Annotated in this window: 43 protein-coding genes, 1 tRNA gene and 1 pseudogene (2 of these 45 cut by a window edge); 21 read left to right on the top strand and 24 right to left on the bottom strand. The window is 67.4% G+C overall.

Annotation, left to right across the window (positions count from 1 at the left end):
* Together GGQ61_RS11420 and GGQ61_RS11415 are read right to left on the bottom strand one after the other, a co-directional pair.
* Positions 1-2359 carry the 5' end (the start) of a non-ribosomal peptide synthetase/type I polyketide synthase gene (locus tag GGQ61_RS11420; protein WP_183772689.1) on the bottom strand. Its footprint begins 6926 nt before the window's first position, so the window shows 2359 of its 9285 coding nt (coding positions 1-2359); it begins with the start codon at positions 2357-2359; its stop codon lies off the left edge, out of view.
* An 18-nt stretch (positions 2360-2377) separates the two neighbouring features.
* Entirely contained in the window at positions 2378-6814 is a 4437-nt protein-coding gene (locus GGQ61_RS11415; RefSeq protein WP_183772687.1) for a MupA/Atu3671 family FMN-dependent luciferase-like monooxygenase, read from the bottom strand.
* Between the two features lie 401 nt (positions 6815-7215).
* On the opposite strand from GGQ61_RS11415, the gene GGQ61_RS11410 reads away from it, so the two are divergent.
* Positions 7216-7773: a 4'-phosphopantetheinyl transferase superfamily protein gene (locus GGQ61_RS11410; RefSeq protein WP_183772685.1), complete on the top strand. Its 558-nt coding sequence runs from the start codon at positions 7216-7218 to the stop codon at positions 7771-7773.
* A 96-nt stretch (positions 7774-7869) separates the two neighbouring features.
* On the opposite strand, the gene GGQ61_RS11405 is transcribed toward GGQ61_RS11410, so the two are convergent.
* Positions 7870-7944 (bottom strand) — tRNA-Gly (locus GGQ61_RS11405).
* Positions 7945-8265: 321 nt separating this feature from the next.
* Between GGQ61_RS11405 and GGQ61_RS11400 the strand changes: the two genes are divergently transcribed.
* Together GGQ61_RS11400 and GGQ61_RS11395 are read left to right on the top strand one after the other, a co-directional pair.
* Positions 8266-8790, top strand: a complete 525-nt coding sequence (locus GGQ61_RS11400) for an FxDxF family PEP-CTERM protein (RefSeq protein ID WP_183772683.1) — start codon at positions 8266-8268, stop codon at positions 8788-8790.
* Between the two features lie 115 nt (positions 8791-8905).
* The gene (locus GGQ61_RS11395; RefSeq protein ID WP_183772681.1) at positions 8906-9496 is read left to right on the top strand and encodes an HD domain-containing protein; all 591 of its coding nucleotides are present in this window, start codon (positions 8906-8908) and stop codon (positions 9494-9496) included.
* Between the two features lie 133 nt (positions 9497-9629).
* Here GGQ61_RS11395 and phoB read toward each other — a convergent pair whose 3' ends face one another.
* The 5 genes and pseudogenes from phoB to pstC all read right to left on the bottom strand — a co-directional run bounded on the left by phoB (position 9630) and on the right by pstC (position 14648).
* The gene (phoB, locus tag GGQ61_RS11390) at positions 9630-10322 is read right to left on the bottom strand and encodes a phosphate regulon transcriptional regulator PhoB (RefSeq protein ID WP_183772679.1); all 693 of its coding nucleotides are present in this window, start codon (positions 10320-10322) and stop codon (positions 9630-9632) included.
* Positions 10323-10334: 12 nt separating this feature from the next.
* The gene (gene phoU, locus GGQ61_RS11385) at positions 10335-11030 is read right to left on the bottom strand and encodes a phosphate signaling complex protein PhoU (protein ID WP_183772677.1); all 696 of its coding nucleotides are present in this window, start codon (positions 11028-11030) and stop codon (positions 10335-10337) included.
* Positions 11031-11040: 10 nt separating this feature from the next.
* Positions 11041-11876 (bottom strand): annotated as a pseudogene (gene pstB, locus GGQ61_RS11380) (phosphate ABC transporter ATP-binding protein PstB).
* A gap of 44 nt (positions 11877-11920) precedes the next feature.
* On the bottom strand, positions 11921-13213 hold the full coding sequence (pstA, locus tag GGQ61_RS11375) for a phosphate ABC transporter permease PstA (protein WP_183772673.1): 1293 nt from the start codon (positions 13211-13213) through the stop codon (positions 11921-11923).
* The gene (pstC, locus tag GGQ61_RS11370; RefSeq protein WP_183772671.1) at positions 13206-14648 is read right to left on the bottom strand and encodes a phosphate ABC transporter permease subunit PstC; all 1443 of its coding nucleotides are present in this window, start codon (positions 14646-14648) and stop codon (positions 13206-13208) included. The genes pstA and pstC overlap by 8 nt, the downstream gene beginning before the upstream one ends.
* A gap of 244 nt (positions 14649-14892) precedes the next feature.
* Between pstC and GGQ61_RS11365 the strand changes: the two genes are divergently transcribed.
* On the top strand, positions 14893-17325 hold the full coding sequence (locus tag GGQ61_RS11365; RefSeq protein ID WP_183772669.1) for a TonB-dependent receptor: 2433 nt from the start codon (positions 14893-14895) through the stop codon (positions 17323-17325).
* A gap of 59 nt (positions 17326-17384) precedes the next feature.
* On the opposite strand, the gene GGQ61_RS11360 is transcribed toward GGQ61_RS11365, so the two are convergent.
* Complete coding sequence (locus tag GGQ61_RS11360; RefSeq protein ID WP_246370811.1) at positions 17385-18788, bottom strand: ATP-binding protein; 1404 nt, start codon at positions 18786-18788, stop codon at positions 17385-17387.
* Between the two features lie 211 nt (positions 18789-18999).
* Between GGQ61_RS11360 and GGQ61_RS11355 the strand changes: the two genes are divergently transcribed.
* The 4 genes from GGQ61_RS11355 to GGQ61_RS11340 all read left to right on the top strand — a co-directional run bounded on the left by GGQ61_RS11355 (position 19000) and on the right by GGQ61_RS11340 (position 24426).
* On the top strand, positions 19000-20514 hold the full coding sequence (locus GGQ61_RS11355; protein ID WP_183772667.1) for an OprO/OprP family phosphate-selective porin: 1515 nt from the start codon (positions 19000-19002) through the stop codon (positions 20512-20514).
* Positions 20515-20587: 73 nt separating this feature from the next.
* A complete protein-coding gene (locus tag GGQ61_RS11350) occupies positions 20588-21631 on the top strand; it encodes a sulfate ABC transporter substrate-binding protein (protein ID WP_183772665.1) in 1044 nt (347 codons plus the stop codon).
* A 99-nt stretch (positions 21632-21730) separates the two neighbouring features.
* Positions 21731-21997: a SemiSWEET family sugar transporter gene (locus tag GGQ61_RS11345; RefSeq protein ID WP_183772663.1), complete on the top strand. Its 267-nt coding sequence runs from the start codon at positions 21731-21733 to the stop codon at positions 21995-21997.
* A 101-nt stretch (positions 21998-22098) separates the two neighbouring features.
* Positions 22099-24426, top strand: a complete 2328-nt coding sequence (locus tag GGQ61_RS11340; RefSeq protein ID WP_183772661.1) for an O-linked N-acetylglucosamine transferase, SPINDLY family protein — start codon at positions 22099-22101, stop codon at positions 24424-24426.
* Here the strand turns inward: GGQ61_RS11340 and GGQ61_RS11335 are convergent.
* From GGQ61_RS11335 to rfbF, 7 genes are read right to left on the bottom strand one after another with little or no spacing between them, the layout of a single operon-like run.
* Entirely contained in the window at positions 24374-25027 is a 654-nt protein-coding gene (locus GGQ61_RS11335) for an LbetaH domain-containing protein (RefSeq protein WP_221220999.1), read from the bottom strand. The genes GGQ61_RS11340 and GGQ61_RS11335 overlap by 53 nt on opposite strands.
* Positions 25027-25833, bottom strand: coding sequence for an NAD-dependent epimerase/dehydratase family protein (locus GGQ61_RS11330; protein WP_183772659.1), 807 nt, complete (start codon positions 25831-25833; stop codon positions 25027-25029). The genes GGQ61_RS11335 and GGQ61_RS11330 overlap by 1 nt, the downstream gene beginning before the upstream one ends.
* Positions 25834-25839: 6 nt before the next feature.
* A complete protein-coding gene (locus GGQ61_RS11325) occupies positions 25840-26904 on the bottom strand; it encodes an FkbM family methyltransferase (RefSeq protein ID WP_183772657.1) in 1065 nt (354 codons plus the stop codon).
* Positions 26905-26939: 35 nt separating this feature from the next.
* Positions 26940-27470, bottom strand: coding sequence for a dTDP-4-dehydrorhamnose 3,5-epimerase family protein (locus GGQ61_RS11320; protein ID WP_183772655.1), 531 nt, complete (start codon positions 27468-27470; stop codon positions 26940-26942).
* On the bottom strand, positions 27470-28711 hold the full coding sequence (locus tag GGQ61_RS11315) for a class I SAM-dependent methyltransferase (protein ID WP_183772654.1): 1242 nt from the start codon (positions 28709-28711) through the stop codon (positions 27470-27472). Before GGQ61_RS11315 ends, GGQ61_RS11320 begins: the two co-directional genes overlap by 1 nt.
* Positions 28711-29769: a CDP-glucose 4,6-dehydratase gene (rfbG, locus tag GGQ61_RS11310; protein WP_183772652.1), complete on the bottom strand. Its 1059-nt coding sequence runs from the start codon at positions 29767-29769 to the stop codon at positions 28711-28713. The genes GGQ61_RS11315 and rfbG overlap by 1 nt, the downstream gene beginning before the upstream one ends.
* Complete coding sequence (gene rfbF, locus GGQ61_RS11305) at positions 29766-30539, bottom strand: glucose-1-phosphate cytidylyltransferase (protein ID WP_183772650.1); 774 nt, start codon at positions 30537-30539, stop codon at positions 29766-29768. Before rfbF ends, rfbG begins: the two co-directional genes overlap by 4 nt.
* Before the next feature lie 194 nt (positions 30540-30733).
* Between rfbF and GGQ61_RS11300 the strand changes: the two genes are divergently transcribed.
* Together GGQ61_RS11300 and GGQ61_RS11295 are read left to right on the top strand one after the other, a co-directional pair.
* Positions 30734-31468 (top strand): sulfotransferase domain-containing protein, encoded by a 735-nt coding sequence (locus tag GGQ61_RS11300; protein WP_183772649.1) that lies wholly within the window; start codon positions 30734-30736, stop codon positions 31466-31468.
* A gap of 40 nt (positions 31469-31508) precedes the next feature.
* Positions 31509-32591 carry a M23 family metallopeptidase gene (locus GGQ61_RS11295; protein WP_183772647.1) on the top strand — a complete coding sequence of 361 codons (1083 nt, stop codon included), beginning with the start codon at positions 31509-31511 and terminating at the stop codon, positions 32589-32591.
* 310 nt (positions 32592-32901) lie between these two features.
* On the opposite strand, the gene GGQ61_RS11290 is transcribed toward GGQ61_RS11295, so the two are convergent.
* The 3 genes from GGQ61_RS11290 to GGQ61_RS11280 form a co-directional block, all read right to left on the bottom strand.
* Positions 32902-34569 (bottom strand): calcium-binding protein, encoded by a 1668-nt coding sequence (locus GGQ61_RS11290; protein ID WP_183772645.1) that lies wholly within the window; start codon positions 34567-34569, stop codon positions 32902-32904.
* Positions 34570-34788: 219 nt separating this feature from the next.
* Entirely contained in the window at positions 34789-36162 is a 1374-nt protein-coding gene (locus GGQ61_RS11285) for an HlyD family type I secretion periplasmic adaptor subunit (protein ID WP_246370810.1), read from the bottom strand.
* A complete protein-coding gene (locus GGQ61_RS11280; protein WP_221220998.1) occupies positions 36159-37886 on the bottom strand; it encodes a type I secretion system permease/ATPase in 1728 nt (575 codons plus the stop codon). Before GGQ61_RS11280 ends, GGQ61_RS11285 begins: the two co-directional genes overlap by 4 nt.
* Positions 37887-38096: 210 nt before the next feature.
* On the opposite strand from GGQ61_RS11280, the gene GGQ61_RS11275 reads away from it, so the two are divergent.
* The gene (locus tag GGQ61_RS11275) at positions 38097-38864 is read left to right on the top strand and encodes a DUF6270 domain-containing protein (protein ID WP_183772643.1); all 768 of its coding nucleotides are present in this window, start codon (positions 38097-38099) and stop codon (positions 38862-38864) included.
* Here GGQ61_RS11275 and GGQ61_RS11270 read toward each other — a convergent pair.
* Genes GGQ61_RS11270 through GGQ61_RS11260 form a run of 3 tightly spaced genes read right to left on the bottom strand, consistent with a single transcriptional unit; the run spans position 38846 to position 43037 of the window.
* Positions 38846-40075 (bottom strand): hypothetical protein, encoded by a 1230-nt coding sequence (locus tag GGQ61_RS11270; protein ID WP_183772641.1) that lies wholly within the window; start codon positions 40073-40075, stop codon positions 38846-38848. The two genes, GGQ61_RS11275 and GGQ61_RS11270, sit on opposite strands and share 19 nt — an antisense overlap.
* A gap of 56 nt (positions 40076-40131) precedes the next feature.
* On the bottom strand, positions 40132-41163 hold the full coding sequence (locus tag GGQ61_RS11265; protein WP_183772639.1) for a hypothetical protein: 1032 nt from the start codon (positions 41161-41163) through the stop codon (positions 40132-40134).
* Positions 41160-43037, bottom strand: a complete 1878-nt coding sequence (locus GGQ61_RS11260) for a hypothetical protein (protein WP_183772637.1) — start codon at positions 43035-43037, stop codon at positions 41160-41162. Before GGQ61_RS11260 ends, GGQ61_RS11265 begins: the two co-directional genes overlap by 4 nt.
* A 202-nt stretch (positions 43038-43239) precedes the next feature.
* Between GGQ61_RS11260 and GGQ61_RS11255 the strand changes: the two genes are divergently transcribed.
* The 3 genes from GGQ61_RS11255 to GGQ61_RS11245 are packed head-to-tail and all read left to right on the top strand — an operon-like array spanning position 43240 to position 48620.
* Positions 43240-44259, top strand: coding sequence for a sulfotransferase family protein (locus tag GGQ61_RS11255; protein WP_183772635.1), 1020 nt, complete (start codon positions 43240-43242; stop codon positions 44257-44259).
* 24 nt (positions 44260-44283) lie between these two features.
* A complete protein-coding gene (locus GGQ61_RS11250) occupies positions 44284-47481 on the top strand; it encodes a glycoside hydrolase family 99-like domain-containing protein (protein WP_183772633.1) in 3198 nt (1065 codons plus the stop codon).
* Complete coding sequence (locus GGQ61_RS11245) at positions 47478-48620, top strand: glycosyltransferase family 4 protein (RefSeq protein ID WP_183772631.1); 1143 nt, start codon at positions 47478-47480, stop codon at positions 48618-48620. The genes GGQ61_RS11250 and GGQ61_RS11245 overlap by 4 nt, the downstream gene beginning before the upstream one ends.
* Positions 48621-48626: 6 nt before the next feature.
* On the opposite strand, the gene GGQ61_RS11240 is transcribed toward GGQ61_RS11245, so the two are convergent.
* The gene (locus GGQ61_RS11240) at positions 48627-49322 is read right to left on the bottom strand and encodes a hypothetical protein (protein WP_183772629.1); all 696 of its coding nucleotides are present in this window, start codon (positions 49320-49322) and stop codon (positions 48627-48629) included.
* A gap of 208 nt (positions 49323-49530) precedes the next feature.
* Between GGQ61_RS11240 and GGQ61_RS11235 the strand changes: the two genes are divergently transcribed.
* The 6 genes from GGQ61_RS11235 (at position 49531) to GGQ61_RS11210 (ending at position 56168) form a co-directional block, all read left to right on the top strand.
* Positions 49531-50568 carry a GHMP family kinase ATP-binding protein gene (locus tag GGQ61_RS11235; protein WP_183772628.1) on the top strand — a complete coding sequence of 346 codons (1038 nt, stop codon included), beginning with the start codon at positions 49531-49533 and terminating at the stop codon, positions 50566-50568.
* A gap of 10 nt (positions 50569-50578) precedes the next feature.
* The gene (locus GGQ61_RS11230) at positions 50579-51304 is read left to right on the top strand and encodes a class I SAM-dependent methyltransferase (protein WP_183772626.1); all 726 of its coding nucleotides are present in this window, start codon (positions 50579-50581) and stop codon (positions 51302-51304) included.
* A 142-nt stretch (positions 51305-51446) separates the two neighbouring features.
* Positions 51447-52280 carry an ABC transporter permease gene (locus tag GGQ61_RS11225; protein ID WP_183772624.1) on the top strand — a complete coding sequence of 278 codons (834 nt, stop codon included), beginning with the start codon at positions 51447-51449 and terminating at the stop codon, positions 52278-52280.
* Positions 52277-53032, top strand: a complete 756-nt coding sequence (locus GGQ61_RS11220) for an ABC transporter ATP-binding protein (RefSeq protein ID WP_183772622.1) — start codon at positions 52277-52279, stop codon at positions 53030-53032. The genes GGQ61_RS11225 and GGQ61_RS11220 overlap by 4 nt, the downstream gene beginning before the upstream one ends.
* A gap of 17 nt (positions 53033-53049) precedes the next feature.
* Complete coding sequence (locus tag GGQ61_RS11215; RefSeq protein WP_183772620.1) at positions 53050-54933, top strand: hypothetical protein; 1884 nt, start codon at positions 53050-53052, stop codon at positions 54931-54933.
* Complete coding sequence (locus tag GGQ61_RS11210; RefSeq protein WP_183772618.1) at positions 54930-56168, top strand: glycosyltransferase family 4 protein; 1239 nt, start codon at positions 54930-54932, stop codon at positions 56166-56168. Before GGQ61_RS11215 ends, GGQ61_RS11210 begins: the two co-directional genes overlap by 4 nt.
* Here the strand turns inward: GGQ61_RS11210 and GGQ61_RS11205 are convergent.
* Entirely contained in the window at positions 56153-57358 is a 1206-nt protein-coding gene (locus GGQ61_RS11205; RefSeq protein WP_183772616.1) for an MFS transporter, read from the bottom strand. The genes GGQ61_RS11210 and GGQ61_RS11205 overlap by 16 nt on opposite strands.
* 95 nt (positions 57359-57453) lie before the next feature.
* Here GGQ61_RS11205 and GGQ61_RS11200 point away from each other — a divergent pair, with 95 nt between their 5' ends.
* Positions 57454-57671, top strand: partial view of a sialate O-acetylesterase gene (locus tag GGQ61_RS11200; RefSeq protein ID WP_183772614.1) — the beginning only. It continues 550 nt past the right edge of the window; only the first 218 of its 768 coding nucleotides appear in the window; it begins with the start codon at positions 57454-57456; the stop codon falls past the right edge of the window.

The raw sequence follows: 57671 nt of genomic DNA, 5'->3' as shown, positions 1-57671 counted from the left end.
CAGCGAAGCGCACCGTGTTGCGCAGGTGCTGCACCCAGTATTCGGCGGAGCTCAGGTCCTCGTCCTTGGCCCAGCCGCCGCGCATCGACGAGGCCATCGGCACGGTCGGCCGTTCGAAGGCCACGCCCTCGAAGCCGGCGCGGAACGGTTCGAGCTGGCCGTCCAGCTGCCGCGAATGGGCTGCGACCTCGATATGGATCCGCCGCGCTTCGACGCCGGCCTTGGCGAGGTCGGCTTCCAGCCGCTCGATGTCGGCGACCTGGCCGGAGACCACCGTCGTTTCGGGGGTGTTGACGGCCGCGATATCCAGCCGGTCGCCGAGATGGGGCTGCACGCGCTCCAGGGACAGCGGGACGGAGGTCATCGCGCCGGCCGGCGCGGCGTCCATCACCTTGCCGCGCAGGGCGACGAGCTTCAGCGCGTCGGCGAGTTGCATGGTCCCCGCCGCAACCGCCCCGGCATACTCGCCAACCGAGTGGGCGAGCACGACGTCGGGCTTCACGCCCCAGGACAGCCAGAGCTGAGTGTAGGCGTATTCGAGAATGAACAGCGCCGGAATCGCGTAGCTGGAACGTTCGAGCTTCGCCTTGGCTTCAGCGTCGTCGCGATCGCGGCGGAACATGACATCGTAAAGGTCGGCCGGCGCGGTCGCCGGCAGGGCCGCGAAACAGGCGCGGACGGCCTCGCCGAACACCGGGAACGCGGCCAGCATTCCGGCGCCGGCGCCCGGATATTGCGCGCCGCCGCCCGGAAAGAGGAACACGATACGCGGGGCGCTGTCCCCGGCGCTGCCCTGCTGGCGGTAGGCAGAACTGCGCGCACTCACCGCCGCCTGCAGTTCCTGCGCGTTGCGGGCGGCGACCGTGAAGCGCTCGCCGAACGCGCGGCGGCCCTCCCGCAGCGTGAAGGCGACGTCGCGCAGGTTCGGGACCTCGCCGTCCAACCAGGCGGCCCAGCGCTCGCGCGTGCGGTCGAGATCGGCCCGGGTGCGGGCGCTGAAGGAGAACAGCTTCCAGGCCCCGTCATCGGCCTGGGCGGCGCGGCGTGGCGCCTCCTCCAGGATGACGTGCGCATTGGTGCCGCCTACGCCGAGCGAGTTGACCGCCGCACGCAGCGGGCCGCCGGGCTCCCAGGCGCCGCCCTGGGCGACCACGCGGAACGGGCTGCCGTCGAAATCGAACCGGCTGTTGGGCGTGGAGAAATTCAGGCTGGCCGGCAGGGTGCGGTGACGCATCGCCTCGACGACCTTGATCAGGCTGGCCGCGCCGGCGGCGGTGTCGAGATGGCCGATGTTGGTCTTCACCGAGCCGATGCCGATCGCGGCCTTCGGCGCGGCGCCATAGACCTCCTGCAGGGCGGCCAGCTCGATCGGGTCGCCGATCGGCGTGCCGGTGCCATGCGTCTCGATGTAGGAGATGTCGCCCGGCGACACGCCCGACAGCGCCAGCGCCTCGGCCGCGGCCTCGGCCTGGCCGTCCACCGAGGGGGCCAGGTAGCTGGCCTTGCCCGAGCCGTCGTTGTTGACGGCGCTGGCCAGGATGACGGCCTTGATGTCGTCGCCGTCGGCCACGGCGTCCTCGTAGCGGCGCAGCACCACCAGGGCCGCGCCGGAGCCGAACACCGTCCCCTTGCTGTCGTCGTCGAAGGCGCGGCAGAGGCCGTCCGGGGATAGAATTTCGCCTTCGCTGTAGCGGTAGCCGACACGGTGCGGGAGCTCGATGGTCACCCCGCCGGCGAGGGCCATGTCGCATTCCATGTTGAGCAGCGAGGAGATCGCCGTGTGCACCGCCACCAGCGAGGTGGAGCAGGCCGTCTGCACCGCCACCGACGGACCGGTCAGGTTCAGCAGGTAGGACAGCCGGGTGGTCAGGAAGTCCTTGTCGTTGCCGGTGTGGCGCAGCAGGAACAGGCCGATTTCCTCGACCAGGTCCGGATTGCTCAGCAGGTTGAACGGCAGATAGGCCTGCATGCCCGAACCGGCGAATACGCCGATGCGGCCATCGAACTTCTCCGGCACGTAGCCTGCGTCCTCGAAAGCCTCCCAGCCGCACTCCAGGAAATGCCGATGCTGCGGATCGAGGATCGAGGCCTCGCGGGGGGAGAACCCGAAGAAGCCGGCGTCGAAGCATTCCATGTCCGGCAGGACGTTGGCCACCCGTACATAGTTCGGATCAGCAAGCTGCTGGCGGCTGACGCCGCGGGCCAGCAACTCGGCGTCGGTCAGGCGCTGCGCGGCGTTGCGCGCATCGCGCAACATCGCCCAGAACTCTTCGACATTGCGCGCCGCAGGAAATCGCCCCGCCCGTCCGACGATGGCGATCCTATTGCCGGGCGCCGCGCTCGCATCATGTCGATCCACGTCCCCGCCTCCCCGATCCTACCTGCGACCCATTCTGGCCAGCCTTGCGGCGGCGCGGGCCGCGCCGCGGTCGGCGGCGGAGTTGGCCGGGGCGGCGTCGCTCGAGAGGTGCGCGGCGATCGCGCGGACCGTCGGGAACCGGAAGATGTCGGTGATGGCGATGTCGCGGGCCAGATGCTGCTTCATGCGTCGCTGCACCTGCACAGCCAGCAGGGAGTGCGCGCCGAGATCGAAGACGTTCTCGGTGACGGAGATCTCCTCGAGGCCGAGCGCGTCGCGCCAGATCGCCGCCACCGCCGATTCCATGTCGCCCGCGGCGGCAACCATTTCGCCCCGTTCGGAGGCGGCCTTGGGAAGCGGCAGGGCCTTGCGATCGATCTTGCCGTTCGGCGTCATCGGCATCCGCTCAAGGATGACGATCTGCGAGGGCCGCATGAACTCCGGCAGCTTGTCGGCCAGCCGCGCCCGCAGGTCGCGCTCGCTGGGCGGCGTGTCGCCCGGCGTGACGTAGGCGAGGAGCCGCACGTCGTTCTCGCCGAACTCGGCCATCTTGACCGCAACCTGGCGGACCGTACCCGACTCGGCGATCACCGCCTCGATCTCGCCAAGCTCGATGCGGTGGCCGCGGACCTTCACCTGGTTGTCGGTCCGGCCCAGGAAATCCAGCGCGCCGTCGCGCTGCATCCGCACCAGATCGCCGGTCCGATACCAGCGCTGGCCGTCACGTTCGACGAAGCGTTCGGCCGTCAGTTCGGGCCGCCGCCAATAGCCGCGCGATACGCCGGCGCCGGCGATCCACAGTTCGCCTTCGACCTGACGCGGGGCGACCTGGCCGCCGGGTGCGCGCACGCTCAGGTCGGTATTGGCGATCGGCTCGCCGAGCGGCACCCGCTCGCCCACCGCGTCGAGCCTGGCGACCGACGACCAGATCGTCGTCTCGGTGGGCCCGTACATGTTGAGCAGCTGCCCGGAGAAGCCGGCCCGCAGCTCGCGTGCGAGGTCCGGCGGCAGCGCCTCGCCGCCGACCATCAGGCATTCGAGCTGCTGCAGCGCCCGTCGGCCCGCCGCGTCGGCGGCGAGATAGGCGGCCATCGACGGCGTGCACTGCAGGTGGGTGACGCCGTTCTGCAGAATGTCCTCGGCCACCGAACTCTTGTGGCCGACCCCTCCATCCTTTTCGAGCTCGCTCATCAGCGTGCGGATGTGCTTGAGGTTGGCCAGCACGGTCTCGGACTCGATGCCGAAGTCGATCAGACAGGCGATCTCATCGACCCCCGCCGCCGTCACCTCGCGCACGATGTCCTTGGCGGTCTCCGGCGTGCCGAACAGGCCGGACTGGCGGTAGTACCGCTCGAAGGCGTGATCCAGCAGCGCGTCGAGTTCTTCCGGCGTCAGGTCCTGGCTCTCGAGGATATCCTGCGGGCTGCCGCCCGCGGCCTCGGCGCGCGAGACGAAGGTCGGGAAAGTCCACGAGGCGCGGCGCACCAGGTCGACGGCGCTGTTCAGGTAGGACTTCATCGGCTGGCGCGCGGTCGCCAGCACGGTTTCCTCGTCTTCAGAGACGAAGGTGTGGAGCATCAGCACGACGTGGCCGGGGCCATCGAAGCCCGCCTCGGCGCGGGCCTGCCGGTAGCCGCCGATCTTCGCCTTGAGCTCCTCGATCGACTGGCCGAGCAGGTGGGTGAGCACCCCGCACCCGAGGCGACCGGCCTCGGCGAAGGTTTCGATATTGCCTGCCGCGGTGATCCAGACGGGAATTTCCTTCTGCACCGGGCGCGGATGGATGTTCACGGCGACCGGCTTGCCGTCAGGGCCCGGAAATTCCATCGCCTCGCCCGCCCACAGCCGGCGAAGCGTCTCCACGGTTCCGAGCGCGATTGACTTGCGGTCGGCGAAGTTCTCGGGCCGGAGGATGAAGTCGTTCGGCTGCCAGCCCGAGGCGATCGCGATGCCGACCCGACCGCCGGATAGGTTGTCGACCAGGGCCCAGCTTTCGGCGATCGACACCGGATGATGCAGCGGGGCCACGACTGAGCCGGCCCGCAGCTTGACGTTCTTGGTCATGCCGGCCAGGGCGGCCGAACTGATCGCCGGGCTGGGATAGAGGCCGCCGAACTCGTGGAAGTGGCGTTCCGGCGTCCAGATCGCTTCGAAGCCGTTCTCATCGGCGAAGCGCGCGCCCTCGAACAGGACGCGGTAGCTGTCGGCCCCGCCCGACTGGGCGGCGAAATAGAACAGCGAGAAGGCCGGCAGGTCGGCCTGGCCGCCGCCGCCCTGCAGCACGATGGTCGCCCCGCGGGTCAGCGTCCACAGGAGTTCGAGCACCGAGATGTCGAACGACATCGAGGTGACCGCCAGCAGCCGCGCGCCCCGTTCGAGCGGCACGACGCGATCCATGCCCGCGAAGAAGTTGGTGACGTTGCGATGCTCGATCATCACGCCCTTCGGCCGGCCCGTCGAACCGGACGTGTAGATCAGGTAGGCCAGGTCGCCGGGCGCGCCCTGCACGGCGGGCAGGTCCTGCTCGGCCGTATGAGAAACCACGCGCGCCGGATCGAGGAAGCCGGGCAGCGCCGCGCCGGTGTCCGCCACCACCAGCGCGGCGGCGGAATCCTCGAGCATGAAGGCGATCCGGTCGGCCGGATAGGACGGGTCGAGCGGCAGATAGGCCGCGCCGGTCTTGAGAACGGCCAGGATCGAGACTACCAGGTCGACGCTGCGGCCAAGATAGAGCCCGACCACCGAGCCGGCCCGCGCGCCGCGCGCGGCCAGGGCGCCGGCCAGGCGGGTCGCCCGCGCCTCAAGCTCGCCGTAGGTCAGCTTGCGGCCGCCATCCTCGACGGCGATGGCGTCTGAAATTTCGCGCGCCATGGCGGCGATCAGGGCGTGGATCGTGGCCGGGTTCTGGCCCGGTCCGGCGGCGGAGGACGCCGAGACGTCGCCGCCCAGCGGCAGGGCGGCCAATTGGGCCTGCGGGGCGCCGAGGAATGCGTTGCAGAAGGTGCTGAAGTCGGCCGCCATCGCGCCGAGGACATCGGGCGCATGCAGGCCGGCGCGAACGCTGATCGCCGGCGGATCGACGCTGAGCGTCAGGTCGGCGCCGGGCGCGTTTGGTTGGCCGGCGACCACCACGGCCAAGGCCGCGAGCGCCGCTTGAACGGCTGCCTGGCCCTCCAGCCGCAAGGGCAGGTCGGCGGCCATCGGAGCCTCTGCCTGCGCCCGCGCCAAGGCCTGCGCAAAGGCGGCGAGCGCCGACTGCGCCGTGCCGGCGGGGTCGAGATCCACCGTGAGCGGAAACCGGCGCGACAAGGCCGGGCCGGCCGCTGCGGCCTCCATCGCCAGCGTCACGCGTGCCTGGCCGGTCAGCGCGACCAGCCAGGCGGCCCAGGCCGCGCCGAGGGCTTGCGGCGACACCTGGCCGACAGCGAGCGCGGCCTGCCCCGGCCCCGCGGCATGGTCGCGAGGGAACGGTGGAAGCAGCGGGTTGGCGTTTTCGAGGACGTCTTCCCAGAAGCCTTCGGAGGCGCCGACGCCGCGCAGCATCGAAGCCTCGAGCGCGGCCGGCGCCGGCAGCACCGCGCCCACCGCCACGCCGAGCGTCATGGGATCGAGCGCCTCGCCGGCCATGCCCGACAGGCCGCTCAGCACGATCGCGCCGTCGCCGGCCATTACGGTGATCGAGGTCTCGTCCAGGGCTAGGACCTGACCGGGCTCGCCCCGGCCCTCCCCGGCCCGATCAAGCTTGCGGACCGCCACGAGCCGCTCGCCCAGCAGCAGCTTGGGCAATCCCAGGGCGTTGCGGCGGGCGCCGAAATCCAGCGCCCGAACCGTCCGGCCAAGCTCGGCAGCCGGTCGCCTGAAGTCCAGAATTCCGAAATGCGCCGGACGTTTGGCGCGCCCGTACCAGCCGCGCACGCCGCTGAGCGGCGTGGCCTCCAGCCGCCCGGCGGCGAGATCGGTCAGCAGCTCACGGAAGGATTCCTCGCCCGCCTCGTAGCAGCGGAGGTTGAGGCTGAACGTCGTCTCGTTCGGCGCAATCGCAAAGCGGCGGGACTTGAGCACGCGGCCCGCATCGACCGCCGCAAGCATCTCGTGCCACGTCACGGCGTGCTCGTCCGCGCCTTCGAGGATCGCCCAGGCCGGCGTGTTCAGCCCCCCCCGTTCGGGAAGCGGACCATCGTGGAAGTTGATCGCCATCACCCGCGCGGCGGCCAGGGCGTCGGGGCCCAGCACCGAGAGGTTCGCCACGCTGAAAAGGTAGTCGGCTCCGCCCGGCCGCAGGTCCGGCTTGGCGGGAACCCCCAGCAGGGCGTGACCCTGCTCCTGGGCCCAGGCGATGATCTGCGGCGCCGTGGACGCCACCCCCGCCACCTGCCCGCCTGTCTCCAGGAACGCCTCCGCGCAGCGGATGAGAAGCGTGCCATCCCCAACAAAGTAGGCGTTTGGTCTCGACATGTGGAACCGCCCAAGGTTCGGCCGTTCTGGCCGACAAGGATTTCCTGCGACAGGAAGCTTATCTAGCTACATACTGAAAAGACTAGCTAGTGCGATGCCTAGGACGCAGCGCGAATGTTACCCGCGTAACAAATTTTTTGCAGTTGAATTTCGACAACGAACTAAGAACAGATATGGGTTAATTAAAGACTTCCGAAGCCCCTGCACGTCTAAATGAATCCTGTTGACGGAGAGGCTGGGCGCGGTCAGCTGACGACGATAGGGGGAGCAGCGTCATTCTGGATTTGATCCAAATTGATCTTTCCGGCCCGGCCACGACGGGGCTTGCAGCTTGCCTTTCGCCAGACGAGCTCGCCAGAGCTCAGTCCTTTCATTTCGATCACCTGCGGCGGCGCTATGTCGTGGCGCACGCCGCGCTGCGAAGCGTTCTGGCCGGCTATCTGACCCGCCCCCCTTCCGAGGTGACGTTCGTCGTAAACGACTGGGGTAAACTCAGCGTCCCGGGCGGGCCTTACTTCAGCCTGGCGCATTCGGACGATCTAGCTGTGATCGCGGTGGACCCCGAGCGTGAGGTCGGCATCGACCTGGAGACCGGATCAATCGGCCTGACCCGCGATGAGGTGACCCACGTCCTCTCGCCCGACGAGCTGGCGGACCCGCGCGAACGCGACCTGGCGCAAGCCGATCTCCTGCGGCTCTGGGTCCGCAAGGAAGCCATCCTGAAATCGCTCGGCAAGGGCGTCGCTTATGACCCGCAGCGCGTAACGGTCGGGTTCCATTCGGTGGACTTCGACCGATGGCGGGAGGTCTCGACCGTCGATGACGGCGCGCGGCACAATTTTCACATGCTCGACATCCGCATGGAGGGGGTGACCTGCGCCGTCGCGCGGCGAGATCATCCCCTGACCCGCGGCTCCATCGCCCTGCGCAGCTGGAGCCCGACGTCGCAGGCGTTCTGACCCGCGACGCGCTGCTCACGCCCGCAGCGGCGTTCTCCGCGTCGAACGGACAATCGGCGATCACTCCAGAACGCTGATCTTAAGTCTTCGAAAAATTGGAGCGGGCGATGGGATTCGAACCCACGACATTCAGCTTGGGAAGCTGACGCTCTACCCCTGAGCTACGCCCGCACCGGTCGCGCGCCGTTTGGGCGGGGCGGACCAAGGCCTTCCATCTAGCGGTTCCCCGCGCGCGGCTCAAGCGGTGGCGGTCGGTGCATATACATTCCCGCGATGGTCGTGAGGTGCGCGGGAAACGCGCAGAATTATGCCCGTTCCGCGCGCGTCACGCGCGCCATGGTTAAGTCGTTACAATTTTTCATGGTAAATTCTTGCTAAGACTGTTGCGCCAAAAGGTCGCGGCTGGCTAGTTGCGCGCTCCAATAGCGTCGTCCCACAGAGCACAATTTTAGGTCGTGATCAGGCTTGGCGCACAGTAAGCTGGAGTACCCTATGAAGAAGCTGTTTGTCGGGGCCGCACTCGCCGTCTCGATGTTGGCCGCCGCTCCGGCCGCCAACGCCGCGCAATACGTCAACCTGACCGCCCCGGCCGCTGACGGCTCGATCACCGGCGTGTTCGGGGACACTGCCGTCGCTGGCGGCGACTTCTCGCACGTGTTCGACTTCGTCTTCCCGACCAACGGCGCCGGCGGCGCGACCATCAGCTCGATCCTTACCCTGGGCGCCCCCTCGACCAACATCAACTTCTCCTCGGTGAAGCTGAACGGCGTCGCGCTGGACCTGGTCTCGGAAGGCAACGTGGAATTCCGCTCGCTCTTCAATCTGCCGATCACGGCCGGCGCGCAGAAGCTGGAAGTGTTCGGCTGGAGCGGCGGCAACGGCTCGTACAGCGGCACTCTGACCTTCGGCTCGGCGGTTCCGGAACCGGCCACCTGGGCTATGATGATCATCGGCTTCACGGGCGCCGGCGTCGCGATCCGCGCCAACCGTCGCAAGGGCGCGCTGGCCACCGCCTAAGCCCTGACGACAAGACCGCATTCGGACCCGCCCGCCCCGCGCCGGCGGGTCCTTTTGTTTTGACGCCCCCTTCAGACCGCCGCACGATGGCGCAAACAACGAGAGGGAGGCCGCCATGGCCGACGGCGAGATCCAGGCGAAGGCGCAATTCACGGCCATGACCGAGGGCACCCAGGACGACTGGATGGCCATCATGAAGGCCGCCGGCCCGTTCAACCGCACCCTGCCCGACCGGCTGATCGGCCATCTGAAGATGCTGCAGGGCGACGACGGCGGCTATCCGGTCGACCGGCTGGAGCATTCGCTGCAGACCGCGACCCGCGCCTTCAAGGACGGCCGCGACGAGGAATACGTGGTCTGTGCGCTGATGCACGACATCGGCGACATCTTGGGCCCGGCCAACCACGCCGAGATCGGCGCCGTGATCATGAAGCCGTACGTGTCGGAGCGGAACCACTGGATGCTCGACAAGCACGGCATCTTCCAGGGCTACTACTTCTTCCACCACCTGGGCCTGGACCGCGACATGCGCGAGCAGTTCCGCGGCCATCCGGACTTCGAATACACCGCGCAGTTCTGCCACCTGTACGACCAGAACAGCTTCGATCCGGCCTACGAGTCGATGCCGCTGGAGGCCTTCGAGCCGATGCTGCGTCGGGTGATGGAGCGGCCGAAGCGATCGATCTACAAGCGTGACGACGCGTAGGAGTTAGATCCTCCCCCACTGGGGGAGGTGGCGCGCGAAGCCGACGGAGAAAGACCGCTCTCGAGCGTTCTTGAAGCAAGATTCCCCCGTCAGCCATTCGGCTGAAAGCTCCCCCAGAGGGGGAGCAACGAAGTCAGGCGTCCATGTCCAGCGAATAGCCGGCAGAGCGGACGGTACGGATCGGGTCGACCATCGTCTCTTCCTTGTTGAGCGCCTTGCGCAGGCGCCCGACGTGGACGTCGACGGTGCGGGCCTCGACATAGACGTCCGAGCCCCAGACCGCGTCGAGCAGCTGTTCGCGGCTGAACACCCGGCCTGGGTGCTGCATCAGATAGTCGAGCAGGCGGAACTCGGTCGGACCGAGGTGGATTTCCTTGCCCGCCCGCTTCACCCGGTGGGCCACGCGGTCGATCGTCAGGTCGCCGATGTGCACGCGATCCTCGGCCAGGCCCGGACGGATGCGGCGCAGCACCGCGCGGATGCGGGCCGACAGCTCGCTCATCGCGAACGGCTTGACGATGTAGTCGTCGGCCCCGGTGTCGAGGCCGCGGATCCGGTCGCTCTCCTCCCCGCGGGCGGTGAGCATGATGATCGGCACGTTGCGGCTTTCCGAGCGCTGGCGCAGGCGCCGGCACACCTCGATCCCGGAGATCTTCGGCAGCATCCAGTCGAGAATGATGATGTCCGGCAGACGCTCGGACACCAGGGTCAGGGCCTCCTCGCCGTCGGCGGCCACGACGACGTCGTAACCTTCCTTGTCGAGGTTGTATTGCAGCAGGGTCGAGAGGGCGTCTTCGTCCTCGACCACCAGAATGAAGGGCGTCAAGTCAGCAGGCTCCTAGGCGCTTAGCGCGTCGGTCTTGGGCCGGTCGGCGGAGATCATCTCCTCGCCGGTGATTTCGTAGTGGATGATCTCGGCGATGTTGGTGGCGTGGTCGCCGATGCGCTCGAGGTTCTTGGCGACGAACAGTAGGTGGGCGCAGGCGGTGATCGTGCGCGGGTCGCCCATCATGTAGGTCAGCAGCTCGCGGAACAGGCTGTTGTAGTGCTCGTCGACCTCGTCGTCGCGCGACCAGACGGCCAGGGCGCGGTCGAGGTCCGAGCCGGTGTAGGCGTCCAGCACGTCCTTCAGGCGGCCCGCCACCAAGCGGCCCATCCGCTCGATGGAGCGGGTCAGCGGGCTGATCGGCTCGGCCTCGTTGAGGATCATGGTCCGCTTGGCGATGTTCTTGGCGAGATCCCCGCAGCGCTCGAGGTTCGAGGCGATCTTCATCGCCGCGACGGTCTTGCGCAGGTCGTTGGCCATCGGCTGGCGCAGGGCGATCAGGCGGATCGCCTTGCGCTCGATGTCGGCCTCCAGCAGGTCCAGCCGCTCGTCGCGGCCGACGACAGACTCGGCCAGCGCCTGGTCTCGTTTGACCACCGCGTCGAGGGCGTCGCCGACCTGGGCCTCGGTGAGCCCGCCCATCCGCGCGCAATCGGCGGTGAGGGTGTTCAGTTCGTCTTCGTAGGATTTGACGATGTGCTCGTTCATGTCCGTGCCCCTAGCCGAAGCGGCCGGTGATGTAGTCCTGGGTGCGGCTGTCGCGCGGGTTGGTGAAGATCTCGCCGGTGGGTCCGGCCTCCACCAGCTTGCCCAGATGGAAGAAGGCGGTCTTCTGCGACACCCGCGCGGCCTGGGCCATCGAATGGGTGACGATGACGATGCAGTATTGGTTGCGCAGCTCGTCGATCAGTTCCTCGATGCGCGCGGTGGCGATCGGGTCGAGGGCCGAGCACGGCTCGTCCATGAGGATCACTTCGGGCGAAACGGCGATGGCGCGGGCGATCACCAGGCGCTGCTGCTGGCCGCCCGACAGGCCGGTGCCCGGCTGGTGAAGGCGGTCGGCGACCTCGGCCCAGAGGCCCGCGCGCTTCAGCGAGGATTCGACGATGGCTTCCAGCTCGGCCTTGCCGGTGGCGATGCCGTGGATGCGCGGACCGTAAGCGACGTTCTCGAAGATCGTCTTGGGGAACGGGTTCGGCTTCTGGAACACCATGCCGACGCGGGCGCGCAGCACCACCGGGTCGATGGAGCGGTCGTTGACGTCCTCGCCATCCAGTTCGATGCGGCCGGTCACCTTGGCGCCCGGAATTGTGTCGTTCATCCGGTTGATGGAGCGCAGGAAGGTCGACTTCCCGCAGCCCGACGGCCCGATCAGGGCGGTGACGGAGTTCTCCGGCACGTCGAGCGACACGTCGAACAGCGCCTGCTTCTCGCCGTAGAAGACGCTGACGTCGCGGGCGCGGATCTTGATCGGCGCGTCGGGCAGGGCCGCGTGGCCGCGGTCTACGGCGATGTGGACAGGGGCGGCGGCTGTATCGTGAGCCATGGCGTCATCTCGCTGGCTGGGCATGGAAAACCTCGGGATCAGGCGCATCGCGTCACCACCGCCGCTCGAAGCGGCGCCGAACTAGGATGGCGGCCAGGTTCATGACGATCATGAAGACCAGCAGCACGATGATGGCGGCGGCGGTGCGTTCATGGAAGCCGCGCTCTGACGCGTTCTCCCAGATGAACACCTGAACAGGCAGGACGGTGGCGGCGCCGGTGAAACCTTCCGGCACGCCAGGCACGAACGAGACCATGCCGATCATCAGCAGCGGAGCGGTCTCGCCCAGAGCGTGGGCCAGCGACAGGATCGAGCCGGTCATCACGCCGGGCATGGCCAGCGGCAGCACGTGGTGGAACACAGTCTGGGTGCGAGAAGCGCCGACCCCGAGCGCAGCTTCGCGGATCGAGGGCGGCACGGCCTTGAGCGCCGAGCGGGTCGCGATGATCACGGTCGGCAGCGACATCAGCGCCAGCACCAGGCCGCCGACCAGCGGCGAGGAGCGCGGCACCGCCAGCCAGTTGATGAACACCGCCAGGCCGAGCAGGCCGTAGACGATCGAAGGCACGGCCGCGAGGTTGTTGATGTTGACCTCGATCAGGTCGGTCCAGCGGTTCTTCGGCGCGAACTCCTCCAGATATGTCGCGGCCAGCACTCCGATCGGGATCGCCAGGGTGGCGGTGACCAGCAGCATCATCAGCGAGCCGACGATGGCGCCCAGAACCCCGGCCTGTTCCGGCTCGGTCGAGTCCGAGCGGGTCAGGAAGCCGGTGTTGAAGCCGGAGCTGACCGCGCCGGAGGCCTTCAGCTTGTCCATCCAATCGAGCTGCTGGTTGTCGAGCTTGCGCTCGTCCTCGGGCGTGGAGCGCTTGATCTGGCCCTTGAAGTACAGGGCGGCGTCGGACTTCACCGGGCCGGTGACGGTCACGGTCCTACCGATCAGGCTCGGATCCTCGCGCACCATCTTCAGCAGCTGGAAGCCGAGGTCGTTGGACATGATCTCCATGACCTTGCCCGACTTGTTCCCGAACTCGTCGTCGGTCTCGCCCAGCTCGGCCAGCACAGAATTGGCGACCATCATGTCGTAGTTGGCGCCGGTCGGATCGGCCTTGTCGATCTTGCTGGCGTCCAGGTGGACCGGCACGGTGAGCTGGTAGTCGACGAAGGTCGAGTAGCCCTGGGTCACGATCCGGCCGAGCAGGATCGCAAGGAAGGAAAGCGCGACCACGATGGCCAGGCGGCCATAGAGGCGGAAACGCATTTCCTGGGCGTGGCGCTTCTTCAGCCGCGCCTCGACGGTCTGGCGCAGGCTGTTCGCGGGGGGCGTCAGGGCGGCGTCAGTCATACTGTTCCCGGTATTTCTGCACGATGCGCAGGGCGACGATGTTCAGCATCAGCGTCACCGCGAAGAGGGTGAGGCCGAGGCCGAAGGCCGACAGGGTCTTGGGGCTGTCGAACTCCTGGTCGCCGGTGAGGAGGGTCACGATCTGGACGGTCACGGTGGTGACGGTGTCCAGCGGATTGAGGGTCATGCGGGCCTGCAGGCCCGCCGCCATGGTGACGATCATGGTCTCGCCGACGGCGCGGGAGACGGCCAGCAGCAGGGCGGCCATGATCCCCGGCAGGGCGGCGGGCAGCACCACCTTCTTGACCGTTTCGGAGCGGGTCGCGCCCATGGCCAGGCTGCCGTCGCGCAGCGATTGCGGCACGGCGTTGATAATGTCGTCGCTGAGCGAGGAGACGAACGGGATCAGCATGATCCCCATCACCGCGCCGGCGACCAGGGCCATCTGGTTCTGCACCTGCATCAGGTACTGGGCGAGGCCATCGAAGCTGCCGCCGACGAGCTGGGCGCCGATCCAGTTGAAGAACGAGCGGAACAGCGGCCCCACCGTCAGGGCGGCGAAGAAGCCGTAGACCACGGTCGGCACGCCGGCGAGGATCTCCAGCAGCGGCTTGACCACCGAGCGCGTCCAGGGGCTGGCGTACTCCGAGAGGTAGATCGCCGAGAACAGGCCGATCGGGGCGGCGACCAGCATGGCGATGAGCATGATCAGGAAGGTGCCGACGAAGAGCGGCACGGCCCCGAAGGCGCCGGCGCCGGCGAACTGGTCGGCGCGCATGGCGATCTGCGGGTTCCATTCGGTGCCGAACAGGAACTCGTGGATCGGCACGGCCTGGAAGAAGCGCCAGCTTTCCCAGACCAGCGAGGCGATGATCCCCGCGGTCGTGAGAATGGCCGTCACCGAGCAGACGATAAACAGGCCCGCGACCCAGCCCTCGACCTTGTTGCGCGCGCGGAACTGCGGGGAGATGCGCGGATAGGCGATGAAGGCGCCGGCCAGCGCGAGGATCGCGCCGAGGCCGATTGAGCCGTACTGGATCAGACCGGTAAGCTGTTGCGACTTGGCGGCCTTGTCCTCGAGCGCCGTCTTCAGCGCGCCGTCGTAGACGGTCTCGCTAGGCATGCCGCCGCGGGCGATGGCGCGCGCGTCGTCGTAGAAGACGTCCTGTTGCGGCGCGGTCAGCTCCTGGACCGCGGCCGGGGGATCCGTCCGCAGCAGCCCCTCCTCCAGCCGTCCGCCGAACATTGCGAACAGCAGGATAAGCAGGGCGGCGGGCACGCCGACCCACAGGGCCGCGTAGCTGCCGTAGTAGCCAGGAAGCGAGTGAAGCTGCGCGGGCTTGCCGCCGGCGGCGGCCACCGCGCGGCGGCGCCCGGCCATGTACGTGGCCAGCGAGAACAGCAGCAGCGCTGTCAGGGCGATCCAGGTGAGCATCGAAGGTCCATGCCGTTGCGCGAGCCGGACAAACGAGCGGCTGATCGCCCCTCTGCCCGCCCGGGCTGGAAACTGCCCGCCTTATGCTGTCGGGCTGCGACAGTTCGATGACAGTTTCATTACGATGTGCGGCCCCGCCCTATCACATCCGTCAGCTAGGCGCGGTCGCAGGAACTCCCCACCCTCCACCCTGGATAGGCCGCACGCGCACGACAGAGGCGCGGCGCCGGAGGAGGGAAGAGAGATGCCAGGACAATTCAGCCTGCGCGGACTGCTGGCGTTGAGCGTCAGCACGGCCGCGCTGTTTTCGGCCGCGCCCACGGCGGCCCAATCATCGGGCCAGAGCGCCACCGAGATCGAGGCGGTCGTCGTCACCGCCCAGCGCCGGGAAGAGACCGCCAACACCATCGGCATGGGCATCCAGGCCGTCACCGGCGAGACCCTGGAGAAGCTGCACGTCACCAACGTCAAGGACCTGAGCACCTTCGCGCCGAGCTTCAGCGTCTCCCAGAGCTATCAGGGGGTGCCGACCTACACCCTGCGCGGGATCGGCTTCAACACGATCAACATGTCTGCCACCTCGACCGTCGGGACCTATACCGACGAGGTCGCCTACGCCTATCCGATGATGAACACCGGCCCGATCTATGACCTTGAGCGGGTCGAGGTGCTCAAGGGGCCGCAAGGCACGCTCTATGGCCGCAACACCACCGCCGGCCTGATCGACTTCGTGACCCGCAAGCCGACCGAGGACTTCCAAGCGGCGATCACCGGCGAGATCGGCAACTACAAGACACACAACTTCGAGGGCTATGTCAGCGGTCCGATCGCCGACCGCATCCAGGGTCGCCTGGCCTTCCGCACCGAGGACAGCGACGAGGGCTGGCAGATCAGCAACACCCGCGGCGAGCGCCAGGGCGAGGTGCACCGCTATGGCGGCCGCGCCTCGCTGGCGATCCAACCCACCGACACCCTGTCGATCGACGCGTCGCTGACCGCCTGGCGCAACAAGTCCGACACCGTCGCGGCACAGGGCGTCGGCTTCACCCCAGCCACCACCGGCAGCCCGTTCAACGCGCCGGGTCTGGCCGCCTACATCGCCGCCAACGCCCCGACCAAGGCCGACCAGGCCGACTGGGCTCGGCAGTCCGTGCGCGGGGCCGACATCGGCGCCGGGATCGGCATCGGCGGGCCGCTGCGCGAGAACAACGACTTCTACGCCGGCAAGGTGCGGATCGACTGGAATATCGGCGGCGACATGCAGCTGGTCTCGCTGACCAGCTACAACAAGCTCGAGCGCAATGCGAAGTTCGACTGGAGCGGCGCGCCCTACGAGATCCTGATTCAGCACGCCCAGGGCGACATCGAATCCATCGCCCAGGAAATCCACCTGGAAGGCTCCGGCGAGAATTTCTTCTGGCTGGTCGGCGGCTATGTCGCCCGCGACCGCATCCTCGACTCCAACCGCACCCTGTTGGGCCAGAACGCCAACGTCACCCTGATCCGTACGGTCGGCCAGCCGCTGCTGGCGACGCCGTTCAATTCCGGCGGCTACACCTCAGCGCAGCTGAACCAGTCGTTCCGGACCTATCAGGACATCGGCCGCATCGAGACCGACACCTGGAGCCTGTTCGCCAATGGCGACTATCGCATCAACGATCAGTTCAAGCTGACCGCCGGCCTCCGCTACACTCAGGACAAGCAGGACTATGCGGGCTGCTCGCGCGACGTGAACGGCAGCATGCTGCCCAACGTCAACGTCGTGAACCGGGCGCTATTCTTCACCGCCTACGGCATGGTCGCGCCGATCGGGCCGAACGACTGCAACACCTTCGATCCGGCCAAGCGGGCCTTCGGCCTGGTCACCTCGACCCTGGACGAGGACAACGTGGCCTGGCGCGTGGCGCTGGACTGGACGCCGGCCGACGGCGTTCTGGTGTTCGGCTCGATCTCGCGCGGGGCCAAGGCCGGCGCGACGCCGATCAACGCGGCCAATATCTCCACCCAGAACGCGCCGGCGACGCAGGAACTGCTGACCGCCTACGAGGTCGGGGTGAAGGCGGCGCTGTTCGATCGGCGGGTGCAGGCCAATGTCAGCGCGTTTTTCTACGACTACGAGGACAAGCAGCTCAGCGTCTACTTCGCCGACCCGATCTACACCGCCCTGGCGCGGCTCGCGAACGTGCCGGACTCCGAGGCCTACGGGCTGGACGGCGAGGTGACCTGGCGCGCGACGCAGGATCTGACCCTGATCGGCTCGGCCACCTTCCTGCACACCGAGGTCAAGAACTACATCGGCATCAACGCCGCCGGCCAGCCGATGGACTTCGACGGCAAGCCGTTCCTCTACAGCCCGAAGTTCCAGGGCGGTCTGACTGTGCTCTACAGCCGCGACCTGAGTGAGAATCTCGGCCTGCAGGCCGCTCTCGCCGGACGCTACCAGTCCAAGTCGCACGCCGACCTGGAAGGCGACCCGCGCTTCGTCATCGAGGATTACGGCGTGCTCAACGCCAGCCTCGGCGTGCACGCGCTGGACGACCGCTGGGAGCTGTCGCTCTGGGGCCGCAACCTGACCGACGAGTATTACTGGAGCGCGGTCAGCAGCAACGCCAACGTCGTGGTCCGCTTCCCGGGCCAGACCCGCACCTATGGGGCGTCGCTGACCTTCAAATTCTAGAAGCCGACTTTCCCTGCCAACTGATCCCCGGGCCACGCCCGGGGACTTTTGTGTCCGCCTCAGGCCGCAGCGGGCTCCTCGGCCTTCACCATCGGGAAGTAGGCGGTGAAGGTCGCGCCTTCGCCCTGCACGCTCTCGACGGTCAGCCCGCCGCGGTGGCGATTGACGATGTGCTTGACGATGGCCAGGCCAAGGCCCGTCCCCGAGCGCTCGCCGCTCTTCTGGCCCTCGACGCGGTAGAAGCGCTCGGTCAGCCGCGGCAGATGCTCGCGCGCCAGGCCGACGCCGGCGTCCGACACCCGCAGCGCCGCATAGAGGTCCGAGGCCCGATCAGGGGTCAGCAACGAGAAGCGGGCCGCGCGCGGATCGCCGACCGCGGCCGCGGCGCTGGCCGAGACGCCGCTGCGCAGCGAGATCCGCACGGCTTGGCCCTGCGGCGTGTACTTGATGGCGTTGTCTACCAGGTTCTGGATCACCTGGATGATCTGGTCGCGGTCGCCGGCGATCATCACCGAGCCGCGGCCGGGAAGGTCGACGGGCTCGAGACGCACGCCGCGGTCGCGCGCCACCGGGCCCAGCGAATCCAGCACATCCATGACCGCCATGATCAGGTCGACCTCGCCGTGCGGAGCGATGTGCTCGTTGAGCTCGATGCGGCTCAGCGACAGCAGGTCGTCGATCAGCCGCGACATCCGCTCGGCCTGGGCCTGCATGATCGACAGGAACTTCGCGCGCGCGCCGGGGTCGTCTTTGGCGTGGCCGCGCAGGGTCTCGATGAAGCCGGCCAGCGAAGCCAGCGGCGTGCGCAGTTCATGGCTGGCGTTGGCCAGGAAATCGGCCCGCGTGCGCTCGGCCCGGCGGATGTCGGTTTCGTCGCGCAGCACCAGCAGGGCCAGCGGCGCGCCGTCCGCTGCCTGGCCGACAGGCTTGGCGATGGCCCGCATGACGCGTTCCTGGGCGCCGCCCATCTCGTAGACGGCCTCGGCGACGGTCTGCTCGAACAGCGCCTTGTCGACCGCTTCGAGCACGTCGGGATCACGGATCACTGTCACAAGCATCCCTGCGTCATATTGTACGCGGAGGGTTTCCCGGGCGGCGGCGTTAACCAGCACGAAACGCCGCCCTGTGAGGTCATCTGGCTCATGGGCGGCAATCACCAGCACCGGATCCGGCAAGGCGTCGATCAAGCTCGCATAGGGCGGCGCGTCCTCGTGGGTGGCGCGTTCGAACGCGCTGGCGGCGGGGGCGGCGACGCCGACCCGCTCGGCCACGTGCCAAGCCGCCAGCCCGGTGACGCCACAGACCACCAGCAGCATCCATGAGACCGCCTGCGCGTCAGCGCCGACCAGCAGCGCAAAGCCGAGGATGGCGAACACGCCCGCGGCGCCGGCCGTCAGGACAGGACCGACCGAGCCGAGCCAGGTCGGGAAAGCTGACCGCGAAGACGACGGCGGAAGCGCCAAGGCGAATCGATCCTGCAACACCACGAACAACGAAGCCCGACCCTTATGTCATCGGGATGACAGCGACCCAAGCGCGAGGCCGCGGCAGATACGCGCTGTCAGGAATTCTGCGACCGCTTCAAGTCAAACTCGATTTTTCCGATGGGAATTATCGCGTCTACATGCGGTCGAGTTTGAAACGAACTCCAACAAAACGAGGGGCACGAACCACATGACGTGGAAAACCAAACTCATCACCGGGGCGGCGGCGATCGCCTTCGCCTGGCCGGGACTGGCCGCCGCCGACGAGGCGACCGACGCGCGCATCAAGGCGCTTGAGGAACAGCTGGAGCTGCTGCAGTCGCAGATCGCCGACCTCAAGCAATCGACCGCCAACAACATCGCCGACGTCCGCAAGGAAGCGACCGCCACGACGGTGTCGCTGGCCAACGGCCGTCCGACCATCGCGACCGCCGACGGGAACTTCACCGCCTCGTTCCGCGGTGTCTTCCAGCTCGACGCCGCCCACTACGACCAGGCCGCCGCCGGTCCCCTGGCGACGGACTTCCGCCGCGGCTCGTACGGCGACGCCAACGAGAACGACCACGCCCGCGACCTGTCGGACGGCGCCAATTTCCGGCGCGCGCGGATCGGCATCGAGGGCAAGGCCTTCGGCGCCTTCGACTACAACTTCCTCTACGACTTCGGCGGTTCGGGAACCGAAGAGGCCGGCAAGATCAGCGCCGCCTGGGTGCAGTACGGCTTCCCGGTCGCCGGCCTGAAGCTGCGGATCGGGGCCTTCTCGCCGCCGTCGGGCCTGGAAGAAGCGGTCTCCACCAACGGCTCGCTGTTCGTCGAGCGCGCCTCGCCGGCCGAGACCGTGCGCAGCATCGCCGCTGGCGACGGCCGCACCGCGGTCGCCCTGCTGGCCGGCGGCGACAACTGGACCGGCGCCGCCGCGATCACCGGCAACATCATCGGCACCTCAAGCTTCGACGAGCAGACCGCGTTCGTCGGCCGCCTGACCTACGTGCCGTTCCGCCGCGACGACAGCCTGATCCACGTCGGGGTCAACACCTCGATCGTCATCAACCCCGCCGCCAGCGGTCCGGACGTCAGCGGCGCGCCCGCAATCACCAACGTCCGCCTGCGCGACCGGCCGGAAATCCGCGTCGACGGCGCCCGCCTGATCGACACCGGCAACATCGACGCCGACGGCCTGACCGCCATCGGCGGCGAGTTCGGCGCCCAATGGAAGAACCTCTACGTCCAGACCGAGTACTTCGACATCAAGGTCGACCGCAAAGGCCCGCTGTCGGATCCGGACTTCTCGGGCTGGTACGCCCAGGCCGGCTGGACCATCACCGGCGAGCCGCGCCGCTACACGGCCGGCACCTTCGACGCTCCGCGCCCGGCCAAGCCCTTCGACCTGAAGAAGGGGACCTGGGGAGCCTGGGAGCTGGGCCTGCGTTATTCGGTGCTGGACCTGAACTATCTCGCCGGCTCGCCTGGCACGGCGCCGGTCGCCTCGGCGATCCGCGGCGGTGAACAGGAGATCTTCACCCTGGGTCTGAACTGGTACGTCAATAACGTGCTGCGGTTCCAGGCGGCCTTCCAGGACGTCTCGGTGGACCGTCTGTCACCCGGCGGCACGGCCTTCGGGACCGGGACGGCGACCCCGCCGGCCGGCGCCCAGGTCGGGCAGGACTTCAACATCTACTCGCTGCGCACTCAGTACGCGTTCTAACCCCAATAGGCGGGTTGGCGCGGCTACGGCCGGCCGCGCCAGCTTGCCGATGAGACCGAAGGACCCTCGATCCATGAGCCAGAACCGACAAGTCCCGTCCCGCCGCGGCGTCCTCGCCGCGGGGACCGCCGCCGGCGCTGCGGCCGTTGCCGCGCCGGCCCTTCTGGCCGGCCCCGCCGCGGCGCAGGCCAAGGCCATCACCCTGTTGAACGTGAGCTATGACCCCACGCGGGAGCTCTACAAGGACATCAACGCCGCCTACGCAAAGTACTGGAAAGGCAAGGTCGGTCAGGATCTCGTGATCCAGCAGAGCCACGGCGGGTCGGGCAAGCAGGCCCGCTCGGTGATCGACGGCCTGCAGGCCGACGTCGTCACCCTGGCGCTAGCCAGCGACATCGACGAGATCGCCGCCAAGTCCAAGCTTCTGCCTGCCAACTGGCAGTCGCGCCTGCCGCAGAACTCGACGCCCTACACCTCGACGATCGTGTTCCTGGTCCGCAAGGGCAATCCCTGGAAGATCAAGGACTGGGGCGACCTGGTGAAGCCGGGCATCGACGTCATCACTCCCAACCCGAAGACCTCGGGCGGCGCGCGCTGGAACTACCTGGCCGCCTGGGCCTGGGCCCAGAAGAACGGCCGCAACCCGCAGGCCTTCGTCGAGGAGTTGTTCAAGCACGTGCCGGTGCTCGACACCGGGGCGCGCGGTTCCACCACCACCTTCGTCCAGCGCGGCATCGGCGACGTGCTGCTGTCGTGGGAGAATGAAGCCTACCTCGCGATCGAGGAGTTGGGCCCCGGCAAGGTGGACATCGTCTACCCGTCGATGTCGATCCTGGCCGAGCCGCCGGTGGCGCTGGTCGACAAGGTCGTCGACCGCAAGAAGACCCGCACCATCGCCGAGGGCTATCTGAACTTCCTCTACAGCCCGCTGGCCCAGGACCTGATCGGCAAGAACCACTACCGCCCGCGCAATCCCGAAGCGGCCGCCAAGTGGGCCAAGAAGTTCCCGAAGATCCCGCTCGTCACCATCGACGACGCGTTCGGCGGCTGGAAGAAGGCCCAGGCGACCCACTTCGGCGACGGCGGCGTGTTCGACAAGATCTACAAGCCGCGCTGACCCTTCCCGCCGGGACTAAGCGTGACGAGGGCGCGGGACCGCGGTTCCGCGCCCTTCTTCATGCGCGCAACCTTGGCCGCGGCGGGCCGTTCTGCCGCCATGGCCCTGTCAATTCCCGACATCGTCGGAACCGCCGCGGCGCTTTGCTCGATGGCGAGCTTCACGCCGCAGATCATCAAGATCTGGCGCGAAAAGGACGCCTCGTCGATCAGCCTGCGGATGTACGTCGTGACCGTGACCGGCTTCAGCCTCTGGACGGTCTACGGCGTTCTGACCGGCAGCTGGCCGGTGATCGGAGCCAACAGCGTCTGTCTGGCGCTGTCGGCGGTGATCCTGACCCTGAAGTGGCGCTACCGCGACCGATAAACGCGCCATAGTTGGCGCCGTCGGCCGCCGCCACTAAGTTGCGCCCTACAGTTCACACGAAAACGCCCGCGCATGACGCTGCAATGGGTGAGGAATATTGAATGTCACTTGAAAGATTTGCTGCTGCCGATGCCGCTTTGAAGGAGGGGCGCACAGAAGAGAGTATGCAGATGATAGAGATCGAACTTGAGCGCGACCCGAACGCTCCGGTATCTCTGTACAGAAATTTCACAAGTATTCTATTCCGCCACAACGAACATGCGCGCGCTGAGCGTTGGACCGCTGCTGCGCTGAAATTATACCCGAAGGACTATGAGCTTTGGAACGTGAGAGGGGTAACGCTGCGCCGGTTGAAACGCTTCGACGATGCGATCAAGGCGTTGCGGCAAGCGGAGAAGATCAACCCTAAAAACCCCTCCGCCATCAGCAACCGCGGGAATGTCCATAATGACGTTCGAGATGGCCCGTCCGCTGTAGAAGCGTTTACGAAGCTAGTCCGTCTGCAGCCTACCAATCACGAATTCCAGCGCTCTCTTGGTCGTGGCCACTGGTATTCGGGCGACTACGACAAAGCGATGATGCGACTCAACTTGGCGGTGAAGTTGAAGCCGGACTACGTCGACGCCTTTCTGGATATCGCGTCCGTGATCTCCGAGTTTCGGAGCTTTCCGGAAGCTCTGCCGATAATTGATCAGGCCCTGACTGTGGTGCCAGACTCCATGCGTTTGTGCGAGGCCCGCGTTATTACGCTGCGCCGGTCAGGTCGCCTCCGCGACGCAGAGGCCTATCTCATCCAATTGCAGGATCGGTACAACGAGGAGGCTTGGCTCCACCATCAGCTTGGCGCTACCATCAGCGACTACGACCGCCTCCGTGGCAATGTACATATGGAACGGTCGGTTGAGCTAGACCCCGGCAAGTTCGACTATCGTCTGGCGTTGATTGAAAGCCTTGGACGTTCGCGCTACGGCGACGAAGCACAGCACCTTGAGCGCGCCTACCTCCTACTCAAGGAGGGCATGACGGCAGACCTAGATCTAAACCCGTCGGTTATGAAGGTCGCCATGGAGATCTTCGTTCGAGTCGGGGACTATGAGGGCGTTAGGCAACTCGGCCCGTTTGGCGAAGTCGGTCACAAATGGGCGGCGGCCGGTCGGCACACTGCTCTGTTTGGGCTCTTGGGGCGGGTCAAATCACTCGACGACGCACGAGACCTTCTGGCCATGCATAAGCACTGGGGCGACAGCGCTATACAGCGCGCTCAACGGACGCCTATCAAGCGTCTCGAGTCTAGGCCCGCGAATGGCAAGATTCGCATCGGCTTCATGTCATCCGATCTACGGCACCACCCCGTTGCATACTTCGCCTTACCGTTGTTCACCCAATACGACCGCGAAAAGTATGAAGTGTACTGCTATTCCTTTTATGAAGGCGCTCGGGAGGATCCCCTTCAAAAGGAGATTAGCGACAACGTTGACGTCTTCCGCTGGCGCAAGGATATCACCGACCGCGATGCGGCACAGATGATCGCCGATGACCATCTCGATATCTTGATTGAGCTCGGCGGCTCCACCCACATGAACAAGCTTGGCGTGACCGCCTACAAGCCAGCTCCCCTCGTCGCTAGCTGGCTGGGATACCCCCACTCAGCGGGCCCGACGACTATCGACCACATCGTGCTTGATCCTCATCTGTGCCCGCCAGATCAGAGTCTCCTGATCGAGAAGCCGCTGCTCATGCCCGCCACATGGCTTGCACTCGCACCACAGATCTTCAACGATCGACAAGCGATCACGGACGGATTGCCGGAAGATCGCACTGGCTTCATTACCTTTGGTACAGCCAACAACCCGCACAAATACTCTAAAGAAATGCTCGCCGCGTGGGCGCGCATCGTGCGTGACGTTCCAGATTCACGTTTCGAATTCATCCGCCCTGAAGGCAATACGCCAAGTTTCCGCCGGAACATGGAAGCAGTCTTCTCAGAGGCAGGTGTCAACGCCGACCGCCTCGTGTTCCGCTCGGTGCGCGGGGTGCACATGCAGTACTATAACGAGGTGGACATTACGCTCGACCCGTTCCCGCTAACCGGCGGCACCTCGACTTGCGAGGCGTTGTGGATGGGGGTTCCAGTCGTGAACCTGCGTGGCCAGGCGCTGTTCGAACGGCTCAGCGGTTCGATCCTGACTAATGTCGGGTTGGCGCACCACATCGCTGACAGCCCTGAGCAGTATCACGAGATCGCGCTGAAGCTCGCGGCGAACCAAGCCGAGCGCCGCGAGCTGCGCGCCAACCTCCGTCAACGCATGAAGGATAGCCCGCTCGGCCAGACCGAAGCCTTTGCGCGCGACTTTTACGCGATGATCGAGGGCGCCGTCAGAGGCGGAAATACTCGGAAAGAAGCGCTTCTGGAGCACGCCGGAACTTGAGCTTTCCGGCCTCGCCCGCAAACGCGATCGAGCGGGCGGGCGCGTGGCTGTCGATGACGCTTGTCCCCTGCGAGATCACAGCCCCGTCCTCAACCGTCGAACCGCCGATTACTGCGGTGTTCGGATAGAGGATCACTCCGTCGCCCAGCACAGGGATTCGGTCCAAGTGCCGGCCGACCGTGGAGTTCTGGTAGAGCACCAGATAGTTGCCGTAGGTCGCCTTGGCCAGGACGATACCGACGCTATGGCCAATAAAGAACACCGGCGGCATGTCGATTTCGTAAAAGAGGTCAATTGCGTTCAGCGCCTTGTTCAGCAGGAACAGCCGCGTGGCTGCCTGACCGTCGCGCTCATTCCGCCAGATCGTATTGGAGAGGTAATACAGAAACTGGCAGTACTGGGTGGAGTGCAGGTAGTTGAACTCCCCTGCCCGCCACATGGCTACCCGGTCGATGCAGTGCCCGATGCGGGCCAGTGCCTCGTCGACGTGCCGGCCTATCACCTGGCGCATCTGGTCTTCCGAGCCGTCCGGCACGACCGCGGCCAGCTGCCGGACCACATACTCGGTGAGGCTCTCATGCGTGTGGTTGATCAGCTTCATCAGTGGTCTCTCGACGCGAGATATTCGGCGATGACGGCCCGGACTGGGCGCGGATCGACGCCCAGGGCGCGCAGCTTAGCGACGTCGGCGCAGGGCACTGGCGGCGGGTTGCCCGAACCGCTGAAAGTGATGCCATAGCCGGCCAGCTCGAAAGTCCGGGCGATCGCGCCGTTGTCGACCAGCTCGCCGCTGGCGACATTGACGATCCCAGGTTCGGGCGCGTCGATCATGGCGCGCAGCGCGCGCACGACGTCATCGACGTGGATATAGTCGCGTGCGATGTGTGGGCTGGATTCCAGCGCGATGGTCTTCTGCGACCGCGCGGCGATCAGCCACTCCGACAGAAAGCCTGGCGAATCGTCCTGCCAGTCGAAGACGTTGGAGAGCCGCGCAACGCCGCCCTTCCCGCCCATCTGGGTCAAGGTGATGTTCTCACCCAGCGCCTTGCTGAGATCGTAGATTTGGCGCGGCTGGTCTGGGCGAAAGATCAGCGGTTGATTTTCCGCCATCAAGGCGGCGGACGAGGTGTCGTAGAGCCGGGTGGACGAGGTGTAGATCAGCCGCGAAAATCGTCCTGACCTGGCCAGGGCCGCGACCAGGGTCGCGTGCGCCTCGACGGTATCGAACGGCCTGACCGCGTAGTCGGCGGTCAGGCCGGCGCAGTAGTAAACGGCGCCGAGGTCACGCTCGAACATCGCCGGATCGCCTTTGGCCGGTGCATAGACGTCGGCGCCTTCGGCCTCGAACGCCGCGCGGAGCCTTGATCCGACAAAGCCCCGCGCGCCAAGTATCGTAACCTCAGCCATTGCGTTTCAGAGGCCGCCGAGCGGATGGTGCAGCGCCGGATCCTTGTGACGCAGCAGCTTGGGGCTAACGTCGCGGACGATCGAATAGGTCGGAGCCATCAGCGACGAGGAGTCCTTGACCGCGATCATGTTGAAGCCGTGCGGCGGGCCTTCCAAATAGACCGCGTCGGCCGGGATCAGCTCGATCGGCTTGCCCGAAAGATCGACGTTCGAGTTGAAATCGCGCAGGGCGAACAGCTGATAGCCGTGCTGCGTCAGGAAGCGGCCGATCTCGGTGTCGGCCAGGCCATTGGTCCAGTCGACATAGTGCCGGTGCACTTCGAAGACGATGTCCGGAGCCTGGCCGGCGGGCTTCGCCAGATAGGCCTCGGCGCCCTTCAGGGCGGCCAGTTCTGCGCCTTCGATGTCGAGCACGATCAGGTCGAGGTTCTCGACGCCGGCGCTCTGCAGATAGTCGTTGATGGTGACGGTCTGGAACGAGTCCGCGTCGCCCGCCTCGGCGGTCTCAACGCTGGCGAACGAGTCGTAGCCGACCAGACGCAGATTGGCCGAGCTGGAGTCCCACAGGCCCTCGGCCCGCGGCACCAAGTTGGACAGGCCGTTGAGCTCGGCGTTGCGGATCAGCTGGCCGCGCTGCTCGCTGTTGGGCTCGAAGGCGTGGACGACGCCGCCGCGGCCGGCGACTTCACGGGCGATCAGGATGGCGTGGTCGCCGAAATAGGCGCCGCCGACCACCACCTGCTTGGCGCGCTTGGCCAGCTCGACGACGATGCGCGAGGTCTGCGGCTCCCAGGCGTGGTCCGGAACCGTCGGCTCCGACATCACGAAGTCCCGAGCGATCTTCGAACGATAGAGGAACTCGAACACCGCCCCGTTGGACAGCTGCTTGCGGACCAGTTCGCTCTCGCGGAACACGGCGTCCACGAGCGGCCCGGTCACTTCTTCACGCAGGTCGACGCCAGGCGTCGCGATGTCCTTTTCGAAGGCCAGGACGTGACGGACGAAGGCTTCACGCCACTCGGGGGTCTCAGCAATCCGGGCGAGCGCGGCGCCGAGCTTTTCGTTCTGCATTACTTAAGTTCCTGTAGGCTTGGCGTGCTTTTGCCTCAAACCGCGAAGTCCGGATAGCCCGCATCCCGCTGCGAGATGACGAGCGGTGTCGCAGGCCAGTCGATGGCGAAGGCCGGGTCGTTCCAACGGACGCCGCGGCCATGGCCGGGCTCGAAGATCTGGTCAATCTGGTAGATGACGTCGGTGTCGTCGGCGAGGGTGATGAAGCCGTGGGCCATGCCCTTGCCGATCAGCAGCGCGCGGCCGTTGTCGGCGGTGAGCTCGGTCCCGACCCAGCGGCGGTAGGTCGGGCTGGCGGGGCGCAGATCGAGAGCGACGTCGAAGATCGCGCCACGGGTCGCGCGCACCAGCTTGGCCTCCTCACGGGGCGCGGCCTCATAGTGCATGCCGCGCAGCGTGCCGGCTTTCAGGTTGCGCGACAGGCTGGTCTGCGTCGGGAGGAACGGATGGCCGGCGGCGGCGAACTCCTGCGGGCAATGCAGGCGGGCGAAGGAGCCGCGTTCGTCGCTGGCCGGCTCCAGATCGACGATGACGAGGCCTTCGATTTCCGTCGCCGTGAACTTCATCAGCCGACGACCTTGGTGTCCGGCGCGGCGGTGACGAACTGACCGCCCCAGTCCCGGATATAGGCCAGCTGGCCCATGATCTCGTCCTTCAGGTTCCAGGGCAGGATGATCACATAGTCCGGCTTGAAGTCCGCGACCTTGGCCGGGGCGTGGATCGGGATGTGCGTGCCCGGCAGGAAGCGGTCCTGCTTGTGCGGGTTGGCGTCGAACACCGCGACGATGTCGGCGGGGGTGACGCCGGCATAGTTCAGGAAGGTGTTGCCCTTGGCGGCCGCGCCGTAGGCGGCGACGGTCTTGCCCTCGGCCTTGGCCTTGGCGAGGAAGGCGAGGAAGCCGCGGCGGACCTCTTCGACGCGCGCGGCGAAGCCTTCGTAGCCGGCCGGCTTGTCGAGGTTGGCCGCCTGCTCGCGGGCGCGCAGGTCGCGCAGTCCTTCAGTCTCCTGATGGCTGGACGCTTCGTGCGCGCAGAACAGCCGCAGCGACCCGCCATGGGTCGGCAGCAGTTCGACGTCGAACGGCCGCAGGCCGTTGGCGCGCAGCACCTTCTCGACCGCCAGCAGCGACAGGTACGAGTAGTGCTCGTGATAGATGGTGTCGAACTGCAACTTCCCGATCAGGTTCAGCAGGTGCGGGAACTCGAACGTCAGCACGCCCTGCGGCTTCAGCACATGCTGGAAGCCCGCCACGAAGTCGCCGATGTCAGGCACGTGGGCCAGGACGTTGTTGCCGGCCATCAGGTCGGCGGCGACGCCGCGGGATTTCAGGTCGCGGCCGGTGGCGTCGTTGAAGAAGGTGACCTCGGTGGGGATTCCCCGCTCCTTGATCGCCACTTCAGCGGTGTTGGCGGTCGGCTCGACCCCCAGCACCGGCACGCCCATCGCCTTGAAATGCTGCAGCAGGTAGCCGTCGTTGGACGCGACCTCGATGACCAGCGACTGCGCCCCCAAGGCGAACCGCTTGGCCATAGCCTCGGCGTAGCGCTTGGCGTGGGCGACCCAGCTCTCCGAATAGGCTGAGAAGTAGGCGTAGCCCTCGTCGAAGATGGCGTCGGCGGCGACCGGGTCGTCGGCCTGGACCAGGAAGCAGTTGCCGCAAACGCGGGTGTGCAACGGGTAGAAGCCCTCCTTGCCGGACTCAAGCTGAGCCTTGGTCAGATACGAGTTGGCCAGCGGCTGGTCGCCCAGGTCGAGGAAGGTCTGGGTCAGCGGGGCGCGGCAGAAGCGGCAGGCAGGCACAGTCATCAGAGGCTTTCGTAACGCGAGATCTGTTGACGGACGAGGCTGAGGGCGTCGCCGCCGTCGGCCTGGGCGCGATACCAGTCCATGGTCCAATCGACGGCCTGGGGCGCATCGAGCCGGCTCTCGAAGCCCAGAACCTGGCGAGCCAGGCTGGCGTCGATGCCAAGGGCGCGGGCCTCGATCGAATTGGGGTCGGGTTCGTGGCGCCACGGCTGGGCGCCGAGGGCGGCGGTGGCGCGGGTGGCCAGCTCGCCGACGCTGACTTCGGGGCCGCCGGGACGCGGGCCGAAGTTCATCGCGTGTGGGGTCCTCGGATCGGTAGCCAAGCGCTCCAGATAGACCAGGTAGCCGGCGACGCAATCGAGCACGTGCTGCCAGGGGCGGGTGGCCTCCGGGTGGCGCAGCACGGTCTGGGTCTGGCTTAAGCCGGCGCGGACGATGTCGGCCACCAGCCGGTCGCGCGAGAAGTCGCCGCCGCCGATGACATTGCCGCCGCGAGCTGTGGCGACAGGAACGCCGGCCTTGTCGAAGAAGCTGCGCGCGAACGACTGAGTGACGATCTCGGCCGCGGCCTTGGAGGCGGAGTACGGATCCTTGCCGCCGAGGGCGTCGCCTTCCTGGAAGGCCCGGCCCTGCTCGTTATTGGCGTAGACCTTGTCGGAGGTGATCACCAATACGGCGGCCAGGGCCGACTGCGCGCGCAGCGCCTGCAGCAGGTGGGCGGTGCCCATGATGTTGGCGGCAAAGGTGCCGACCGGGTCCTCGATCGAGGTGCGCACGATCGGCTGGGCCGCCATGTGCAGCACCAGGTCGTACTGGCGCGCGGAGACCAGCGCCTCAACCGCGGTCTGATCGCGCAGGTTGATGAAGTGCGAGTCGATCAGGCCGCCGATCTCCGCCTGGTCGTAGAGCGCTGGCGTCTGGTTAGGCGCGAGCGCCAGGCCGGTGACCCTGGCCCCCATCTGCGCCAGCCAGGCGGCGGCCCACGAGCCCTTGAAGCCGGTCTGACCGGTCAGCAGAATCCGTTTGCCCGACCAGAAGGCGGGATTCGGTCGCGTCATTTCCACAGCTTCCAGGGCGCCGTGCCCGAGGCCCACAGCGACTCGAGGATGTTCTTATCGCGCAAGGTGTCCATGGCGGCCCAGAACCCGTCGTGCGGGCGGGCCATCAGTTGGCCCTCACGCGCCAAGCCCTCCAACGGCTCAAGTTCCCACACTGTCGCATCGCTTGCGATGCGCTCAATGACCTGCGGCTCCAGCACGAAGAAGCCGCCGTTGATCAAGCCATTGTCGCCGGGGGGTTTTTCAATGAAACGCTTGACCGAGCCGTCGACGATCTCCAGCGCCCCGAAGCGGCCGGGCGGAGAGACCGCGCTGACGGTCGCCTGCTTGCCGTGCGCCTTGTGGAAGTCCACCAGCGCCTGGATGTCGATGTCCGCGACGCCGTCGCCATAGGTCAGGAAGAACGGCTCGTTCGGGTTCAGGTATTGGGCGACCCGCTTCAGGCGGCCCCCGGTCATGGTCTCGGCCCCGGTGTCGACCAGGGTGACGCGCCATGGCTCGTGATTGGTGGCGTGGTACTCGACCGAGCCCTTGGCCAGGTCGACCGTCAGATCGGCGTTATGGAGGACGTAGTTGGCGAAGTACTCCTTCACCACGTAGCCCTTGTAGCCAAGGCAGACGATGAAGTCGTTGAAGCCGTAGTGCGAGAACAGCTTCATGATGTGCCAGAGGATCGGCCGGCCGCCGACCTCGATCATCGGCTTGGGCTTCAGGTGGCTTTCCTCGGAGATTCGGGTGCCAAGGCCGCCGGCCAGCAAGACGACTTTCACGATAGGGCGCTCCCAAACCGCGCGTCAGCGCTGCTGCTTTGTGAACTGATGATCAAGCTGTCCCCGCCTCTATCGCGATGTCGCTGAGCACTTACCCTGCCGGGGTCTCTTATCGCGTGTCGGCGGCCCGATGAAGACGTATCCAGTGCGCACGCGGCGACCGTGCGCCGCAATGCTTGGCATTAGAGGACGAGATGGCGGATCGACGGGTGAATTTCATCGTCGCGGGCGTGCAGAAAGCTGGGACGACGGCGCTCTACGACTATCTCAGCGACAATCCGAGGATCGCGCTCTCGCGCGTCAAGGAGGTTCACTTCTTTGACGATGAGACGGTGGATTGGGCGGCGCCAGACTACGGGACCTATCACGCGCAGTTCGAATGGGAGCGCCAGGCGATCCGCGGCGAGGCGACGCCGATCTATCTCTACTGGCCGCGCAGCCTGGAGCGCATCGCCGCCTACAACCCCGCGATCCAGCTCATTGTCATGCTGCGCGATCCGGTCGAACGGGCCTGGTCGCACTGGCGGATGGAGACCTCGCGCGGCGTCGAGACCCACCCGTTCTCCTGGTGCATCCGGCAAGGGCGGCGGCGGCTGTTCGACGCCGAACCCTGGGGCGTGCACCGCGAGTTCTCCTATGTCGAACGCGGCTTCTACGGCGAGCAGGTCGAGCGACTGTTCCGGCTGCTCCCGCGCGAGCAGGTGCTGCTGCTGCAGGCCGAGGACCTGAGGCGAGAGCCGGGCCCGACGCTCGATGCGGTTGGCGAGTTCCTGGGCGCGCCGCCGCAGGGCGCGGTCGAACATCGTAACGTGCATGTAGGCCAGGAAGTCGGCGCCGAGCTTCCGGACGACGACGTCGCCTATCTGCGCGACATCTACGCTGAAGACATGGCGCGCTTGGCGCGGCTTACCGGCATTTCGTTCTGGTGACGCCATATTGCGGCCCCGCGGGGCCGCGAGGCTGGGGACCATGCAGGTCGCCCTGAAACCCGTTCCGATCATCCTCGCCGGCGTGCTCGCCGCGTGCACGCCGGCAGAGGACGGCGGCCGCGCCGCCGCGGCGCCGAATGCGAAGCTGGCGGCCGCGCCATCGCAGGCGGCGCAGGCAGCGCCCGCCGCGGCGAACGGACCGCGCCTCGCCTTCCCGGTTGCCTGCACCGTCGGTCGTGATTGCGAGGTCCAGAACTATGTTGACCGCGATCGGGGCCCAGGCGTGCAGGATTATCGATGCGGCTCCAATACCTATGACGCGCACGGCGGCGTCGACATCCGCATCTTGGACATGGCCGCGCAGGGGGCCGGCGTGGCGGTGCTGGCCGCGGCCGACGGCCGGGTCGCGCGGCTGCGCGACGGGGTCGAAGACGTCTCGGTCACTAAGATCGGCCGGGCCGCCCTCGACGGCCAGGACTGCGGCAACGGCGTGGTGGTCGATCACGGCGACGGCTGGGAGACCCAGTACTGCCACGTCGCGAAGGGCAGCCTGAAGGTCAAGGTCGGCGACCAAGTGACGTCCGGCCAGCCGCTCGCCCTAATCGGCCTCTCGGGCAATACCGAGTATCCGCACGCCCACGTCACCGTGCGGCGTAAAGGCGAGATGGTGGACCCTTCCGCGCCAGACCTGCCGAATGAAACCTGCTCCGGACCCAATCCGCCAGCCGCCATGTGGACGCCCGCCGCGGCTCAGGCGATGGCCTACAAGCCGGGCGTCGTGCTCAACACGGGCTTCGCGACCGCCCCCTTGTCAATGGAGACGATCGAGGCCGGCGGCATCGCGCCGCCGACCAGGGCCTCCCCGATGCTCATCGCCTATGTCCGCGCGATCAATCTGCGCGGCGGCGACATTCAGCAGCTGACCATTGTCGGCCCGGACGGCGAGCCGCTCGCCACGAACGCCCAACCGCCGCTCGATCGCGCCAAGGCCCAATACATGATGTTCACCGGCAAACGCGCAGGAGGATCCTGGGCCCCGGGTGAGTACAAGGCGACCTATGTAGTGAGTCGCGACGGCAAGGCGGTGATCAGCCGGACTTTTGCGATTCGGCTCTCTGGCTGACGAAGACGGCGTGCGTCACGGCGCTGCTCACAAATCCGTTAGTCGCTCTTGCAGACCGGCCGCCCCCCTAGGCGGCTGAGTCGCGATGCGTTACAGTTGATTGTCAGCCTTGCTCTCCATGGCTGTGTCGCATTGATCGGGCGGCGAAGCACTTGCTTCGCCGCCCGATTTCTTTTTGGCGACGCAGTGGAGCGCGCCCTGTCTAGCACACTCAGCCGATACCGCCGGGCAGATACAACGCCGGGTGCACCACGCATGAAAAAAGGGCCGCCCCGAAGGACGACCCTCAATTCCCCTAAGGTCTGAGACCTTAGATGAAGTTGGCTTCGCTGATTTGGCTCAGATTGGCGCCAACCAGAGCAACAGCAACTTCCGCACCGCTACCGGCGGCGGTGCTGACAAACACGACAACGTCGTTGCCAATTTGGGCCGACACCGCGGTGATCGAGCCGTTCAGCAGGGCGTCGGCGGTAGCCTTCGCCGAAGCGTAGTCGGTCGACGTGATCTCGGTGTAGGACGCATTCGTGACGGCCGCCGTGAAGTCCAGCTTGTCGCCCGATTCCCAACCATTGATCTGGTCGAGCGTACCGGCCGTCGTGCTGGAGTCGGTGTTGCCGAAGACGAAGGTGTCGTTGCCCACGCCACCCGTCAGGGTGTCCTGGCCAGCGCCGCCATCGAGGATATCGTCACCCGCGCCGCCGCCGAGCACGTCGTTGCCGGCGTTACCCGTGAGGGTGTCGTTGCCTTCGCCGCCCGACAGAGTGTCGTTGCCGTCGTTGCCGATGATGCTATCCGCACCAGCGCCACCGAGCACCGAGTCAGCGCCCGAACCAGCGTCGATGTCATCGTCGCCGTCGCCACCGTCGATCACGTCGTTGCCAGCGCCAGCGTCGATAACGTCGTCACCCGCACCGCCGTAGATCGTGTCGGTGCCAGCGCCGGTGGTGATGTCGTCGTTACCCAGGTCACCGAAGACCAGGTTCGCGCCGTCACCAGCGTCGATCGTGTCAACGCCTTGACCACCGTAGATGGTGTCGTTGCCGGTGCCAGCAGTGATGTTGTCATCACCCAGGTTGCCGTGCAGCCAGTTGCTGCCAAGGGTATCGGTGATGATGTCGTTGTCCTGACCGCCGGAGATGGTGTCGTTACCATCGTTGCCGTTCAGGGTGTCATTGCCGGTGTTGCCTTGCAGCAGATCGTTGCCGAGGCCGCCGAGAATGGAATCGGTGCCGGCGCCGCCGTTGAGCGTGTCGTTACCGTCGCCACCGTCGAGGTTGTCGCTTTCGTCACCGCCGTCGAGGAAGTCGTCGCCGTCGTTGCCGGTCAGCGTGTCGGAACCCGCCAGGCCGTAGATGGTGTCGTTACCCAGGCCGCCGATCACACTGTCCGCACCCGAGTCGGCGTAGACGATGTCGTTGCCGGCGCCAGCGTCAATGTCATCATCTCCGGCGCCGCCGTAGATGGTGTCGTTCGCCGAACCGCCAGTGATGGTGTCATCACCGAGGTTGCCATGGATGTAGTTGGTGCCCGACGTGTCGGAGATGATGTCGTTGCCTTGGCCACCCAGCAGGGTGTCGTTACCAGCGCCACCAACAATGGTGTCGTTGCCCTTGTTGCCTTGCAGATAGTCGTTGCCGGCGCCGCCGTCGATGTTGTCGCTGCCTTCGCCGCCCCAGATCACGTCGCCCAGCGAACCACCAGCGATGGTTTCGTTGGCCACAACGGCCGGGTTGCCCAGGAAGAACTTCGAGCCGTCCGGAAGGACGATGTCGGTGTCACCGTAGATGCCGGTACCGAACACGACCGTGCGGCCGCCGAAGGTCAGCGAAACGGTTTCCGGGGTGATCGCGCCCGCGGGCGTGATCGAAACCGTCACGGCGGAGGCCGTCGCGCCGGCGGTCGAAAAGATGAGCTGATCAGCGTTCGTGAACGCAAGAGCTTGCGCCGCGGTGATCGTCTCAAAGAAGTAGTTAGCCATGCTTCTCTCCAGTCTGTGTCACATGGACCCCCGAAACGCCTGGCCACCATTTTCCAATGGAGCGGTCCCAGCGGTCCTTGCCTTCGGCCACAACAAGGTCGTGGCGAAGGTTAAACGAGCCCGAGGAAGACGTATCGGAACCTCGGTTGATGCGCAACACCAAAAACGGGTGGAAATCCCCTCCGCGCCCGCGTTTCCAGCACACCAATTGTTAACGGATCAGTCTTCCCGCAGGGCGTCCCGGATGGTGTCCGTCAGCGGGCTGACCACATAGGATAGGATCGAGCGATTACCTGTAACAATCATGGTCTCAGCGGGCATGCCGGGGGTCAGCTTGTCGCCCTTCGGTAGCTTCACGAGTTCCTGCGGATCGATCTTCAGATCGACGCGGAAGTAGCCTTCGCCGGTCTTCTCGTCGGCCAGCTGGTCAGCGGAAACCGTCACGACGGTGGCGTCGACCGGCGGAGTCCGACGCGCGTTGAAAGCCGAGAGCCGGACCTTCGCCTTCATGCCGGGCTTCACGACATCGACATCCTGCGGCTTGATTCGCCCGGTGACGATCAGCGGCGCATTGGCCGGAACCACGCTCATCAGCCGCTCGCCGGGCGCGACCACGCCGCCGATGGTGAACTGGGTCAGATCAAGCACGTAACCATCGGCCGGCGAACGCACCGTCGCGGCGTTCAGCATCTGGCGGGCGGCGGCCAGCTTGGGGGTCGCCTCGGCCAGGCCGGTCTGCATCTGGCGCAGGCCTTCGGCCGCCTGGGTGATCCGCTGCTCCTTGAGGGTGGTGATCTGCAGCCTGGTCTCGCCGATCTGCTCGCGCAGACGGGTGATCTCGGCGATCAGCTGGCCCTTGCGCCCGGCCAGGTCGGCCAGCGAGCGCTGGTAGCGCAGGATCAGGGTCTTGGGCGCATAACCCTTCTCGTAGAGTGTTTGGTAGCCCGCCAGCTCCTCGCGGGTCAGGCGGTCCGATTCGCGCACCGCATCGACCTGCGCCTGGACGCCGCTGATCTGGGTCTCTAGTTGCTGAAGCTTCTGCGCGAGGACCGCACCCTGGGTCTCGAAGAACTGCAGGCGCGAGGTGAACAGGAATTCCTGGTCACGGATGATTCCCGCAACCCGCGGGTCGTTGGACGCCCGCGCGGTCAGTTCAGCCGGGATCACCAGCGTCTTCTGATCGGTCGCCTCGGCCTGGAATCGTGCGAGCTGCGCGGTCAGCGTGTCGTACTGATTCTGCAGAACGTCGGTGCTGGCGCGCGGCTGCACCTCGTCGAAGGTCAGAAGCACTTGGTTCTGACGGACGCGCTGACCTTCCTTGACGTTGATTGACTTGATCGTGCCGCCTTCGCGGTGACGGATGGTCTTACGGTTGTCCTCGACCCGCACGACGCCCGGCGCGACCACAGCGCTGTCGACCTTGGCGACCGCTGCGAACAGGGTCAGGCCGACCACGAAGACGCCGACCACCGCCGCGCCGGCCATGATCGGGCGGCGCATGCGTTGGGCCAGGACCGGATCGAGCGGAACGAGGTCCTTATCGTCGAACTGCGGCGTGACGTAAGGCTTGGGCGCGTTGAAATCCATTTTCATCGGCCGGCCTCGATCGCACGCGGAGCGGCAGGCTGAACGACCCGCGCCATGACCTGGTCGCGCGGACCGAACATCTCCATTCGGCCGTCACGCAGCATCAACATCTTGTCGGCCGAGCGGAACACGCTCGGCTTGTGGGAGACGATTACGATCGTCGAGCCGCCAGCTTTCAGCGCATCGAGCGCCTTGACCAGGGCCTCTTCGCCCTCAGCGTCGAGGGCCGCGTTCGGCTCGTCGAGCACGATCAGCCGGGGATTGCCGAGCAGCGCCCGCGCTAGGCCGACGCGCTGGCGCTGACCGGCCGACAGCACGTGACCGGATTCACCGAGGTCGGTGTCATAGCCGTTCGGCAGCCGCAAGATCAGCTGGTGGACGCCGGCCACCTGCGCGGCGCGGACCACCTGCTCGTCGTCCACATCGGCGCGGAAGCGGGCGATGTTGTCGCGAATGCTGCCCGAAAACAGCTCTGTGTCTTGCGGCAAGTAGCCGACGTGGCGGCCGAAGTCGCCGCGATCCCAGGTATAGACGTCGGCGCCGTCGAGGCGGACGTTGCCGCTGTTCGGTTGCCAGATGCCGACCATCAGACGGGCCAAGGAAGATTTGCCGGCGCCGGACGGGCCGATGATCCCAAGCATCTCGCCGGGTTCGATCTTGAAGTTGACGCCCTGCAGCACGAAGCGGGTGGCGCCCTGCGGCGCGAAATTCACGCCTTCGACCGACAGCTGACCAAGCGGCTTGGGCAAGGTCGTCGAGGTCTTGGTCGGCCGGTAATCGGCGAACAGCGCATTAAGTCGCTGATAGGCGCGGTAGCCGTTGGTGAGCGCGTCCCAGGAGCCCACCAGACGCTCGATCGGCTGCAGCGCGCGGGCGGCCAGGATCATGTTGGCGAACAGCAGGCCCGAGTGAATCTTGCCCTTGACCACGAGGTAGGCGCCGATGGCGATGATCAGCACCTGGATCGCCTGGCGCGTGAACTTGCTGACGTTGCTGAGGACGCTGGCGCGTTCGCTGGCGCTGGCGCTGCGCTCCATGGTGACCGAGCGGAACGAAGCCCAGCGCGAGCCCAGTGGCTCGACCATGCCCATCGCGCGCACGACCTCGCCGTTGCGGAGCGCCGCGTCGGTGAAGGCGTAGCTACGCAAAGCCGCCTCGTTGGCCTCCTTCAGCGCCGGACGCGTCGCTCGGTCCTGGAAGAGAGTGATCAGGAACAGCAGCACCGCGCCGCCGATCGTCACTAGGCCGATGATCGGGTCGATGATCAGCAGCACGATCATGAACACCGGCATCCAAGGCAGGTCGAACATAGTGCCGAACGCAGGGCCGGTCAGCATTTGGCGGAAGGCGTCGAGGTCGCGCAGCGCCTGCGAGCGCGCCGACGGGTTACCGCGGATCACGGTGTCGAACAGCGCCGTGAACACCCGGCCCGACACGCGCTGATCCATGATCACGCCGTAGTTGATGAGCACCTTGGCGCGGAAGTCGTCGATCAGGCCCGAAATCAGGAACGCCAGCATCACCATGAAGGTCAGGACCAGCAGCGTCGGCACGCTGTAGCTGGACAGCACGCGACCGTAGATCTGGAAGGTGAAGATTGGCAGCGCCAAGTACAGCAGGTTCGAAACCAAGCTGAAGCCACCGGCGTAGGCGAGCGGTTTGTAGCCCTCTTTGATCGCCCGGGTGAGCGGATTGTCGGGCATATCCGCGAACGGATTGAAAATCTTCATGCGCGCCGCGCCGTTCCGTGGATGGTCGCCGCCGATGGCCGGAGTGACCATGGCCGAAATAGGTGCTCGAAGTCCAAGGCGGATTGCGCCAAAAACGCGCGACACATGATCGGGCCTCTTAAGGATGTCAATGGCGCTCGCAAACGTGAAAATTCGCGCGACGCGTGTCGAAGTTCCAATCGCCGTCGCCTGAGGCGCGAGGAGTAAGGATTGCCCAGGGTCGCCGTAATCGGGAGCTGCATTACCCGCGATGTGTGGCCGATCGTGGGCGAAGCGCCGCCGGAAGACCTGCTCTATATTTCGCGCACGAGCCTGCCGAGCTTGTTCGCGCCTCCGATCCGCGGCGTGGACCTGAGCGAGGACCTGCCGCCGGAGCTGGCGGCCTTTCCTCATCGCTCGATGGTCGCCGACCTACACAAGAGCGCCCTGGGCGTGCTGATCGCGCATCGTCCGACCCACATCGTCTTCGACTTCATCGACGAGCGGCTGGATCTTGTCTGCGTGCAGGGCAGCATCGCGACGCACAGCTGGGAGTTGGACGTCAGCGGCTACCTCGATCAACCCGCATTCGACGGCGCTCGCAGCATTCCGCGCACAAGCCCAGCCAGCGACCTGATCTGGCGGCACGGGCTCGACCACATGGCGGCGCTGCTCCGGTTGACGCCGTTGGCCGAAGCCGCCTTGATCCTGCACGAGACCCAGTGGGCGAGCGAATACCTCGACGAGGCCGGGGCACGCCGGCCCTTCGGACAGGTTGAAATCTTCACGGGCAAACCGGCCAGGATCGACGACTACAATGCGGTGCTGGCGCATCATCAAGCGGCGTTCGCCGCCGCCCTGCCGCAGGCTGTCCGCGTCGCTGCCCCCACTGCGCTGCAGTTGGCCGACAGCCGCCATCGATGGGGCCTCAGCCCATTCCACTATGTCGAAGACTACTACCGAGATATCTGGCGGCAGCTTCAGGCGCTGGGCGTCTGAGCACCGCCCTGGCGGGCCCACTGCTCAAGAGGGGTCAGGGCCCGGCCGGCGTACTCGGCAGCCAAGTCCAGGAAGTCGGCGTCCGGGCACCCGAGCCACGGCTCGCTGATCCGCCAGGCGCCGCCTTGCAGGTAATCGAGCAGCGGGTTGCGGCCCGGCGGCAACCCGCCCACGCGCTGGCCCAGATAGCGCGCAGTGTCGAACCACGGACCGGGACTGCGGCCTTCGGCGCCGCCGACCAGCAGGAAATGCGTCAGGGGCTCGACCGAGGCGACGTCGGGGTGCTGCTCGCGATACCAGGCCGGGTCGAAAAGCGGATGCGGTTTCAGACCGGCGGCGGACCCGACCTCTACATAGTGCGTCAGCGACGGCGCGCCGGCCGCTCCTGCCTGGGCGACCTCTTCGGCGTAGTAGTCGGCGGCGAACAGCGGATGCGGACTGAGTCCACGCGCCGCGCCCTCGCGCGCATAGTGGGTGATCGGGTTCTCGCCGCTGGCGATCAGATCAGGCGCCTGGCGAAGGTAGTAGGCGACATCGAACAAGGGGTGCGGATCGCGCCCTTCGCCTGCGCCCGCGCGCACGAAATGTTCGAGCGGCGTCAGGCCGGTCTCGCCCAGCACGTCCGCATTCCGCGCCCGATAGAAATCCGTATCGAACAGCGGGTGCGGATCGATACCCTCGGCCGCGCCATGCAACAGGTAGTGGGGCAGCGGGCTGGTGCGCGAACCAACCAGGTCCGGCCGCATCCGCAGGTACCAGGCCTGATCGAACAAGGCCGGCGGCTGCACGGAGGGATCGCCCCCTCGCCGCGTGTAGGCCGCCATCGCGTTCAGTCCGCCGCCGCTGGCGCGCCAAAGACCCGAGCGTGCGATGATCGCCGCCCGCCCGAAGGCGCCGAGGCGCTCGAGCGCGGAATCGATGCGCCGCGCGATCCGATTGTAGCGCCGCGGCCGGGCGAAGGGCCGCGCGACCGCACGATACCCGGTGAGCGCCAGTTCGCGGGCCTCAGCTTCCAGCGCTTCGCGGGCGAGCAGCGCTTCGGCGAGCGCCGAGCCCAGCCGCGTACGGCTAAGGCCGCTCTCTGCGGAAACACGCTGGCTGGCGCCCAGCAGGGTGGCGCACCGCCGCGCCAAGGCCTCGACCTTGTCGATCAGGGCGCCGGTCGTCTGGGTATCGTCGAGGGCCGCGGGGCCCCCGTTGTCGGCCGCCATGATGGCCCGGCCCTCCATAATTCTCGGCATTCGTGTCAGGTGCTGAAGCCGGCCTGTCAAGCGGCGAGGCCTTCCGCGCGGAGCCAGGAAAGGAAGCCGCCCGCCTCAGCTCCGAACGGATCGGCGATCTGCGCCCGCAGATCGGCGCGGCCGCGCCAGATCAGGCGATGCGCCTTCTGGATCGGAGTGCCGTCGCTGTAGGCGCCATAGGCCCAATAGGGCTCGGGAATGATGGGATCGCGCGCGGCGTCGACCTGTTCCTTGTACCAGCGCCAGATCTCGTAGACCGCGTGATTGTCGCCCGCATAGCGCCGCGTCATCGTGTCTCCGGTCGCCCCGAGCTTGGTGAAGTGCCAGAACCGCAGAGGCGAGCCGTTGACCGTGATGGCGCCGTCGCGGCCGATCTCGACCGTCCGCTGACTGATGTTCCAGCTGGCGACGTTATAGCCGGGGTCGCGCACCACGCCGACGCGGTCGAACAGCGCCGGGACGTGGTCGCACCACTTCTGGTCCACGAACAGGCCGGCCGGAATGTCGTCATAACAGAACTCCAGCAGCCGATCTTTCCACCAGCTGGCGAAGCGCGCGCCCTCCCCGTGGGTTCGGATCATCACAAAGCCGAGGTTGAAGATTCCAGTCCGCGAGGCGGAAAGGTCGTTGTCCAGGATCGCCTGCCGCTCGGTATTCGCGTCGAGCAGATGCGGGGTCAATAGAATGTCGCTGTGCTCCAGGCGCGCGAGCAGCGGATCGAGGCTTCCGAACAGCGCAGTGTCGGGGTCCAGATAGATCACCGCGTCCGCGCCTGACTCGCAGGCCTGGTGCAGGAACGGGCCTTTGACGGCGGTGCAGACCTCGACGACGTCGTGCTTGAAGAGCCACGACTTGAAATCGGCGATGTCCAGTTCGTGGGCGTAGACCACCTGATCGAACGGCTCTTCCGCCAGCCGCAGATGAAAGCTGGGCGGCGGCACGTCGGTGATCAGCGCCACCAGGGTCCAGTCGGGATGGAACCTGCGCAGGCTGGCGTACAGCACGCGGGCGCGATCGAGGTATGCGAAGGTGAAGCTGGAAAAGCAGGTGACCTTCATGGCTCCACCAACTCGGCGGTCAGTCTGCTGAAGGCGAGATCGAAGGTTTGCCCCCGGCGCGCGCCGCGCCCGAGTTCCAGGATCGCGCCGCTTTCGAACAGCGTTTCCAGCGAATGCTCGTCGTCGAGCACCAGCCCGTGTCCGGTGTCGCGGACGAAGGCGGCGACGTTACCGCTGTCAGGCCCCGTGATCACCGCCGCGCCGGCCGCCGCCGCCTCATAAGCGGCGAAGGAGAAGGTCTCCAGGCACAATGACCAGACCATAGCTGCATCGACCTCCAGGTCGAGCAGCGCCTGGCGCATGGCCAGCGGTTCGGCCGCCGTAACCGTCACGGGGTGGTGCCGCGCCAGCGACCCGGCCACCGGCTTGCTGGCCAGGTGGATGAAGTCGTAGCGCGGATCGTCGGCGAAGCGCGCCGCCAAGTGGCGGAAGATCGGCCATCCCTTGTGCACCGACGGCGTGCCGGGAAAGGCGAAGCGGAAAGGCCGCTCGGCGGCCGCCGCGGCGGCGGGCTCCGACGTCGGAACCAGTTCGGCGTGCGGCAGCACCCGCTCGTTCATCGCCTCGAGCCTGCCGCCGGCCCGCCAGGCGTCCAGGGCGACCTGAGACGGCGCGGCGATGGTCAGGTCGAGACGCTCGAACAGCCGCTGATGTTCGCGCACATGGGCCGCACGGGCCGGACCGTACACGCAGATGCCGCAGGCCGCGCTGTCCGCGGGCGGCGCGCCGCAGCTCTCGACGTCGTTGCGCAGCAGATGAACGCCGGCGCAGAGGCTGCCCATGTCGTGCAGCCAGAACCAGCCCCTGTTGAGGCCGGCCGAGCGCACGATGTCGATAACGTCGCGGCTGGAATGGCCGAGCATGTTGTGGATCGCGAAGCTGCGCGGCCCCGGCGGTATGACGGTGCGCAGGGCCTCGGCGATGGCCGCCGGCGTGAAGGCGCCGACGCGCTCGCCGTTGAGCAGCACCCCCATCGGGGTCTCGGTGGCCCCAGATCGAACCGTCGGCCAGCCGTTGGCGGGATGAATGTGCAGATGGTTGCGCCCCAGCCGCGCGAACTCGGCCGACTCGCGCTGCACACAGAGCTGCGAGCCCCCCACCGAGCGGCTGTAGTCGTCCTGGCTGAAGGTAATGTGGAGGCCCTGCCCGGGTGCGCCACGCAGGGCGTCAGCCAGCCGCCCCGCGGCCGAGATGTCCACCGGCCGCGCCCAGCGGCGAGCATCGGCCAGCCGCTCGGAGAACGGCTTGAGCGTTGCCAGCACCTGCTGGCGGAAGCCGTGGTCGGCCTTGGTCGCCCGGTTCTCGTCGCGTCCCTGGACGACATAGTGAATGAACGGATGGCGCCCGCTGGCGGCGACGTCCGGGTTCAGCTCCAGATAATCGGCGACAGAGAAATCGTAGCTGGGATCTCGGCCCTCGCGCCAGCCCAGGCGCAGGAAGTGGTCGAGCGGATCGCCGCCCGCCGCGCCGACGTCCGGGTTCATGGCCAGATAGTAGGCGGGATCGAAGAACTGGGCGGCCGCCTCGTGCTCCGCGGCGGTGATCCGCCCGCCGCCGGCGCCGTCCAGCATGGCGAAATAATCGCCGGCCCTGATCGACGGCGCGATCTCGCGGCCCTCGCGCCACCCGCTGAGGAGATAGTGCACGAACGGATTGACCCCAGCAGCGGCCACGTCGGGGTTCTGCTCGAGATAGGCGTCGGTCGAGAACCATGGCGCCGGGTCGCGGCTCTCGCGCCAGCCCGCTAAGCCGTAGTGTCCAGCCGGGTCCACGTCCGCATAGGTCAGGTCGGGATGAGCCTGGCGGTAAAAGTCGAAGTCCATCGCCACCACCAGCAGACGATGGGCGCGATCTGGTGAGGCCGCGGCGGCCATGTGCGATCTTTCCGTGCGACGCCAAGCCTGGGTTTGCATCAGTTGGGGCCCTCGATCAACCGCGTCGGCCTTGCAGCGCGGCGCGAGCGGCCATACAGCGGAACGCCAGAGCCTGGCGGTTCCGGGTTGAAATCGCGGCGAGAACGCCGGTTTGGCGATCGGCCCAGGACCGACGAGGACGTCCAAGCGAGACAAAGGCGACATGCAGCAGACTTTCCAGCGGACCGCCTATCTGGTCCTCGGCATGCACCGCTCCGGCACCTCGGCGACCGCCCAGCTGCTGGCCCTGGCCGGGGCCGAACTGCCCGACAACGTGATGCCGGGCGACGAGCACAACGCCAAGGGCTACTTCGAACCGTGGAAGATCTCGGTGTTCAACGACCAGCGCCTGCGCGCGGCCGGCAGCGCCTGGGACGATCCCTTCAACCTGCCCTACGCGCCGCTGGCGCCGGACGCCGAAGCCGACTGGACCGCGCGGGCGGTCGACCTCTTCAAGGCCGAGTTCGGCGAGGCGATCCACCCGCTGCTCAAGGATCCCCGCGTCTCGGTGCTGCTGCCGATGTGGCGCGCGGTGCTGGAGCGGGCCGAGGTCGCCGCCCGCGTGGTCATTCCTGTGCGCCATCCGCTGGCGGTCGCCGGCTCGCTGGCCCGCCGCGACGCCTTCCCGGTCGAAAAATCGGTGCTGGTCTGGACGCTCTACATGCTGGCCGCCGAGGCCGGCTCCCGCGACCTGCCGCGGGCCTTCGTCTCCTATGACGGTCTTTTGGCCGACTGGCGGGCCGAGGTGGTGCGAATGGAGCAGGCGCTGGGCGCGCCGCTGCCGCGCCTGACGGAACATTCCGCACGCGAGATCGACGGGTTCCTGACCAAGGATCTGCGTCACAACGACGGCATGGGCGCCCTCGCCGACGTGCCGATGGTCGGCGCCATGGCCCAGGAGGTGCTCGACTGGTTCACCGCCGCGGCGGCGGGGGAAGCGCCCGATCGCGCCCCGCTGGAGCGCGCTGCGGCCCAGATCGCCCAAATGAAGTCTCAGATGGGAGTATTGGTCACGCCCGTGACCAGCACACTCGATTCGACCCGCGCCGAACTGCTCTATCAACGCCAGCTGGGCGATGTGCAGGACCGGCAGATCAAGACGCTCGAGCGGGAACTGGCGACGTTGCGGCAGGAACGCGCGAAGATCGAGGCCGTGGTCGACACGGCCCTGGCCGGCCGCTAAGCAGCGCGCCCGAGAAGCTCGACCGTGGCCAACGACACCCAAACACCCGTCCCCGACAACGCGGCCGAAGCCCTGCTCGCCCGCCGCCGCGACCTGCACCGCGCGCGGCGCGTGGTCGCCGAGGATCGCTGGAACCGCTTCTGCAAAGCCGCCGCCCGTCGTGTCGGCCTGGCCGACAAGGGGCCGACCGAGCAACGCATCGACCTGATGCTGGCCCGCGCCAAGTGGCCCGGCCGCGCGGCGCTGATCGCGCGCTCGGGCGTCTGGGACTTCAAGCTGAAGGGCGGCCTCGGCCGCGACGGCGGCCCGGCCCGCGGCCTGATCGGGTATGTCCGCGCCGGCCCGGACGGCGGGGCCAACCCGAAGGCCCTGTTCGACCAGGCCTGGTACCTGGAGAACAACGACGACCTGCGCGGCTCGCGTTGGGCGCCGCTGGCTCACTACCTGGTCGCCGGCGACCAGGAAGGGCGCGCGCCGCACCCGCTGTTCGACCTCAAGGACTATCGCAGCCGCCATGCGGTGAAGGTCGCCGCGACCGGCCTGACCACCCTGCAGCACTACCTGCACAAGGGGGTCACCGAGGGCTACGACCCGCACCCGCTGTTCGACGTCCGCTACTATGTCGGCCAGTCGGAGGAGGTCGCCGACAGCGGCGAGAACCCGCTGGTCCACTATCTGCGCGAGGGCTGGCGCAAGGGCTACGAGCCGCATCCGCTGTTCAGCGGCGTCTGGTACTTGGCGATGAACCCGGACGTGGCCGAGGCGGACGCCGCCCCGTTGCTGCACTACGTCACCAGCGGCGCCAGCGAGGGCCGCAGCCCGCATCCGCTGTTCGATCCGGGCTGGTACATGGACCGGTATCGCGACGCCGCGCCGATGGGCTCCAGCGCGCTGGCGCACTTCCTGGCCTACGGGTTCGAGGAGCGGCGCGACCCCAGCATCCACTTCGACACCGCCTACTATCTCGACCAGCAGGCCGACCTGCCGGCCGGCGCCCATCCGCTGGTGCACTACCTGACCGAAGGCGCGTTCGAGGGCGTTTCGCCGGCCGCCGACTTCAACGAGATCGCCTATCTGCTGGAGAATCCGCAGGCGGCCGAGCAGCCGGTCTCCTCGCTGGAGCATTGGGCGCTCAGCCGCACGCCCAAGCCCGAGCCCGGCGCCACCGTGGCGCGGCCGCAGGGCGAGGCGGGCCTGTTCGAACAGCTGCGCGCCGCGGGCCGGGCTCGCGACGCCGGCGCTTACGACAACCAGGCCTATCGCGACCTGAAGGCCGCCCGTAAACGCATCCGCGAACGGGCGATCGGCGATGTGCGCGTCAAGCCGTTCGACCTGATCAAGGTCGAGGCCCGCGACGTCGACAAGGCCGCCGCCGAGCTCGCCTTCGCAGCGCCGACGGCGCCGAAGGTCTCGATCGTCATTCCGGCCTACAACAACCTGACCTTCACCCTCGAATGCCTGGCTGCGCTGCAGGGCTGCGGCGACCTGGACGACGTCGAGGTCATCGTCATCGACGACGCCTCCAGCGACGACACCGCCAAGGTGCTGGCCAAGGTCCGGGGCTTGAAGCTGATCTCGAACCCCGAGAACCTCGGCTTCATCCGCACCTGCAACCGGGCCGCCAGCGAAGCGCGCGGCGAGTTCCTGGTGTTCCTCAACAACGATGTTCAGGTGCGGCCGGGCTGGTTGCCGGCGCTGCTGGCGCCGTTCGTCGAAGAGGCAGACGTCGGCGCGGTCGCCCCGAAGATGCTGTTCCCCGACGGCCGTCTGCAGGAGGCCGGCGCCCGGATCGGCGTCGACGGCGCGGCCGAGATGATCGGCCTGTTCGAGGACCCGGAGCTGCCGCGTTGGAACGTGCGGCGCGAGGTCGACTACGCCTCAGGCGCCTGCCTGATGGTCCGGCGCGAGGTGTTCGCCGAACTTGGCGGCTTCGACCTGACCTTCGCGCCGGCCTATTGCGAGGACGCTGACCTCTGCTTCCGGCTGCGCGAGCGGGGCCTGCGGGTGATCTACGAGCCGACCTCGGCGATCGTCCACCACCTGAGCATCACCGCCAACTCGATCGACAGCGGTTACAAGCACCGGCTGGCGACGCGCAACCAGCAGAAGTTCGTCGAGCGCTGGGGCGAGCGGCTGGAAGCCCTCAACCGCGTCCGCACGATCGCCTTCCACCTGCCGCAGTTCCACACCGTGGCCGAGAACGACCGCTGGTGGGGCCCGGGCTTCACCGAGTGGACCAATGTCAGCCGGGCGCTGCCGAACTATCGCGGCCACTACCAGCCGCATGTGCCGGCCGATCTCGGCTTCTACGACCTGTCCAACCCCGAGGCGATGCGCCGCCAGGCCGAGCTGGCCAGCCGCTACGGGATCGGCGGCTTCTGCCACTACTTCTATTGGTTCACCGGCGGGCGGCGGATCCTGGAGACGCCGCTGGAGCCGCTGCTCGACAGCAACGCCGACGACTTCCCGTTCTGCCTTTGCTGGGCCAACGAGAACTGGACCCGCACCTGGGACGGCCAGGAGCGCGACGTGCTGCTGGCTCAGACCTACGAGCCAGGCGACGCCGAGGCCTCGATCGCCGAGATGGAGCCGTTCCTGCAACGGCCGAACTACATCCGGGTGAACGGCAAGCCGCTGGTGCTGATCTATCGTCCCGGCCTGCTGCCGGACGCCAAGGCCTGGGCGGACGCCTGGCGCAACCACTGCCGCCAGGCCGGGATCGGCGAGATCTACCTGGCGTTCGTCGAGAGCTTCGAGAAGGCCGGCGGCAAGAGCGACCCGGCCGACATCGGCTTCGACGCCTCGGTGGAGTTCCCGCCGGCCGGCAACGGCGCGCTGATCCATCCGCCCGGCCCGCTCTACAACGCGCGCTTCGAGGGGCGCGTGAACGACTATCGCCAGATGGTCCGCAACTATCTCGGGACCGAGCCGCTGGGCCACAAGCGCTTCCGCGGGGTGATGCCGTCCTGGGACAACACGCCCCGCCGGCAGGACGGCGGCTGGAACTATCAGCACGCAACGCCGGGCGCTTTTCAGGCCTGGACCGAAGCGATGTTCGAAGAGACCCGTCGCCAGAATTTCGGCGAAGAGCGGATCGTCTTCATCAACGCCTGGAACGAATGGGGCGAAGGCGCGCACCTGGAGCCCGACCAGCGCTTCGGCCACGCCTGGCTGGAAGCGGTCAAGAACGCCGCCGACGCCGATCTGCTGGACAAGTCATGACGCCTGAAGACCTCGTCCTCGTCGGCCATCCGTTCTCGGCCATCGGCATGGCCGAGCACGTGCGTTCGGCCTTCCGCGCCTTCCGCGCCGCCGGCGCCACGCCCGGCGTCATCGACATCTACGGCATGGACCGGGGCAAGGACCCCGACTTCGAGCGGGAGTTCGCCGGCCATATCGTTCCGAAGCTGAGCCCCAAGGCCAACCTCTTCTGCATCAACGCCGACGAGGTCGATCAGGCGATGGGGGTGCTCGAACATCTGGGCTCAGGTCCCGCCTTCCAGAGCGCCTACAACATCATCTATCCCGCCTGGGAGTTGGCGAAGTATCCCGATCCCTGGGCGAAGATCCTCGACCGGTTCGACGAAGTCTGGGCGCCGTCGCGGTTCATCCAGGAGGCGGTCGCCGCGGCGACCACCCGGCCGATCACGCACATGCCGCTATCGGTCGAGCTGACGATGTCGTCCTTCCTCGGCCGTCGGCACTTCGGCATTCCCGAGAACGCCTTCGTCTGCCTGTTCTTCTTCGACTTCTCGTCCTACGCCGAGCGCAAGAATCCGTTCGCGATGCTGGAAGCGTTCGAGAAGCTGGTCGCCCAGCGGCCGCACGCGCCGCTGCACGCAGTAGTGAAGTACAAGGGCGGCGACGACGGCGCCCCGGCCCGCAAGGAACTGGAGCGGCGGATCAAGGCCATGGGCGGCCAGATCCAGGCGATCACCCGCCAACTCAGCGACAACGAGATCAAGAACCTCGTCCGCTGCTGCGACGCCTTCGTCTCGCTGCACCGCTCGGAAGGCTTCGGCCGCGGGCCGGCCGAGGCGATGGTCATGGGCCGCGCGGCCGTGGCCACCAACTACTCGGGCAATCTCGACTTCATGACCCCGGAGACGAGCCTACTGGTCGATTGCGACCTGATCCCCGTCGCCGAGGGCGCGTACCTGTTCGGCGAAGGCCAGGTCTGGGCCGATCCGTCGGTGGATCACGCGGTCGAGCTGATCGGCGGCCTGCTTGACGATCCGGCCTGGGCACGGGCGCTGGGCGAGCGCGCGCGCCGCCACATCCGCACGAACTTCAGCGCCCGGGCGATCGGCCTGCGCTACGTGGCGCGGATGGAGGAACTGGCCGCCGCACAGGCGGCCTGAGACGCCTTAGCGCTGGGCGATGGCGGTCGGCCCGATTGGGGCCTGGGCGAGCGCGGTGACGCCGGGGTTCTCGGTGACCGCGATCTGGTGCACCACGAAGCCGCCGCCGGCCTGGTCGTCGGTGTCGACGCGAATCTGGTCGATCAGCGAATTGGTCCAGTCGTCGCCGCCCTTCTTCAGGTTGGCCATGTCGTAGACCAGCACCACGGTCTCGTTGACCGCCGGGTCGGCGCCGTCGCGCGGCTTGGCGTGATACTCGCCCGCCTCTCCATGTGCGGCGGTCGAATAGAAGATCGAGCCGTCCCAATCGGCTCCGGCCCGCGTGCGCGTCAGGCGCACGAGCACCAGGGAATAGCGGCTGCCGTCCAGGCCCAGCCCCTTGGGCGAGCGCAGCATCGAGTCGGTTCCGCCGTTGCGCAGGTCCATGCCGGTTGGGCTGGCGGGCAGCACTTCGCCGCCGCCGGCCACGAAGCCTTCGGTCGACCCGTCGAAGGTCCAGAGGCGGCCGGCTTTCAGCGGCGCGCCGTTGATCTCGAATCGTTGAGCGTCGTCGTTCCAGGCCACGACCTGCGAACGCTGGTTCAGCGCGATCTTCGCCGGTTCGGGGGCCGTGGCGGCGCGCGCCCACGGCGCGGGCTGGTCACAGGCCGAAAGGGTGAGAGCGATGGCCGCCGCACTCGCAATGTTGAGGATGGATTTCATACGAAACTTCCGAGCGCCCCCGAGGGGGAGGATTGGGCGGCCCACAGCCCAGATAGATAGCCGTCTGGGCTCTCGCCAGAGTCGCAAGGAAGATATTGCCGCGAGTCGCCCGGCGGATCTGTGGCGCCGATGATGGTTGCCAAGCTGGCCTGTGGCGACTACCCCGCCACTCATCGCAGTCAGTCAGGTCGGGATCAGATCGCCCCCCATGCGTCATGAACTGGTGCGCGCCCGCGCCCCCCTTCGTCTCGGCTTCGGCGGCGGCAGCACGGACGTCTCGCCCTATTGCGACGAACACGGCGGGGTGGTGCTCAACGCGGCCATTGACCTGTTCGCCCATGTCACCGTCCAGGCCCGCGACGACGATCAGGTCCGGCTGGTCGCCGCCGACCGTGACCAGACCTGGCAGGCAAGCGCGATCGCGCCGCTGCCGACCGACGAGCCGCTGAGGCTGCTGAAGGGCGTCTACAACCGGTTTATGGCCGATCATGCCGGCGGCCGCGCCCTGCCGCTCACCCTGGTCTCCTACGCCGACTGCCCGCCCGGCTCGGGCCTGGGCTCGTCGTCCGCACTCGTGGTGGCGATGGTGGAGGCTATGCGCAGGTTCATGGGCCTGTCGATGGACGCCCATGCGGTCGCGACGCTGGCGTTCGACATTGAGCGGCGCGAACTGGGTCTCGCCGGCGGGGCCCAGGACCAGTACGCGGCGGCCTATGGCGGCCTGAACCTCATGCGCTTCTTCGACGCCGCCCGCGTCGAGGTCGAGAGCGTTGCGGTGCCGGACAAGGTGATGAAGGAGCTGGAGGCCAGCCTGGTCCTCTACTTCACCGGGGTCAGCCGTGAATCCGCCGCGATCATCGAGGAGCAGACCGCCAACATGCGCAGTCACGCCCCCAAGTCGATCGAGAGCCTGCACGCCATCAAGGCCAGCGCCTTCGAGATGCGCGACGCGCTGGTGGCCGGCGACCTGCCGCGGTTCGGCGCGCTGCTCGATTCCGGCTGGAGCCTGAAGAAGCAGACCGCCCACAACATGTCCTCGCCGATGATCGATTCCGTCTACGAAGCGGCCAAGAGCTTCGGCGTGTTCGGCGGCAAGGTGTCGGGCGCCGGCGGCGGCGGGTTCATGATGTTCCTCGTCGACCCGACCCGTCGCGAGGGGCTCAAGCGCCTGCTCGGCGGCTTCGGCGGCGTGGCCCAGGCCGCCCGCTTCACCGCCACCGGTGCGGAATCCTGGGACGTACGATAGGATCAAGACCTTGAAAGAACTTTCGAAATCCATCGTCCGGCGGATGGCCGACCCGAACTTCACCCGTCGCTGGTTCGTCGGCGAGGGGCTGGACATCGGCGGCAAGCCCGACCCGCTGTCGCTCTACGTTCCGTTCTTCCCGGGCCTGAAGTCCGTGCGGGTCTGGGACTGGGAGGACGGCGACGCCCAGTTCCTCGAAGGCCTGGCGCCCGAGAGCCTCGACTTCGTCCATTCCAGCCACTGCCTGGAGCACCTGGTCGATCCGCGCCAGGGCCTGAAGGCCTGGTTCGGCGCCATCAAGCCCGGCGGCTTCCTGGTCGTCACCGTGCCGGACGAGGACCTCTACGAGCAGGGCCTTTTCCCCTCGACTCATAACCGCGACCACAAATGGACCTTCACGATGCTGAAGGCCAAGTCCTGGTCGGACCGTTCGATCAACGTGCTGGAGATCCTCTCCGACCTAGGCCCGGCCGCCGACGTCGAGAAGGTGGCGCTGCTGAACTCGACCTTCCGCTACGACCTGCCGCGCTACGACCAGACCCTGACGCCGATCGGCGAATGCGGGATCGAGTTCGTAGTCCGCAAGCGTTCGGCCGCCGAACTGGAGGCTGGCGGCCTGGTGCGCCAGACCGCCCAGCCCTCGCCGGCCGATCGCCGCCACTTCAACCAGTACCGGGCCGATCACGCCCACATGAAGACCAGCGCTCCGCCGTTCGAGGACGAAAGCGAGCTGTAACCGCTCGCAACCTGCGCCGGAGCGGATTTTCCTTTGGATTCCGCGTCCGGCGCCATGCTTGCGCCGCAAAATGCGACCTGTTACCCACCGGCGAGCGCCACAGACGGCGGGTGCGTCGGCGCGCCCTTGGTCGGGAGACTGAATGCAATCCGCACAACACATGGTTCGCACCGGACGGCGCGGGGCCATGCACGAGTTCAGCATGGCGTTCGCCGACCTGCGCGCCTCGCTCGACCGCATCGGCCTGGCCTGGTCGCTGGCCAAGCACGACGTCGTCTCACGCTACCGCGGATCGATCCTCGGCCCGTTCTGGATCACACTGTCCATGGGCCTGATGGTGGCCGGGATCGGGTTCCTCTACGCGAACCTGTTCAAGGTCCCCGTCAACGAGTTCATCCCCTATGTCGCACTTGGCATCGTCGTCTGGGGCCTGATCGCCAACGTCATTCTCGAGGGCTGCCAGACCTTCGTGCAGGCTGCCGGCATCCTCAGCCAGAGCTCGCTTCCAATGTTCACCTTCGTGTGGCGGACGGTCATGCGCAACGTGATCAACCTGGCGCACCACCTGATCATCATCGTCGGCGTGCTCGTCTACTACGATCACTGGCGCCAGACGGACGTGCTGATGGGCGCGCTCGGCGTGCTGCTGCTGCTGGTCAACATTTCCTGGATCAGCCTGGCGGCCGGCATCGCCTCTGCCCGCTTCCGCGACATCCCGCAGATCGTCGGCTCGGTCGTGCAGTTCGCGATGTTCATGACCCCGGTGTTCTGGCTCCCCGGCGGGCGCCTGCTCGACCACGCCGTGCTGGTGCTCAACCCGTTCTATCACCTGCTCGAGGTGGTCCGCGCGCCGCTGCTCGGCAACGTCGTGGATCCGCGCACCTACATCTTCATGGTGGTTCTGGCGGTGGCCGGCTGGACCGGCGCCTTCGCCACCTTCGCCCTCACCCGTCGACGGATCGTGCACTACCTATGAAGGGCCCCGAGGTCTCCATCCGGGTCACCGACCTGACCCTGCGCTTCCCCGTCTACGGGGTCGACGCCAAGTCGCTGAAAAAGCATCTGGCGCGCATCACCGTGGGCGGCAAGCTCGGCCGCACCGGCATGGGCGCGACCGAGGTCACCGCGCTGTCGAACATCAATCTCGAGCTGCGCTCCGGCGACCGGCTGGGGCTGATCGGCCACAACGGCTCGGGCAAGACCACCCTGCTCCGCGCGCTGGCGGGGGCCTACGAGCCTGACGAGGGCACCATCGACGTGCACGGCCAGATCGCCGCCATGCTCGACCTGAACCTCGGCATCGACCCGTCGGCGACGGGCCTCGACAACATCCGCCTGCGCGGCCGCATCGCCGGCCTCTCCGCCAAGGAGATCGAAGACCGGATGCAGGAGATCGGCGAGTTCACCGGCCTCGGCCCGTTCCTGGCGATGCCGCTGAAGACCTATTCGGCCGGCATGCAGGCGCGGCTGGCCTTCGCGGTCGCCACCGCCGTCCACGCCGACGTCATCCTGATGGATGAGTGGATCGCCGTCGGCGACGCCGACTTCCAGAAGATCGCCCACAAGCGGATCCTGGAACTGATGGAGCGCGCCGGCATCCTGGTGCTGGCCTCTCACGACCTCGAACTGATCCGCCTCTACTGCAACAAGGTCATGCGCATCGAAAGCGGGGTCGCCTCGCCGATCATGGACGTCAAGAAGCTGGACGAACTGCTGGCCGCCGCCTGACGCCCCGGGGAGCGACCTTGGACTTCATCTTCACCATCGTCTCGCGGAACTACGCCGCCCAGGCCGCCAGCCTGATGGAGAGCCTGGCGCGCGCCGAACCGGGCATCCGCCGCGTCGTCGTCACCACCGACGGCCCGATCGCCTTCAAGGACCCGGGCATCCGCACCCTCGACGCCGCGACCGTCGTGCCCGACTTCGCGGCCATGTGCGCCTATTACGACGCGCTGGAGCTGAACACCGCGGTCAAGCCGCTGTGTTTCAAGGCCCTGCTGGCGGAAGAGGGCGTGACCTCCGGCGCCTATTTCGACCCCGACATCTGGGTCTACCGGCCGCTCGACGCTGTGCGCGAGGGCCTGGCCAAGGCCCCGCTGGCGCTGACCCCTCACACCACCCGTCCGTTGCGCGGCGAAGCCAGCCCCAACGACCATGTCATCCTTCAGTCGGGGTCCTTCAACCTCGGCTTTGCGGCGATGCGGGCCGAGCCCGAGATCTTCGACCTGCTCGATTGGTGGGCCGAGAAGCTGCGCTTCGACTGCCGCGTCGACTTCGCCGCCGGCCTGTTCACCGACCAGAAGTGGATGGACCTGGCGCCGGGCCTGGTCAGCGATCTCGCCATCCTGCGCACTCCGACCCTGAACCTGGCCTATTGGAACCTGGAAGGCCGTCAGGTCGCCCGCACGTCGGACGGCTGGAGCGTCGATGGCCTGCCGCTGACCTTCTTCCACTTCTCCGGCTTCGACCCGACCCGGCCGGATCTGCTCTCCAAGCACCAGGACCGCATCAAAGTCACGCCGCGCTCGGATCTCGCCGCCCTGCTCGCCGACTACGCCCAGGCGCTGCTGCGCAACGGCCATGTCGAGGCTTCGGCCATTCCCTACGCCCATCGGGCTTTCCCTTCAGGCGAGCTCGTCACACGCGAGACCCGTCGCCGGATGCTGGCCGCGGCCCGCGCCGGCGAGGACTTCGGCGGCGGCCTGACATCGGCGGCCGAGGCCTGGGCCGCCGTGCGCCCCGGCGAGGTGATCCGCGAGCCGCGCGGCGGTCTCCTCGACGGCCCCTGGCTAAGCGGCTCGGCCGAGTTGACCAGCTGGCTGACCAGCGCGGCCGAGGCGCCCGCCATCAGCGCCCTGACTCATGCGCGCCGCGACCTGCGCGACCGCTTCGCGGCCGACGAGGCCGGGCTGAAGGCCTGGCTGCTGGGCCCGGAATCGATTGACGGCCGCTTTTCCGCGCGGCTGGCCCCGCCGGAGGCTTTCGCCGAGCCGGAGCTGGCGCTTCGCGCCGCCCGCCAGGTGGCCGGCGACCTCTCCGAGGCCAAGCTCCGCTTCGCCGCCTACGGCCTGGCCCACCGCGCGGCCTGGCCGCAGTGGGTCGGCACGGCGCTGCGCTCGGGGTTCAACGCCCCGGTGCGCGAGCTGGCCCGCGGCATGCCGTTCCCGCGCCTGTTCCTGTCGATCTGGGAAAGCCGGGGCGACCTGCAGCGGCTGTTCCCGCTGACCAGTTTCAAGGGCCGCTTCGGCTTCCTGCGCTGGCTGATCGGCGGCGGCCTGGCCGAATACGGCGTCGATGTCGCGGCCCTGCCGCTCACCGTCGACAGCCATCCGGTGTTCGAGCTTGCCCGCTTGTCGGTGCGCCGCGAGCCGGCCGAGGCCGGCCGCGCGCCGGCCGCCGGCGCCATCAACACCCTGCTGGCGGTCGAGCGCTGGACGCCCGACGCCGCCGGCGGCGAGGCGCTGGTGTTCGACGCTGGCGCCGGCCGCTTCCGCACGCCCCAGGGCGCGCCCGCCGATCCGCCGGCCCGCGTCGGCAAGCTCGTGTTCCGCACCGCGCCGGGGCTGATCGCCGCCGACGCCGTGGCCCTGCTGGCGCAGGGCGTCGCCTGGGAGTCCGCCAGCGCATGAGTCTGCTGTCCACGGCCCGCGGCGCCTGGCGCGCGCTGACGCCAGAACCTGTCCGCCGCCTGGCCCAGCCGATCCTGGGCCCCGCGCTGGAGGCCTATGTCCGCCATCAGGCCCGCGCCCCGCACGACGCAGAAACGAGCGCCGGCCCGATCCGCGTGGTCGGCGACTTCGGCGGCTCCTACGGCATCGCCGCCTCCGCCAAGCTGGCGGTCCGCGCCTTCGAGGCGTTGGGCGCCCCGGTCGAGCAGGTGGACATCGCCGGCGCCAAGCTCGACTGGATCGGCGGATCGGAGGCGGCCCGCACGCCCGGCCCCTGGATCTTTCACGTCAACGCCCCCGAGCTGCTGGCGGCGCTCGCCTTCCTCGGTCCCAAGAACGTCCGCGGGCCCCGCTATGGGTACTGGGCCTGGGAGCTGCCGCGCGCCCCGAAGTCCTGGCTGAAGGACGCCGCCTTCCTGGAGGAGGTCTGGGTTCCCAGCGCCTTCACCGGCGCGGCCCTGACCGGCGCCAAGGCCCCGGTGCGCGTGGTGCCGCATCCGCTGTTCATCGAAGACTATCGCGACGTCGTCCCGGCGCGGCGCGACGAGCGGTTCACCGCAGTCACCCTGTTCGACTTCAAGTCCTCGGCGGCGCGCAAGAACCCCGAGGCGATGATCGCCGCCTTCGCGCAGGCCTTCCCCGACGACCCGACCGCCCGGCTGGTGATCAAGACGCAGAACGGCGCGGCCTTCCCCGACTTCCTCGCCCGCCTGCGCGCCCAGGCGCCGGCCAATGTCGAGGTCCTGGACGTCGTCTGGCCCTACGCCCAGGTGAAGAGCCTGATCGCCTCGGCCGACGTGCTCATCTCGCTGCACCGGGCCGAGGGCTTCGGGCTGACCATGGCCGAGGCCATGGCGCTCGGCACGCCGGTGATCGGCACCGGCTGGTCGGGCAATGTCGACTTCATGGACGAGACCTGCTCCCTGGTGATCCCGTCGCAGCCGATCGCCGTCGACGACCCGCAGGGCATCTATCGCGGCCAGACCTGGGCCGATCCGGACGTCGAGGCGGCCGCCCAGGCGTTGCGCCGCCTGCGCGCCGACCGTGAGCTGGCCGCGCGCCTGTCGGAAGCCGGAAAGCGCCGGGTGGCCGAGCAGCTCTCGCCCCAGGCCTGGTTCGCCACCCTGCCTGACGGCGTACAGCGTGCCGCCCTCGCCGCCGCGGGCGCCGCGCGCCGGGCTCAGTCGTCGCGGTAGGGCTTGGCGTAGGTGGTCAGCACGAACACCGCCGCCATCGTCACCGCCGCGGCCGGCGCGAGCGCGCTGAGCACCTCTCCGGGACCGTAGCCGACCGCCCGCAGATGGCCGGCGATCAGCGGCCCGACGATCGAACCCAGCCGCCCGGCGGCCACCGAGGCGCCTGCGCCGGCGGCGCGGAACTGCGGCGGATAGTAGTTCGGCGCCAGGGCGTAGAGCACGTAGAGCCCGCCGATCACCGTGAAGCCGGCCGCCGCTGACGCCGCCAGGATCATTGGCAGGCCGGTCGCCTCCGCCAGGGCGTAGAGCGCGGCCGCCAGACCCGCGAACACCGCGATCAACAGCCAGCGATAGCCGACCTTGTCGGCCGCCCAGCCCAGCACCAGCGAGCCGACAACCGCAGCCAGGTTCAATGCAAAAGCCGCGGCCGCGCCCTCGGCCGGCGAGAAGCCCTTGGCCACGACCAGCAGCGGCAACCAGTTCAGCAGCAGGTAAGTGACCAGCAGATCGAGCGCGAACACCGTCCAGATCAGGATCGTGGCCAATCCCCTCCCCCCGCCGAACAGGCCGGTCAGCATCTCCGGCGGCGCGCCGTCGCCCTCGCGCGCCGGACGAGTCTCGGGCAGAAGGAAGTAGACCACCGGCACCAGCATCAGCGGCAGGGCGCCGCCGATCATAAACAGCATTCGCCAGTCCACGCCGCCCGCCTCGCCGACCTGGGCGGCCAGGGCTACCAGCGCCCCGCCGACGGGCAGGCCGCAGAACATGCTGGTGGTCGTCAGGGCGCGTCGATTTGGCGGGCTGATCTCGGTGGCGATGGCGATCAGGTTGGGCATCGCCCCGCCGAACCCGAGGCCGGTGGCCAGCCGTGCGAGGGTCAGGGTCTCGAAATTCGTCGCCATAGCTGTGGCCAGCGAGAACAGCCCAAACAACGCCACCGAGCCCAGCAGCACCGGTCGGCGGCCGTAGCGGTCAGCAGCCCAGCCGCCGAACAGCGCCCCGATCACAAGGCCGATCATCGCCGCGCTGCCCGCCCAGCCGAGCTGAGAAGGCCCAAGACCGAGGTCAGGCGCCATATGCGGCGCAGCCACCCCGAAGGCCTGGATGTCGTAGCCCTCCAGGGCGGCGATGCCGAAACAGATGGCGACGATCAGGCCCGGACTCACCGTGCGCGTACTCGAACCTGTCATGCCATATCCTCCCCGGCGCACTGGATCTGGTCGAACAGGTCGCTCGCCTTCACTATACAATTCGTATTCGCACGCGTTCAGTAAACAGGAAGCGCTTGGATATCCCCTTCAACGCCCCGGATTGCCTGCCGGCCATGATTATCGTCGCCGGCCAATCGAACGCGCTTGGCTACACCTTGGGCGCCGCCGACTTGCCATCCCACCTCATCGCGCCCGGCTCCGCCCAGATCTGGAGCCCGCAGGCCCGCGCCTTCGTCCCGCTGCAACCGGCCGCCAACACCGGCGCTCCGAACAATCCGCAGACCTGGGGACC

It is taken from the genome of Phenylobacterium haematophilum, from assembly GCF_014196295.1.
Lineage (GTDB): Bacteria > Pseudomonadota > Alphaproteobacteria > Caulobacterales > Caulobacteraceae > Phenylobacterium > Phenylobacterium haematophilum.
Note: the sequence above shows the minus strand (reverse complement) of the source record. Positions and strands in the feature narration are given on the sequence as shown.

Coding starts and splice junctions, on each gene's coding strand:
- GGQ61_RS11415 (WP_183772687.1), bottom strand. CDS start 6,814: ATGTCGAGACCAAACGCCTACTTTGTTGGGGATGGCACGCTTCTCATC.
- GGQ61_RS11400 (WP_183772683.1), top strand. CDS start 8,266: ATGAAGAAGCTGTTTGTCGGGGCCGCACTCGCCGTCTCGATGTTGGCC.
- GGQ61_RS11395 (WP_183772681.1), top strand. CDS start 8,906: ATGGCCGACGGCGAGATCCAGGCGAAGGCGCAATTCACGGCCATGACC.
- phoU (WP_183772677.1), bottom strand. CDS start 11,030: ATGAACGAGCACATCGTCAAATCCTACGAAGACGAACTGAACACCCTC.
- pstA (WP_183772673.1), bottom strand. CDS start 13,213: ATGACTGACGCCGCCCTGACGCCCCCCGCGAACAGCCTGCGCCAGACC.
- pstC (WP_183772671.1), bottom strand. CDS start 14,648: ATGCTCACCTGGATCGCCCTGACAGCGCTGCTGCTGTTCTCGCTGGCC.
- GGQ61_RS11365 (WP_183772669.1), top strand. CDS start 14,893: ATGCCAGGACAATTCAGCCTGCGCGGACTGCTGGCGTTGAGCGTCAGC.
- GGQ61_RS11355 (WP_183772667.1), top strand. CDS start 19,000: ATGACGTGGAAAACCAAACTCATCACCGGGGCGGCGGCGATCGCCTTC.
- GGQ61_RS11350 (WP_183772665.1), top strand. CDS start 20,588: ATGAGCCAGAACCGACAAGTCCCGTCCCGCCGCGGCGTCCTCGCCGCG.
- GGQ61_RS11345 (WP_183772663.1), top strand. CDS start 21,731: ATGGCCCTGTCAATTCCCGACATCGTCGGAACCGCCGCGGCGCTTTGC.
- GGQ61_RS11340 (WP_183772661.1), top strand. CDS start 22,099: ATGTCACTTGAAAGATTTGCTGCTGCCGATGCCGCTTTGAAGGAGGGG.
- GGQ61_RS11335 (WP_221220999.1), bottom strand. CDS start 25,027: ATGAAGCTGATCAACCACACGCATGAGAGCCTCACCGAGTATGTGGTC.
- GGQ61_RS11330 (WP_183772659.1), bottom strand. CDS start 25,833: ATGGCTGAGGTTACGATACTTGGCGCGCGGGGCTTTGTCGGATCAAGG.
- GGQ61_RS11325 (WP_183772657.1), bottom strand. CDS start 26,904: ATGCAGAACGAAAAGCTCGGCGCCGCGCTCGCCCGGATTGCTGAGACC.
- GGQ61_RS11320 (WP_183772655.1), bottom strand. CDS start 27,470: ATGAAGTTCACGGCGACGGAAATCGAAGGCCTCGTCATCGTCGATCTG.
- GGQ61_RS11315 (WP_183772654.1), bottom strand. CDS start 28,711: ATGACTGTGCCTGCCTGCCGCTTCTGCCGCGCCCCGCTGACCCAGACC.
- rfbG (WP_183772652.1), bottom strand. CDS start 29,769: ATGACGCGACCGAATCCCGCCTTCTGGTCGGGCAAACGGATTCTGCTG.
- GGQ61_RS11300 (WP_183772649.1), top strand. CDS start 30,734: ATGGCGGATCGACGGGTGAATTTCATCGTCGCGGGCGTGCAGAAAGCT.
- GGQ61_RS11295 (WP_183772647.1), top strand. CDS start 31,509: ATGCAGGTCGCCCTGAAACCCGTTCCGATCATCCTCGCCGGCGTGCTC.
- GGQ61_RS11290 (WP_183772645.1), bottom strand. CDS start 34,569: ATGGCTAACTACTTCTTTGAGACGATCACCGCGGCGCAAGCTCTTGCG.
- GGQ61_RS11285 (WP_246370810.1), bottom strand. CDS start 36,162: ATGAAAATGGATTTCAACGCGCCCAAGCCTTACGTCACGCCGCAGTTC.
- GGQ61_RS11280 (WP_221220998.1), bottom strand. CDS start 37,886: ATGAAGATTTTCAATCCGTTCGCGGATATGCCCGACAATCCGCTCACC.
- GGQ61_RS11270 (WP_183772641.1), bottom strand. CDS start 40,075: ATGGCGGCCGACAACGGGGGCCCCGCGGCCCTCGACGATACCCAGACG.
- GGQ61_RS11265 (WP_183772639.1), bottom strand. CDS start 41,163: ATGAAGGTCACCTGCTTTTCCAGCTTCACCTTCGCATACCTCGATCGC.
- GGQ61_RS11260 (WP_183772637.1), bottom strand. CDS start 43,037: ATGGCCGCCGCGGCCTCACCAGATCGCGCCCATCGTCTGCTGGTGGTG.
- GGQ61_RS11255 (WP_183772635.1), top strand. CDS start 43,240: ATGCAGCAGACTTTCCAGCGGACCGCCTATCTGGTCCTCGGCATGCAC.
- GGQ61_RS11245 (WP_183772631.1), top strand. CDS start 47,478: ATGACGCCTGAAGACCTCGTCCTCGTCGGCCATCCGTTCTCGGCCATC.
- GGQ61_RS11240 (WP_183772629.1), bottom strand. CDS start 49,322: ATGAAATCCATCCTCAACATTGCGAGTGCGGCGGCCATCGCTCTCACC.
- GGQ61_RS11235 (WP_183772628.1), top strand. CDS start 49,531: ATGCGTCATGAACTGGTGCGCGCCCGCGCCCCCCTTCGTCTCGGCTTC.
- GGQ61_RS11225 (WP_183772624.1), top strand. CDS start 51,447: ATGCAATCCGCACAACACATGGTTCGCACCGGACGGCGCGGGGCCATG.
- GGQ61_RS11220 (WP_183772622.1), top strand. CDS start 52,277: ATGAAGGGCCCCGAGGTCTCCATCCGGGTCACCGACCTGACCCTGCGC.
- GGQ61_RS11210 (WP_183772618.1), top strand. CDS start 54,930: ATGAGTCTGCTGTCCACGGCCCGCGGCGCCTGGCGCGCGCTGACGCCA.
- GGQ61_RS11205 (WP_183772616.1), bottom strand. CDS start 57,358: ATGACAGGTTCGAGTACGCGCACGGTGAGTCCGGGCCTGATCGTCGCC.